Annotated in this window: 53 protein-coding genes; 21 read left to right on the top strand and 32 right to left on the bottom strand. The window is 56.1% G+C overall.

Annotated features, from left to right (window positions below):
* Positions 1 to 70: 70 nt before the first annotated feature.
* Positions 71 to 694 carry an ankyrin repeat domain-containing protein gene (locus tag G6Q15_RS11155; RefSeq protein WP_164118784.1) on the top strand — a complete coding sequence of 208 codons (624 nt, stop codon included), beginning with the start codon at positions 71 to 73 and terminating at the stop codon, positions 692 to 694.
* A 23-nt stretch (positions 695 to 717) separates the two neighbouring features.
* On the opposite strand, the gene G6Q15_RS11150 is transcribed toward G6Q15_RS11155, so the two are convergent.
* Both G6Q15_RS11150 and G6Q15_RS11145 read right to left on the bottom strand, forming a co-directional pair.
* On the bottom strand, positions 718 to 1209 hold the full coding sequence (locus tag G6Q15_RS11150) for an MmcB family DNA repair protein (RefSeq protein ID WP_240330865.1): 492 nt from the start codon (positions 1207 to 1209) through the stop codon (positions 718 to 720).
* 81 nt (positions 1210 to 1290) lie between these two features.
* Entirely contained in the window at positions 1291 to 1659 is a 369-nt protein-coding gene (locus G6Q15_RS11145) for a hypothetical protein (protein WP_164118780.1), read from the bottom strand.
* 236 nt (positions 1660 to 1895) lie between these two features.
* Here G6Q15_RS11145 and G6Q15_RS11140 point away from each other — a divergent pair, with 236 nt between their 5' ends.
* Positions 1896 to 2663, top strand: a complete 768-nt coding sequence (locus G6Q15_RS11140) for a TorF family putative porin (RefSeq protein WP_164118778.1) — start codon at positions 1896 to 1898, stop codon at positions 2661 to 2663.
* A gap of 6 nt (positions 2664 to 2669) precedes the next feature.
* On the opposite strand, the gene nikE is transcribed toward G6Q15_RS11140, so the two are convergent.
* The 5 genes from nikE to G6Q15_RS11115 are packed head-to-tail and all read right to left on the bottom strand — an operon-like array spanning position 2670 to position 8511.
* Positions 2670 to 4220, bottom strand: a complete 1551-nt coding sequence (gene nikE, locus G6Q15_RS11135; protein WP_164118776.1) for a nickel ABC transporter ATP-binding protein NikE — start codon at positions 4218 to 4220, stop codon at positions 2670 to 2672.
* Positions 4217 to 5005 carry an ABC transporter permease subunit gene (locus G6Q15_RS11130; RefSeq protein ID WP_164118773.1) on the bottom strand — a complete coding sequence of 263 codons (789 nt, stop codon included), beginning with the start codon at positions 5003 to 5005 and terminating at the stop codon, positions 4217 to 4219. The genes nikE and G6Q15_RS11130 overlap by 4 nt, the downstream gene beginning before the upstream one ends.
* Positions 5006 to 5015: 10 nt before the next feature.
* Positions 5016 to 5966, bottom strand: a complete 951-nt coding sequence (locus tag G6Q15_RS11125; protein WP_240330863.1) for an ABC transporter permease subunit — start codon at positions 5964 to 5966, stop codon at positions 5016 to 5018.
* Between the two features lie 40 nt (positions 5967 to 6006).
* Positions 6007 to 7626 (bottom strand): NAD(P)/FAD-dependent oxidoreductase, encoded by a 1620-nt coding sequence (locus tag G6Q15_RS11120; protein ID WP_164118771.1) that lies wholly within the window; start codon positions 7624 to 7626, stop codon positions 6007 to 6009.
* A gap of 15 nt (positions 7627 to 7641) precedes the next feature.
* Positions 7642 to 8511: a 3-hydroxyacyl-CoA dehydrogenase NAD-binding domain-containing protein gene (locus G6Q15_RS11115; RefSeq protein WP_164118769.1), complete on the bottom strand. Its 870-nt coding sequence runs from the start codon at positions 8509 to 8511 to the stop codon at positions 7642 to 7644.
* An 82-nt stretch (positions 8512 to 8593) separates the two neighbouring features.
* Between G6Q15_RS11115 and G6Q15_RS11110 the strand changes: the two genes are divergently transcribed.
* The gene (locus G6Q15_RS11110) at positions 8594 to 9658 is read left to right on the top strand and encodes a DUF1176 domain-containing protein (RefSeq protein ID WP_164118768.1); all 1065 of its coding nucleotides are present in this window, start codon (positions 8594 to 8596) and stop codon (positions 9656 to 9658) included.
* Positions 9659 to 9663: 5 nt separating this feature from the next.
* Here G6Q15_RS11110 and egtD read toward each other — a convergent pair whose 3' ends face one another.
* The 5 genes from egtD to gluQRS form a co-directional block, all read right to left on the bottom strand.
* A complete protein-coding gene (egtD, locus tag G6Q15_RS11105; protein ID WP_164118766.1) occupies positions 9664 to 10638 on the bottom strand; it encodes an L-histidine N(alpha)-methyltransferase in 975 nt (324 codons plus the stop codon).
* A gap of 40 nt (positions 10639 to 10678) precedes the next feature.
* On the bottom strand, positions 10679 to 11941 hold the full coding sequence (gene egtB, locus G6Q15_RS11100; RefSeq protein ID WP_240330862.1) for an ergothioneine biosynthesis protein EgtB: 1263 nt from the start codon (positions 11939 to 11941) through the stop codon (positions 10679 to 10681).
* A gap of 163 nt (positions 11942 to 12104) precedes the next feature.
* A complete protein-coding gene (locus G6Q15_RS11095; protein ID WP_164118764.1) occupies positions 12105 to 12683 on the bottom strand; it encodes a cob(I)yrinic acid a,c-diamide adenosyltransferase in 579 nt (192 codons plus the stop codon).
* 29 nt (positions 12684 to 12712) lie between these two features.
* Complete coding sequence (locus G6Q15_RS11090; protein ID WP_164118762.1) at positions 12713 to 12937, bottom strand: HIG1 domain-containing protein; 225 nt, start codon at positions 12935 to 12937, stop codon at positions 12713 to 12715.
* Positions 12938 to 12946: 9 nt separating this feature from the next.
* Positions 12947 to 13795, bottom strand: coding sequence for a tRNA glutamyl-Q(34) synthetase GluQRS (gene gluQRS / locus G6Q15_RS11085; protein WP_164118760.1), 849 nt, complete (start codon positions 13793 to 13795; stop codon positions 12947 to 12949).
* A gap of 228 nt (positions 13796 to 14023) precedes the next feature.
* Between gluQRS and G6Q15_RS11080 the strand changes: the two genes are divergently transcribed.
* On the top strand, positions 14024 to 14623 hold the full coding sequence (locus tag G6Q15_RS11080; RefSeq protein ID WP_164118807.1) for an HNH endonuclease: 600 nt from the start codon (positions 14024 to 14026) through the stop codon (positions 14621 to 14623).
* A 384-nt stretch (positions 14624 to 15007) separates the two neighbouring features.
* Here the strand turns inward: G6Q15_RS11080 and G6Q15_RS11075 are convergent, their stop codons facing one another.
* Both G6Q15_RS11075 and G6Q15_RS11070 read right to left on the bottom strand, forming a co-directional pair.
* A complete protein-coding gene (locus tag G6Q15_RS11075; protein WP_164118758.1) occupies positions 15008 to 15517 on the bottom strand; it encodes a hypothetical protein in 510 nt (169 codons plus the stop codon).
* 4 nt (positions 15518 to 15521) lie between these two features.
* Positions 15522 to 16343, bottom strand: coding sequence for a tryptophan 2,3-dioxygenase (locus G6Q15_RS11070; protein WP_164118756.1), 822 nt, complete (start codon positions 16341 to 16343; stop codon positions 15522 to 15524).
* 122 nt (positions 16344 to 16465) lie between these two features.
* Between G6Q15_RS11070 and ppc the strand changes: the two genes are divergently transcribed.
* The 3 genes from ppc to G6Q15_RS11055 all read left to right on the top strand — a co-directional run bounded on the left by ppc (position 16466) and on the right by G6Q15_RS11055 (position 22769).
* Positions 16466 to 19177: a phosphoenolpyruvate carboxylase gene (gene ppc / locus G6Q15_RS11065; RefSeq protein WP_164118753.1), complete on the top strand. Its 2712-nt coding sequence runs from the start codon at positions 16466 to 16468 to the stop codon at positions 19175 to 19177.
* Between the two features lie 79 nt (positions 19178 to 19256).
* The gene (locus tag G6Q15_RS11060; RefSeq protein ID WP_164118752.1) at positions 19257 to 22277 is read left to right on the top strand and encodes a CHAT domain-containing tetratricopeptide repeat protein; all 3021 of its coding nucleotides are present in this window, start codon (positions 19257 to 19259) and stop codon (positions 22275 to 22277) included.
* A 114-nt stretch (positions 22278 to 22391) separates the two neighbouring features.
* Positions 22392 to 22769 carry a DUF1304 domain-containing protein gene (locus G6Q15_RS11055; RefSeq protein WP_164118750.1) on the top strand — a complete coding sequence of 126 codons (378 nt, stop codon included), beginning with the start codon at positions 22392 to 22394 and terminating at the stop codon, positions 22767 to 22769.
* 11 nt (positions 22770 to 22780) lie between these two features.
* On the opposite strand, the gene G6Q15_RS11050 is transcribed toward G6Q15_RS11055, so the two are convergent.
* Complete coding sequence (locus G6Q15_RS11050) at positions 22781 to 24154, bottom strand: cytochrome P450 (RefSeq protein WP_164118748.1); 1374 nt, start codon at positions 24152 to 24154, stop codon at positions 22781 to 22783.
* A gap of 221 nt (positions 24155 to 24375) precedes the next feature.
* On the opposite strand from G6Q15_RS11050, the gene G6Q15_RS11045 reads away from it, so the two are divergent.
* The 4 genes from G6Q15_RS11045 (at position 24376) to G6Q15_RS11030 (ending at position 27230) form a co-directional block, all read left to right on the top strand.
* Positions 24376 to 25206: a hypothetical protein gene (locus G6Q15_RS11045; RefSeq protein ID WP_164118745.1), complete on the top strand. Its 831-nt coding sequence runs from the start codon at positions 24376 to 24378 to the stop codon at positions 25204 to 25206.
* 85 nt (positions 25207 to 25291) lie between these two features.
* Complete coding sequence (locus G6Q15_RS11040) at positions 25292 to 25996, top strand: RNA pseudouridine synthase (protein ID WP_164118743.1); 705 nt, start codon at positions 25292 to 25294, stop codon at positions 25994 to 25996.
* Positions 25977 to 26426 (top strand): alternative ribosome rescue aminoacyl-tRNA hydrolase ArfB, encoded by a 450-nt coding sequence (gene arfB / locus G6Q15_RS11035; RefSeq protein ID WP_240330861.1) that lies wholly within the window; start codon positions 25977 to 25979, stop codon positions 26424 to 26426. Before G6Q15_RS11040 ends, arfB begins: the two co-directional genes overlap by 20 nt.
* A 321-nt stretch (positions 26427 to 26747) precedes the next feature.
* Positions 26748 to 27230 (top strand): GAF domain-containing protein, encoded by a 483-nt coding sequence (locus G6Q15_RS11030; protein ID WP_164118741.1) that lies wholly within the window; start codon positions 26748 to 26750, stop codon positions 27228 to 27230.
* A 12-nt stretch (positions 27231 to 27242) separates the two neighbouring features.
* On the opposite strand, the gene G6Q15_RS11025 is transcribed toward G6Q15_RS11030, so the two are convergent.
* Positions 27243 to 27737, bottom strand: coding sequence for a DUF1465 family protein (locus G6Q15_RS11025; protein WP_164118739.1), 495 nt, complete (start codon positions 27735 to 27737; stop codon positions 27243 to 27245).
* 130 nt (positions 27738 to 27867) lie between these two features.
* Complete coding sequence (locus G6Q15_RS11020; RefSeq protein ID WP_164118737.1) at positions 27868 to 28062, bottom strand: DUF465 domain-containing protein; 195 nt, start codon at positions 28060 to 28062, stop codon at positions 27868 to 27870.
* Between the two features lie 169 nt (positions 28063 to 28231).
* Between G6Q15_RS11020 and G6Q15_RS11015 the strand changes: the two genes are divergently transcribed.
* From G6Q15_RS11015 to ftsH, 6 genes are all read left to right on the top strand, one after another.
* Positions 28232 to 28387 (top strand): DUF465 domain-containing protein, encoded by a 156-nt coding sequence (locus G6Q15_RS11015; RefSeq protein ID WP_164118735.1) that lies wholly within the window; start codon positions 28232 to 28234, stop codon positions 28385 to 28387.
* A gap of 116 nt (positions 28388 to 28503) precedes the next feature.
* Complete coding sequence (gene ptsP, locus G6Q15_RS11010) at positions 28504 to 30789, top strand: phosphoenolpyruvate--protein phosphotransferase (protein ID WP_164118733.1); 2286 nt, start codon at positions 28504 to 28506, stop codon at positions 30787 to 30789.
* A gap of 129 nt (positions 30790 to 30918) precedes the next feature.
* Complete coding sequence (locus G6Q15_RS11005; RefSeq protein WP_164118731.1) at positions 30919 to 32019, top strand: RodZ domain-containing protein; 1101 nt, start codon at positions 30919 to 30921, stop codon at positions 32017 to 32019.
* A gap of 88 nt (positions 32020 to 32107) precedes the next feature.
* The gene (locus G6Q15_RS11000) at positions 32108 to 32989 is read left to right on the top strand and encodes a tetratricopeptide repeat protein (protein WP_240330860.1); all 882 of its coding nucleotides are present in this window, start codon (positions 32108 to 32110) and stop codon (positions 32987 to 32989) included.
* 12 nt (positions 32990 to 33001) lie between these two features.
* Positions 33002 to 33964, top strand: coding sequence for a tRNA lysidine(34) synthetase TilS (gene tilS / locus G6Q15_RS10995; RefSeq protein ID WP_164118729.1), 963 nt, complete (start codon positions 33002 to 33004; stop codon positions 33962 to 33964).
* A gap of 131 nt (positions 33965 to 34095) precedes the next feature.
* Positions 34096 to 36045: an ATP-dependent zinc metalloprotease FtsH gene (gene ftsH / locus G6Q15_RS10990; RefSeq protein WP_164118727.1), complete on the top strand. Its 1950-nt coding sequence runs from the start codon at positions 34096 to 34098 to the stop codon at positions 36043 to 36045.
* Between the two features lie 90 nt (positions 36046 to 36135).
* Here ftsH and rpoZ read toward each other — a convergent pair whose 3' ends face one another.
* Both rpoZ and G6Q15_RS10980 read right to left on the bottom strand, forming a co-directional pair.
* On the bottom strand, positions 36136 to 36480 hold the full coding sequence (gene rpoZ, locus G6Q15_RS10985) for a DNA-directed RNA polymerase subunit omega (protein WP_164118725.1): 345 nt from the start codon (positions 36478 to 36480) through the stop codon (positions 36136 to 36138).
* Positions 36481 to 36584: 104 nt separating this feature from the next.
* Entirely contained in the window at positions 36585 to 37211 is a 627-nt protein-coding gene (locus G6Q15_RS10980) for a methyltransferase domain-containing protein (RefSeq protein WP_164118723.1), read from the bottom strand.
* A gap of 143 nt (positions 37212 to 37354) precedes the next feature.
* Between G6Q15_RS10980 and G6Q15_RS10975 the strand changes: the two genes are divergently transcribed.
* The gene (locus G6Q15_RS10975; protein ID WP_164118721.1) at positions 37355 to 37696 is read left to right on the top strand and encodes an antibiotic biosynthesis monooxygenase; all 342 of its coding nucleotides are present in this window, start codon (positions 37355 to 37357) and stop codon (positions 37694 to 37696) included.
* Between the two features lie 47 nt (positions 37697 to 37743).
* Positions 37744 to 39033 carry an MFS transporter gene (locus G6Q15_RS10970; RefSeq protein ID WP_164118800.1) on the top strand — a complete coding sequence of 430 codons (1290 nt, stop codon included), beginning with the start codon at positions 37744 to 37746 and terminating at the stop codon, positions 39031 to 39033.
* Positions 39034 to 39035: 2 nt separating this feature from the next.
* On the opposite strand, the gene G6Q15_RS10965 is transcribed toward G6Q15_RS10970, so the two are convergent.
* From G6Q15_RS10965 to G6Q15_RS10915, 11 genes are all read right to left on the bottom strand, one after another.
* The gene (locus G6Q15_RS10965) at positions 39036 to 39764 is read right to left on the bottom strand and encodes a ribonuclease T (protein ID WP_240330859.1); all 729 of its coding nucleotides are present in this window, start codon (positions 39762 to 39764) and stop codon (positions 39036 to 39038) included.
* A 4-nt stretch (positions 39765 to 39768) separates the two neighbouring features.
* Positions 39769 to 40626 carry a carboxylating nicotinate-nucleotide diphosphorylase gene (nadC, locus tag G6Q15_RS10960; protein ID WP_164118719.1) on the bottom strand — a complete coding sequence of 286 codons (858 nt, stop codon included), beginning with the start codon at positions 40624 to 40626 and terminating at the stop codon, positions 39769 to 39771.
* Between the two features lie 10 nt (positions 40627 to 40636).
* Positions 40637 to 41641 (bottom strand): quinolinate synthase NadA, encoded by a 1005-nt coding sequence (gene nadA, locus G6Q15_RS10955; RefSeq protein WP_164118717.1) that lies wholly within the window; start codon positions 41639 to 41641, stop codon positions 40637 to 40639.
* 84 nt (positions 41642 to 41725) lie between these two features.
* Complete coding sequence (locus tag G6Q15_RS10950) at positions 41726 to 42787, bottom strand: kelch repeat-containing protein (RefSeq protein ID WP_164118715.1); 1062 nt, start codon at positions 42785 to 42787, stop codon at positions 41726 to 41728.
* Positions 42777 to 43382, bottom strand: a complete 606-nt coding sequence (locus G6Q15_RS10945) for a DUF4230 domain-containing protein (RefSeq protein WP_240330858.1) — start codon at positions 43380 to 43382, stop codon at positions 42777 to 42779. Before G6Q15_RS10945 ends, G6Q15_RS10950 begins: the two co-directional genes overlap by 11 nt.
* Positions 43379 to 44248: an MBL fold metallo-hydrolase gene (locus tag G6Q15_RS10940; RefSeq protein WP_164118786.1), complete on the bottom strand. Its 870-nt coding sequence runs from the start codon at positions 44246 to 44248 to the stop codon at positions 43379 to 43381. Before G6Q15_RS10940 ends, G6Q15_RS10945 begins: the two co-directional genes overlap by 4 nt.
* A 134-nt stretch (positions 44249 to 44382) precedes the next feature.
* Positions 44383 to 46092, bottom strand: coding sequence for a M56 family metallopeptidase (locus G6Q15_RS10935; RefSeq protein WP_164118713.1), 1710 nt, complete (start codon positions 46090 to 46092; stop codon positions 44383 to 44385).
* Positions 46089 to 46460: a BlaI/MecI/CopY family transcriptional regulator gene (locus G6Q15_RS10930; protein WP_164118711.1), complete on the bottom strand. Its 372-nt coding sequence runs from the start codon at positions 46458 to 46460 to the stop codon at positions 46089 to 46091. Before G6Q15_RS10930 ends, G6Q15_RS10935 begins: the two co-directional genes overlap by 4 nt.
* 119 nt (positions 46461 to 46579) lie before the next feature.
* A complete protein-coding gene (locus G6Q15_RS10925; RefSeq protein WP_164118709.1) occupies positions 46580 to 47989 on the bottom strand; it encodes an ATP-binding protein in 1410 nt (469 codons plus the stop codon).
* On the bottom strand, positions 47986 to 48723 hold the full coding sequence (locus tag G6Q15_RS10920) for a response regulator transcription factor (protein WP_164118707.1): 738 nt from the start codon (positions 48721 to 48723) through the stop codon (positions 47986 to 47988). The genes G6Q15_RS10925 and G6Q15_RS10920 overlap by 4 nt, the downstream gene beginning before the upstream one ends.
* Before the next feature lie 103 nt (positions 48724 to 48826).
* Complete coding sequence (locus G6Q15_RS10915) at positions 48827 to 49435, bottom strand: EF-hand domain-containing protein (RefSeq protein ID WP_164118705.1); 609 nt, start codon at positions 49433 to 49435, stop codon at positions 48827 to 48829.
* 354 nt (positions 49436 to 49789) lie between these two features.
* On the opposite strand from G6Q15_RS10915, the gene yghU reads away from it, so the two are divergent.
* Both yghU and G6Q15_RS10905 read left to right on the top strand, forming a co-directional pair.
* The gene (gene yghU, locus G6Q15_RS10910; RefSeq protein WP_164118703.1) at positions 49790 to 50671 is read left to right on the top strand and encodes a glutathione-dependent disulfide-bond oxidoreductase; all 882 of its coding nucleotides are present in this window, start codon (positions 49790 to 49792) and stop codon (positions 50669 to 50671) included.
* Between the two features lie 3 nt (positions 50672 to 50674).
* A complete protein-coding gene (locus G6Q15_RS10905; RefSeq protein ID WP_164118701.1) occupies positions 50675 to 51295 on the top strand; it encodes a glutathione S-transferase in 621 nt (206 codons plus the stop codon).
* 5 nt (positions 51296 to 51300) lie between these two features.
* On the opposite strand, the gene G6Q15_RS10900 is transcribed toward G6Q15_RS10905, so the two are convergent.
* On the bottom strand, positions 51301 to 53007 hold the full coding sequence (locus G6Q15_RS10900) for a serine hydrolase domain-containing protein (RefSeq protein WP_164118699.1): 1707 nt from the start codon (positions 53005 to 53007) through the stop codon (positions 51301 to 51303).
* 98 nt (positions 53008 to 53105) lie between these two features.
* Positions 53106 to 53332, bottom strand: a 227-nt coding sequence (locus tag G6Q15_RS10895; protein WP_164118697.1) for a helix-turn-helix domain-containing protein, incomplete at its 5' end; no start/stop codon positions are given.

Here is a 53332-nt window from a genome sequence, read left to right as displayed (position 1 = left end):
TGTATAAGGGTATTATTCAAGAGGGCTTTTGGAGCTTTCTATCCGGTTACAGATTTTTGATATGGGTTAAATGATGAAACGGTTTCATTTTCTTGCCGCTTTGCTGGGTGTTTTTGTGATGTTTGCTGTTGTGACACCATCACCCGTGGAAGCGCAATTTTCGAGCAGCTATGAATTTTTGAAAGCCGTCAAAGAGCGCGATGGCGACAAGGTGAAAACCCTGCTTGAAAAATCAGCGTCCACGTTGGTGAATACGCGTGACCTGGCCAAAGGTGAAACAGCGCTACACATCGTTGTTGCCCGCCGCGATGTGGCCTGGACACGTTTTCTGCTGGCAAAGGGTGCCAACCCTAATGCGCGGGACAAGAATAATGTGACGCCGCTTTTGCTGGCGGCCCGTTACAGGGATGTTGATATCGCTGAAGTGCTGTTGCGCCGCAAAGCGAATGTAAACGGCTCAAACAGTTCCGGGGAAACACCGCTCATCATCGCGGTACAGCTAAGTGACCTTCCCATGGTGCGGCTGTTGCTCAAAAAAGGTGCTGACCCTGACCAGACCGACAATATTGCCGGCAAGTCAGCCCGCGATTACGCGATGGAAAGCAGGCAGGCCACGGCATTGCTGGAAGTGATTGATGCGGAAGGCAAGGACACAAAAAAGGAAGACGTCCAGATTTTCGGACCCACTCTTTAAAGCGCGGAGCATTGTGCAGAGATTTATTCCAGAGGAATGGTAAATCCGGGGTCGGTGATTGCAGTGAGTCGCCGCATGGCGACTCTTGCGAGTCGGGCGGTTTCGGTTTTTCGCCGTGCCGGGGCCAGCGCATGGGTAGCTGCAGACCGCACGATCTCCGCATCATAGGCATCGGCTATAATCAGCCCACACCGCTCCGGCAGGAAATGTGCCTTTTCAAGCAATCCGGCATCAAAACCGGGGGGTAGGGCCCAGTAAAACCGGTCGCAATAGTCCAGATATTCGGTCCATTTATTGTCGCCTAATAAGTCGCTGCGCGCGGTTTTTATTTCAACAATGACCAGTTGCCCCTTTGGATCCAACCCCATCAGGTCGGCCCGCCGGCTGTTGCGCAGCGAAACCTCTGGCATCACCCAGATATCATTGCGCGCAAACAGGCGGGCTACGCCGCGTGCCACGGCCGCTGCACCCGTTGGAGCGGCAAGTGTTTCCGCAGCTGGTTCGGGTGCGAGCATAAGATGCGAATCGTTCATTGACACAATCTAGAACAAACAAGGAACGATGCAAGAGGAAAATTGCCATCTCCTGCTTCCAGTCTAGCGGCCTACCAGGGCAAGTAGCGTTTTTTCTGCCAGCCTATATTCGCGGTACAGGCTGCGCGCGGCAGCCGTGTTAAAGCATTCATCCGCACGCGCGGACTCTATGGCTTTCAGGCCCGCTTCCATAAAACCGGTCATTGATGTGACGTGCCGGTCAAAAAGTTTCTGTATGGCATGTGGCTGTGTTTCAAGCGCGCCGCATATATCACGCTTGTCGAGCATTTCGGGTGGCGGGCATTCTCCCCAATTCGCGACATAGACAACTATTTCACGCAGTTCGAAAAGGCGCACTAGACTCATGGCCGGGTCAAATTCCTGACCCGCACCCGTCATTTTGCGTCTGTGAAGTTCCTGCAAAGCGTTCATGATTGCGGGTATAGCGCCTTGAAGTTGAGATTCCCTAAATGCAACATGCCTGCTGTAAATGGCGGGGAACAGGCAGATTTCGCCGCACCGTCATTTTTTTCTTGTGCGATGCAACAAAAAAAGGCAGCTTAGATCACTGAGAGGCGAGCAAGCCGGCTGTTTCAGACTGATTCAGGACAGAGCGCGCGGCTTCTTAAGCAGGCGGGACGATACGCATCGACACGAAAGGAAATTTCATGCGCACGTCCATTTTCGGCCTTATGGCCGCACCAATCGCCATTCTTGTTTCGGCTCCCGCTTATGCGCAGGATGCTGATATTCAGGAACCCGGCGAATCTTCCATTTCCGTATCCGCCAATGTGGCGCTGACCAGCGATTACCGTTTTCGCGGCATTTCATTCTCTGACGGTGATTTTGCCGTACAGGGGGGTATCGATATTGCCCATGACAGCGGTTTATATGTTGGTACATGGGCTTCTTCGATTGAAGATAGCCCAACCTTTGGCCATACCGAACTTGACCTGTATGGCGGCTGGTCTGGAGAGATATCTTCGGGCATTAACGCTGATATCGGACTGCTTTATTACGTATATCCGAATGGCGAAGGCGGGGCGGCGGGTCCGAGTGATTATTTTGAGCCCTATGCCTCTATTTCCGGCACATTGGGTCCGGCAGAGCTTAAGCTTGGCGCGGCCTATGCCTTTGATGGCCAGTCCGCGCTCGGTAATGAAGACAATCTTTATGTCTATACCGACCTGGGTATTGGTGTCCCGAATACACCGATCACCCTGAATGCGCATCTGGGCTATACGGATGGCATATTGTCACCCGATATCGATCCGGTCACGCTTCGGCAAAGCGGGGCGTTTGATTATAGCTTCGGCGCGGATTACGCGATCACCAGCAACCTGACTGCAAGTGCGACCTTTGTGGGTGTTGAGGGGCCGTCGGTTGACGGCATTAGCGATGACACGGTGGTCTTCACCATCAGTGCGAGTTTTTGACGAACTTCATCCGTCACGGCTCGCGGTGACAAGGCGGCGGGTGATGTCCGATTGTGGTTTTGCAATGATATCGTCCGCCGTGCCCTGTTCCACAACCTGCCCCTGATGCAATACCAGGATGCGGTGGCACAGCTTTCTGGCCAGCGCGAGATCATGCGTGATGAATAGCATGGTGAGGCTTTTTCCAGACTGCAGCTGCTGTAACAATGCAACTATTTCTGCGCCTATGACAGGGTCGAGCGCGGATGTCGCCTCGTCCAGCACCAGCATTTCAGGTTTGCATACCAGTGCGCGGGCAATCGCCACGCGCTGTGCCTGCCCGCCCGATATCTGCGTCGGCCTGCGCTGCATGAATGCGGCGTCCAGTCCGACGGTTTCCAGCGCGGCGGCTACGCTTGCATGGCGTTCCGCTTTTGTCATTTCGCCGCGCAGATGAGTGAGCGGCTCGGCGACAATATCTTCCACCCGCCAGCGCGGATCAAGGCTTGCGACAGGATCCTGAAACACCGTTTGGACGGCGCGTTTTTGTGCCTTGTTGCGTTTGTGCGGCAGCGCCCCTCCTTGCCACAGTATTTCACCTTCTGACCAGGGACCAATACCTGCAATCGCCTTGCCGATGCTCGACTTGCCGGAGCCCGACCCGCCGACCAGCGCCACCGCCTCGCCTGCATGGACGGTCAGGTTGGCAGGTTCGACAGCGCGAAAGGGTGCGCGGAAAATTCCGGAGCGCGGATAGTCGACCGCGACGTCACGCACTTCCAGCAGCGGCGTGCCAATGGCGGGTAGTTGCGGTGCGGGGTCATCAAGTTTCGGTGTCGCGTCCCACAGCTGCCGGCTATAGTCCGCCTTTGGGTGGCGGATGATCTTATCAGACGGGCCGCTTTCGATCACTTTGCCGCGCCGCATGATGACGATATGATCGGCATGGCGCGCCACCGATGGCAGGTCGTGGCTGACCAGCAGTAATGCCATGCCGCGCTCACGCCTGAGCCTGCCGAGCAGCTCCATAATTTCACCGCGCAGATGCGCATCAAGCGCCGATGTCGGTTCGTCGGCGACCAGCAGCACAGGGTCGTGTGCAATCGCGCAGGCGATCATCACCCTTTGCCGCTCCCCGCCCGACAGCTCATGCGGATATTTGCGCAAATTTGCCTCTATGTCGGTGAGGCCGACATTTTTGAGCATGGCGGCGAGCCTGCCATGATCTGGCGGTTCCCCGCCTGCCTGCATTGCCGATTCGCGCAAATGCTGCTCCGTCCGCATATGCGGTGTAAGCGCGGTCAGTGGTTGCTGGAAAATGAATCCCGCCTTTTGCGCGCGGAGCCGCCGCAATTCGCTCTCGCTACAATTGGCCAGCTCGGTGCCGTCCAAAATGGCAGAGCCCGTCATATGCGGCGCGATCAGTCCGAATGGCGCGAGACAGCTGACCGATTTGCCCGACCCGCTTTCGCCAACCAATGCCACGCATTCGCCCGCGGCTATGGTAAAATCAAGGCCATGCGATAGCGTGTCCTTGCCAATCTCTGATCCCAGTTCCCGAACGCTATATATGCTCATGCGAACCGGTCCCGCATCCGTTCGCCTGCCAGTGTCAGGCAGACGAGCAGCAACACCATTATGCCGCAGGGGAACAGGAGCCCGCCAGGCGCAACATCCATATTGTCCGCGCCTTCTTTCACCAATATGCCAAGCGATGTAAGCGGCTCCTGTACGCCCAGGCCCAAAAAGGACAGAAAGCTTTCAATCATGATAAGCTGCGGAATGGTGAGCGTAAGATAAGCGAGCGCCGTGCCTGCGATATTGGGCAGGATATGGCGGAATAATATGACATGGCCCGGCGCGCCCGAAGCCCTGGCCGCAAGCACGAAAGGCCGGTTTTTGAGTGTCATGACTTGCCCGCGCACAATCCGTGCCATGGTCAGCCACTCGACCAAGCCGATGCCGACAAAGACCAGCAGGATAGAACGACCGAAGACGACCATCAGCACGATGACTATAAACATGAAAGGTAGCGCATAAAGCGCATCGACAATGCGCATCATCGCCTCATCTGTGCGCCCGCCGGTCCAGCCTGCCACCGCGCCCCACAGCACACCGACGACCAGCGAAACCAATGCCGCCGCCAGCGCCACGGCGAGCGTGATCTGCGTACCCACCGCGAGCCGTGCCAATCGGTCGCGCCCGACATCGTCGGTACCCAGCAGATGCCCCTCGCTGCCCAGCGGTGCGCGCACGCTGTCCCAGTCAATTTCGGCATGGCTGAAAGGTAGCATCGGCGGCAGCAGCAAAGCCAGCGCCGCGATAAGGGCAACAATGGCAAGGGGTATGCGAACGCTCTTCATGCCCTTTCCTTCATGTCCGTGTCCTGGGGTCAAGCCAGCCATAAAGCAGGTCAGCAAACAGGTTGAACAGGATGATGAGTGCAGCATAGAGCGTGATCACTGCCATGATGAGCGGATAGTCGCGGTTGAGCGCGCCCTGCACAAAATAGCGTCCCAGCCCGGGCAGGCCGAACACCGTTTCAATCACCACCGCACCGGTGAGCAGCCCCGCCGCCGCCGGCCCCAGATAACTTGCCACCGGCACCAATGCGGGGCGGAGGCAGTGGCGGGTGATGATCTGCGCTGTTGATAGCCCGCGCGCCTTTGCGGTGCGGATATGTTCCTGCGCCAATGTGGTGGCAAGGCCCGCCCGCGCCAGTTTCGCGATCGCGCCCGCCACTGGAAGCGCCAAAGCGAAGACAGGCAATATCCAGTACCCTGGGCTATCGCCAAGGCCGCCCGCGGGCAACCAGCCCAGCCAGAGCGCAAAGACCAGCACCAGGAAAGGTCCGGTCACGAAACTTGGCAATGCTGTCGCCATCGTGGCTTTCAGCATCAATATTTCATCCAGCCATCCGCCCGGGCGGAGCGCTGCGAACAAGCCTGCCGCAAGACCAATTGCCAGCGCGACGATGATTGCCAGGCCGCCGAGTGTGAGCGAGATGGGCAGGCTTTGCGCCACCAGCTCAGTCACTGTGAAATCGCGGTAGACCAGGCTGGGACCGAAATCGCCCTGCACCATGCGGGTGAGATAGAGCCATATTTGTTCATGCAGCGGCAGGTTGAGGCCATAGCTCGTCTCCAGCGCGGCGCGCGTTTCCTCATCCAGCGGGCGCTCGCCGTCAAATGGCCCGCCAGGGGCAAAGCGCATCAGCACGAATGACGCGATCACGACTGTGAGCAGTGTCGGTATGGCGGTCAAAAGCCTGCGGAATATGAGTGCGCCCATAGGCCAGTGAAGATGGCCCAAACCGCGCGTCATGTCATGCAGAAAGTGTCATGCAGGAATTGGCAGGAGTGCTTTAGCGCAACCGTGCCCGCATCCAGCCCCGCACACCTGTGTCTTTCAGCACTTCGCGCGCGCAGTTATGGCCGGGCGCGCCGGTGACGCCGCCGCCGGGATGCGTGCCCGATCCGCACATGTACAGATTTCCTAGCGGGCCGCGGTAATCGGCATGACCCAGCATGGGGCGCGCGGCCCAAAGCTGGTCCAGACTCATCCGGCCATGGAAAATATCACCGCCTGCCAGGCCGAATTTGCGCTCCAGCCCCTTGGGCGACAGCACCTGCCGGCCCAGTATCGATGCACGGAAACCGGGTGCATGCTTTTCCACCGTATCGATTATGGCGTCCGCCGCTGCGTCTTCATGGTCGTCCCAGTCTTTTCCGCCCGGCAGGATTGGCGCAAACTGCTGGCAAAACAGGCTTGCGACATGCTGCCCTGCGGGCGCCAGGCTGTCATCGACGGCCGAGGGTATCAGCATTTCGACAATCGGATCGCGTGACCAGCCATATGCCCTGGCATCGGCAAAGGCGCGGTCCATATAATCCAGGCTGGGCGCGATGATGATACCGCTTTTATGATGTTCGCCGGGCTCTGGTTGACAGGTGAATTTTGGTAGCCCGGACAGTGCGACATTCATGCGAAATGCGCCCGAGCCCGCCTTGAACCCCTGCATGTGCCGGACAAAGGCTGGAGGCAGGTCGGTATCATCAATCATCTGCCCGTACAGCAGCTTTGGTCCGATATTGGCGATCACGCGCTGCGTCATGACCTGCGACCCATCGGCGAGCCGGACGCCGCAGGCACGCCCCTTTTCGCTGATGACTTTCTGTACGGGCGAACTAAGGCTGATTTCCACGCCGAGCTCGCGGCAGGCATCCGCCATATAGCCGGTAATCGCGCCCATGCCGCCTATGACATGCCCCCATGATCCCTTGTTGCCGTTCACTTCACCAAAGACGTGGTGGAGCAGGACATAGGCGCTGCCCGGCGTGTCAGGGCTGGCATAGTTGCCGACGACCGAGTCAAATCCGAAAGCCGCTTTTACCGGATCGCTTTCAAACCACTGGTCCAGCACTTCGCGCGCGCTGCGGGTGAACAGGGTAAGCACATCGCGCTGCCGTTCGAGCGACAATCGCATGAAACGCTGTCCCTGCCGCGCCGCATCCACCAGGCTGGCCAGACCGCTACCCGGCGGTGTTCGCAGCGCCAGATCCCGCAGCACTTCGGCGGCATCCTCCAGCATGTCATAATAGGCGGGCAATGCCTCGGCATCGCGGGCGGAGAAGCGTGCAAATTCGGTCTGTGTCCGCTCCAGCCCTCCGCCCAGTTTCAGGTAATTACCGTCCGGCAGTGGCAGCAGGTTCGAAATCGGCCGTTCGATGACACGGTAGCCGCGCTCAACCAGGCCCATGTCCTGAATCACTTTGGGTTGCAGCAGGCTGACGGTGTAGCTTGCGACGGAATTGCGGAAACCGGGGTGAAATTCCTCGGTCACGGCGCAGCCACCCACCACGCTGCGCGCTTCAACCATGCGTACCTTCATTCCGGCACGTGCAAGGTAAAAGGCGCAGACCAGCCCATTGTGCCCCGCGCCGATAATCAGCGCGTCATATGTACCGGTCTGCTGCGTTTCCATTCGCCGTTATCGCTTTTAGCGCGTGGGCACGGGTTTTTCACCCGAATAGTCGTAGAAACCCTTGCCCGTTTTGCGGCCAAGCCAGCCAGCCTCGACATATTTGACGAGCAATGGCGCGGGACGGAATTTGGGATCACCGGTGCTGCCATAAAGCACGGAGATGATGTTGAGACAGGTATCGAGGCCGATAAAATCCGCCAGCGTGAGTGGGCCCATCGGATGGTTTAGCCCCATGGTGATCGCTGTGTCGATATCGGTAATATTGGCTACACCCTCGCCCAGTGCGAAACAGGCTTCGTTGAGCATCGGCATCAATATGCGGTTGACGATAAAGCCCGGCGCATCGTTGGAATGTACGACTTTTTTGCCAATGGCGGACGCGTATTTCTCAACCGTCTCAACCGTATTGTCGGATGTGGCAAGTCCGCGGATCAGTTCGATCAGGCCCATGATTGGCACCGGGTTGAAAAAATGGACCCCGACAAAGCGCTCCGCATCGGGACTGGCCTGCGCCATCCGTGTGATGGGGATGGAAGATGTATTGGATGCCAGGATTGCCTGATGGCCCAGCACCTTGCCCACTTCGTCAAAAATCTTGCGCTTGATATCCTCACGCTCGGTTGCGGCTTCGATAATCAGCCCGGCATCGGCCATAGGGGCATATTCGGCAACCGGCTGAATGCGTGACAGTGCAGTTTCGGCTACTTTGGCCTCAATCTTTTCCTTGTCGACCAGACGCTGCAGCTGTTTTCCGATAAAACCCTTGGATTTTTCGGCAATGTCCAGACTGACATCGGAAAGATAGACGTTATAGCCTGATTGCGCGCTGACCTGCGCGATGCCTGCGCCCATTTGTCCGGCACCGATAACTGCGACTGAATGCATGAATTTTATCCTTTTTGAAAACGCTGACAGGGATGTTCCATGCTCTCTAGTCGAAAGTGCTATTTTACGCTAGACTGTTGATATGTTTACGACGCTCATCCTTGCTGCTTCCGCTGCGGCCGCGCCGCAGCCCGGCGCTGTCAAGGTGTACCGCGACTGGTATGCGGCGTGTGACAACGGAGCGGCGTGTGAAGCGGGGTCGATGTCAGACGGCACCGATACCGCGCTGCGCGTGGTGCGTCTGCCCGGACGCGATGCGATGCTCAGGATCAGTGTATCCATCCTTTCCAGCGGGGTAACAGACATTGCCTTGGTTGTCGACGGACGTGAAGCGGCCAGGGGTTCGCTGGACAGTGAAGGCGTGTTTTTCATGGGCGGTAGTGACAGCCTGAAAATAGCACGCATGTTGGTACGCGGGCGCACGGCAACCATCATGAACAAGGGGGTGGACGCTGTGGGAGATGGCGTGCTGGCACGCATTTCGCTCAAGGGATCTGCGGCCGCAATGGGCTATGTCGATGCAAGGCAGAAACGGGCACGAACCCGGAGCGCGCTATCCATAACCGGCCGCCGCCAGGATAAGGACTGGACCCCCAAACTGCCGCTGATTACGCAGCAGCCCGCGGCGCGGATCAAGAAATTGCCAAAAGAAAGGCAGCTTGCAGTGCTGGCAGAAAAGGCGGGCTGCGAAGAACAGCGCGCGCTCGGATATACCAAAGACCAGGTCTATTCGCTGGCACGACAGGATGGCCAGGATATTGTTGTCGCACTTATCGCCTGCGGGTCTGGCGCCTATAATTTCATGAGCAAGGCGTATATTGGCGAACGGCCATCGGGCAAGGGCCGCAGCGACTGGCGTTTTCGCAGCGCACCGTTCGACTATAATCCGGGCGGCGGTTTTTCGGATGACGGTTCGCCTGTGCTGGTCAATGCGTTTTTCAATGTAGAGGACGGCATATTAGGCAATTATGCCAAGGGGAGGGGCCTTGGCGATTGCGGCTCATCACAAAGCTATGTGTGGGATGGTACGCGTTTCCGCCTGATCGAGGCGACAGATATGCCCAAATGCCGCGGTGTGTGGCAATGGCCGACCATCTGGCGTGCGCAGGTCAAACGTGAATTAAAGCAATTGGCACGGGTATACTGATTAGCCTAGGGCGCGGTATTGAACGGCGTGGCCTGGGCCAGGATCAGCGCGAAGTAATCTTGTGGATCGGTCCATTCGCCAATCGGCGCCCACCCCCCCGCACGCAATAACAACCGGGCATCGCGCTCCCCGTATTTATGGCTGTTTTCGGTATGGATGGTTTCATACCTTGCTATGCGGAATGCCTGTCCGGCAATAGTGAAGTCCATATCTTCTTGCGCTTCCAGATGCATTTCTATGCGGGCATAATTGTCGTTCCAGCGCGCGACATGACGGAATTCATTCACCGGAATATCGCCTTCCAGCTCGCGGTTGATCCGGGCAAGCAGATTGAGGTTGAACGCAGCTGTGACGCCCGCCGCATCATCATAAGCGGGGACGAGGACATCTTCGGACTTTACCCGGTCCATACCGATCAGCAGCATCGCATTTTCGCCAAGCGTTCGGCGCATGTTTTTCAGCAGGTCCACCGAAGTGCGCGGCACCATATTGCCAATGGTGGAGCCGGGGAAGAAACCAAATTTGGGGCTATTCTGCACAGCTTCGGGCAGATGGATATCACCCATGAAATCAGCTTCGACCGGAATGATATCCAGATCGGGAAATTCTTCCTGCAGGGCGGCGGCGGAATCGCGCAGGAAATCGCCACTGATATCTATTGGCACATAAGCGGATGGCTGCACCGCGCGCAGCAGGTGCGGCGTTTTGGTGGAGGAACCTGAACCAAATTCGACAACCACTTTTCCATGTCCGCCCTTATCGGCAATTTCACCGCAATGTTTTTCCAGCAGTGCGGTTTCGGTGCGAGTGGGATAATATTCGGGCAGGTCGGTTATATCTTCGAACAGTTCCGAGCCCGCACGGTCATATAGCCACCGCGCCGGGATAGCGCGGCGTTCGCCCTGAAAACAGGCCAGTATATCACGGCGAAAAGCGGGGTCCACCGCATTGGCGGCACTGGATTTTGGTATGTCATTCATGGAAGTCTGCTTTTCGTGTTACGGGGAGGAAAGGCGAAAATCAAAGATCGCTGGCGAGCCGCAGTCCGGTAAACTGCCAGCGTTGGTGCGGGTAAAAGAAATTGCGGTAACTGGCGCGGATATGACCCTCTGGCGTGGCGCAACTGCCGCCTTTCAGCACGAACTGTCCGCTCATGAACTTGCCGTTATATTCGCCGACCGCGCCTTTTGCGGCGCGAAAACCGGGATAGGGGCGAAAGGCACTGCCGGTCCATTCCCATACATCGCCGAACATCTGCCGCAAGCCGCCTGCGCCCTGTGCCGCACCAACGGGCCGCACTACATCATGTCCTGACAGAAAGTGACCGTCGCCGCTGTCCAGCGCAGCCGCTGCGCTTTCCCATTCCGCCTCAGTCGGCAGGCGCGCCCCGGCCCAACTGGCATAGGCATCGGCCTCGTACAGGCTGATATGGGTGACGGGTGCATGCAGGTCTATTCCGCTCTCACCAGTCAGGGCAAACGAACCCCAGCGGCCATTGCCCTGTTTTTCCCAATATAGCGGCGCGCTGATATCATTCTGCTGCACCCAGGCCCAGCCATCTGACAGCCAGTGCTGCGGATTTTCATAACCGCCATCTTCGATAAATTTTATCCATTCCGCATTGCTCACCGGACGGCTGGCAAGGGCATGCGGGGTCAGCAGCGCTTCATGGCGGGGCCCTTCACAGTCAAAGGCAAAGCCGCCTCCGTCATGGCCTATTTCCACAATGCCGCGCCTGCCTTCTATCCACTCACACGGTGTTTCGGATGATGTATAGCGTTCATCATCATGCGCAAACATGGCGGGCTTTAAAGGGTTTTGCGCGAACATATGCTTGATGTCCGTCATCAAAAGTTCCTGATGCTGCTGCTCATGGTTCAGGCCCAGTATGATCAGCTGCTCTGCATCACCGGGCGCTTCCAGAAGGCTTGGCATCGCTTCGTCGACATGGGCGCGGTAGCGCAGAACCTGCTCCAGCGAAGGCCGGGTAATCATTCCCCGCCGCGCCCGGGCATGGCGCTGCCCCTCGGCTTCATAATAGCTGTTGAACAGGAAGTGGTAGTCTGGATCGAATGGCTGGTATCCCGGCACATGATCGCGCAGCACAAACGTTTCAAAAAACCATGTGGTATGCGCCAGATGCCATTTGGCGGGCGAGGCGTCTTCCATCGACTGCACCGTGGCATCGGCATCCGATAGCGATTGCACCAGCATGGTGGTCAGCCCCCGGACGCGGCTATATTGCGCAGCAAGCGGCGATAGAGGCAGGTCACTATCCCCCAACCCCTCATGCCTGACCGGTATTATATGCGCGTCATTATCAATTGGTCTTTTCCCAAGCTATCTGATGGAACATTGTGCGAACATTTTGCCGCGCGTCAACCATTAATTTTTGCATCATGCCGGTGCAGTAATAACGCGGCAGTTGACAAAAACATCCATATGCTCAGCGTGAGCCGCCCGGCACCCAGAGCGGATCACCGCTGTCATGGTTCAGATGGCGGGCCAGCACAAACAGGTAATCGGACAGGCGGTTGATATAGGCGCGCGCTTGCGGGTTGATGGCCATATCCTCGGATGCGGCGGCTATCGTGCGTTCGGCGCGGCGGGCAATGGCGCGGGCCAGATGAACCGCCGCTGCGGCCTTGCTCCCACCCGGCAGGATGAAACTCGTCAGCGGCTCGAGCTGCGCGTTGATGGCGTCAATCCGGCTTTCCAGCCGCACGGCCTGCGCCGCCACAATGCGCAGCACCATGTCGGAGGGTGCAAAATCCTCCTCATCGTCCCTGGCCGGCGTGGCCAGATCCGCGCCCAGGTCGAACAGGTCGTTCTGGACCATGGCGAGCTCGGCAGTATGATCGCCGCTGTCCATTTGCGCGATAGCCATGCCGATGGCGCTGTTCAGTTCATCAATATCGCCAATCGCGGCCATGCGCGGATCATGCTTGGCTATGCGCGATCCATCGACCAGGCCGGTCGTACCGTCATCGCCGGTGCGGGTGTAGATTTTATTGAGCTTGACCATCGTGCGCCTCCGCTCTGATATTCAGACGTTCAGGCGCGTGTCGCCATCATCAAAATGACCAGCGCGACCACGGCCAGCGCCTGGTATTTGATGCGGTTGAACATCATCTTGTTCTGCATTTGGTGCGATTTTCCAACGCCATCGGATTTCAAATCCTCTTCCGTCATGCGCAGAAATGCAATGAGACCACGCACCAGCGATATGACAACCATGATCAAAAGCGCGATAAAGATAATGATAAATACTGTCTGCATGCGCCCAATTTAGGGATTATCACGCGAAATACCAGCGGGAAATATGCCTTCACGCAGATCATTCGCCAATTGCCGTCCGTCCGCCCCGCCCAGCCGCAGTTCACGCAGTGATGGCGCGTCTTCGCTTTTTGACAGTTTCCGGCCATCCTTGCCCGTCAGCAGCGCATGGTGATGATAGATGGGCACGGGCAGTTCCAGCAGCGCTTGCAGCAGCTGGTGGATATGCGTGGCGGTGAACAGGTCCATGCCGCGCACGATATGCGTCATGCCATCTGCCGCATCGTCAACCGTGGCGGCGAGGTGATAGCTGGCGGGTGCATCCTTGCGCACGAGTATCACATCACCAAAAGCTGCAGGATCGGCTTTTACTTCCCCGGCGCATCTGTCATGCCAACGCAGCGGCCCGGCAAGCTTATTGGCAAGATCGGCAGCCTGCGCCATATCGAGCCGCCAGCCATGTGGCTTTGACAGGTCCGCTTTGCCATCGCGGCAGGTGCCGGGATAGACGGGACCCTCCGGCCCTTCTTCGCGCGCTGCGGCCTTGATTTCGGAGCGGGTGCAGCTGCACGGGTAGAGCAGGCCCATATCGTGCAGCCTGCCCGCTGCCGCTTCATAGCTTTCCAGCCGCGCCGATTGAAACACCGGCTCTGCATCCCATGTCAGACCCAGCCATGTAAGGTCTGCCAAGATCGCCTCGACATATTCTGGCTTGCTGCGGCCCGCGTCGATATCCTCGATACGCAGGTGGAATTCACCACCTGCACTGCGCGACATGTCGTGCGCCAATATAGCAGACAGGGCATGGCCCATATGCAGATATCCATTGGGGCTGGGGGCAAAGCGGGTGCGCATTGTCATTGGTGTAGATACCACCTGTAGAGTGACGCATATATCACACTATCCACATATTGTGGCACAGGCCATCTTGACGGTGGGGCGGCGGTCATGTTCATAGTTTCTTGCATATTGTCACGCACGTGTCATGAAAATGATTCATGTGCATTTTGACAGGCAGGATAGGCAAGCGAAAGGATGTGCGCATAAGGCATGTTTGATCTGGACCAGCTGAAGCAGAGCGGCCGCGGCATGGCGGCTGATGATGCGAACCCCCCGCGCTTTGACCAGAGCCCTGATGAGCTGCGCCATCCCGACAGTTGTCCCGCGCTGGTCCTCAATGCCGATTACACGCCGCTCAGTTATTATCCGCTCAGCCTGTGGCCATGGCAGACATCAATCAAGGCCGTGTTCCTGGACCGTGTCAATATTGTCAGCAGCTATGACCGTATGGTGCACAGCGCGTCGATGGAAATGCCGATCCCGTCGGTGATCGCGCTGAAAGACTATGTGAAGCCGTCGGAATATCCCGCCTTCACCCGGTTCAACCTGTTCCTGCGCGACCGGTTCATGTGCCAGTATTGCGGTTCAGGAGACAACCTCACTTTCGATCACATCATCCCGCGGCGCCTGGGCGGCAAGACGACATGGGAAAATGTCTGTGCCGCGTGCAGCCCGTGCAACATGAAAAAAGGCGGCCGCACACCGCAGCAGGCGCATATGCAGCTGATGGAACGCGCGATCAAACCGACCACCTGGCAATTGCAGGACAAGGGCCGCGCCTTCCCGCCCGGTTACCTGCACGAAACCTGGCGCGACTGGTTATACTGGGATATCGAGCTGGAAGCTTAGCTTCCCTTAGCTTCGCACCCAGGAACGCTTGTTTTGCGCCGTTTCCATGAAAATTTGTTGGATTTGAGCAATGTTGGACTGCGGTGTTGGATTCACGATATTGAGAAAGAGCAAATGGCGATTTGGCTACTGATGGCCTGTACTATGGCGGCGACACTGTAGGACAGGCTTTTGTGAATGGCCTCTCGTGTGGTGTAACCCCCAAACGACCAATTAGTCGTTCGCAAGGCCGACGGGCCTTATTGACCCGAACCCCATTTGGAGGCGTGGCGAAGCGAACTAGCCGTGAAGTCAATAAAATTTCCCGACCCTCATCGGAGGCATTCACGAAATGAATTGCCGCGAGATCAAACAAACAACCTTAGCCCTTTACATTGAACCATTTCAGGGTTCATTCTTAGTCAGTCTCTCTGTTATTTCCCAGATATTATTTTCCGCGTTTATTGCAAAGTCTGTGGCGGCTTTAATTTCTGATAAGTCTATAGCTAATACTTCAAAGTTCCCTACGGATTTTTTGACGTGCTTGGTAGAAGTGAACACCAAGCGACTGGGGTCATCCTTAAGTGTTCCAATGCATTTTCGATGCGCAATAGCATTCCGCGTGTCTGCAAATTTACTGTGCCCCTTGGCTAGACGAGTTAAGCTTTTTGCCGAGGAGTCATTACCATAGTGGGAGAATGCTAGCTTTAGCTTTTCAATTCGTGCTTTAGTTTGCATGTTGCCAAACAATATTGAATGCAAGTCCATTGGCAATCCAAATGTTAGACCTGACCAATATTCAATGATTGTGTCCAAAGCTGCCCAAGCCATGATCAAATCTGCAATTGCGATTTTCATATCGCTAGAAATGTGACGCTCTAAATTTTCTTCCTGGAACATCAGTGAACTCATCATTCCCTCACAACTCCGTCCGCAAACTCCACAATTCCGGGAATGCCCGTTTGCTTAGCGTGCTTTGCAGGTAGCTGACGCCTGCCGTGCCGCCGGTGCCCATTTTGCCGCCGATAATGCGTTCGACAGTGACGACATGCTTGTGCCGCCAGGTGGCCATCGCATCGTCCAGGTCGACCAGTTTTTCGGCGAGCTGGTACAGCTCCCAATATTGTTCGGGGTCGCGGTACACGGTGAGGAAAGCGGCTTCGACCGCTTCTGACGGTTCATAGGGCTGGCTCCAGTCGCGTTCCAGATGGCTTGTCGGAATATCAAAGCCCGCGCGTGCCAGCGCGGCGATGGTGTCATCCCACACGCCGGGGTTTTCCAGTGCCTGCCGCATGGCTTCCTGCGCGTGCGGCCGGTCTTCCTGATATTTCAGAAAGCCTTTGTCTTTCAGGCCGAGCATATATTCGACCGTGCGGAACTGGTCTGATTGAAAGCCGCTGCTAGGCCCCAGGCCTTCACGAAAGCGGGTATAATCGCTCGGCGTCATGGTGGAGAGCACGTCCCAGCTCAGCGTCATCACCTGCTGGATGCGGCTCACCCGCGCCATCGCCTTGTACGCGGGGACAAGATGATCCTGCGCCACTTGTGCCTTGGCCAGACGCAGCTCACGGATAATCTGTTTCAGCCACAGCTCTTTGGTCTGGTGGATGATGATGAACAGCATTTCATCGCCGCATTCGGCTTCGCTGCCAGATTGTGGATGCTGCGCCGATAGGACCCGGTCGAGGTCTAGATAGCGGGCATAGGTCATTGGATTTTGGGTGTCAGTGTCTTTGGTCATAGGCATATGTAACGTGCGCTGTGCAGATAAGCAAAGGCCTTGCCATGCAAATAATGACAACGATGACATAATAACAAAACTGCGCTATTTAGCCCTTGACCAAATCTATATTGCGGTGCAGCATGGCGGGTATGAACACACCGGCTTCTCCTATCTCGCAAAATCCCGACATTCGCTATCTTGGCAAAATATTGGGAGACGTTATCCGCGCCTATGGCGGGGAGAAGCTGTACCGGCAGACCGAATATATCCGTGCCGCCAGTGTTGACCGTTATCGCGGCATTGCCGGCGCAGATGGAGAAGAAGGCGCGATTGATACCGGGCTGGATGCGCTCAGCCTGGATGATACTTTATCGTTCGTACGCGGTTTCATGCTGTTTTCGCTACTCGCCAATCTGGCTGAGGACCGGCAAGGCGTGGCGCGTGAGCAAGGCGCGACATTTGCTGAAGCGGTGGAGAAACTGAAATCCGAAGGCGTCGATGACCGTGCGATCAGCACCTTGCTCGACCATGCACTCATTACGCCGGTGCTGACCGCGCACCCGACCGAGGTGCGGCGCAAGTCGATTATCGATCACAAGACCCGCATTGCCGCGCTGATGCGAATGCGTGATGGCGGCGCGGAAACCACCGAAACCGGTGATGTCATCGAGGAAGCGATTTACCGCCAGGTGGCGCTGTTGTGGCAGACGCGTTCGCTGAGACAGGAAAAGCTGTTTGTCACTGACGAGGTGGAGAATGCCCGCACCTATATGCGCGATGTGTTCCTGCCGGTACTGCCCGCGCTCTATGCGAAATGGGAGAGGGTGCTGGGCGAACGCCCGCCAAGTTTCCTGAAACTCGGCAGCTGGATTGGCGGCGACCGGGACGGCAATCCGTTCGTGAATGCAGAATCGCTGCGTTACGCGCTATCGCGTTCAGCAGAATCGGTGATTGGCCATTACCTGGAAAGCGTGCATGCGCTGGGCGCGGAGCTGAGCATTTCCACACATCTTTCGAATACCCCTGAAGACGTGCTGGCATTGGCAGAGGCAAGCGGGGATGATGCGCCGAGCCGCAAAGACGAGCCATATCGCCGCGCGCTGTCAGGCATTTACGCACGGCTATGTGCAACGCATGAACGGCTCACTGGCAAACCGAGTGCGCGGCCCGCCAAGCTGGCGGCGGAGCCTTATGATGCACCGAAAGATCTGCGCCGTGATCTGGTGATTATTGCAAACGGGCTGGCAGCGGACGGCGACGGCACATTGGCGAGCGGCGGTGCGCTCGGCCGGATTATCCGGGCGGTCGAGACATTCGGCTTTCACCTTTCCACACTGGACCTGCGCCAGAATAGCGATGTCCATGAACGCGTGGTGAGTGAGCTGCTCGCTGCCGCCGGTGTCGAGGCGGATTACGCCGCACTGGATGAAGCGGCACGGGTGGAATTGCTCCAGTCTGAGCTGTCGCATAATCGCCCGCTTGCTGACCGCTGGCACAGCTATTCGGAAGAAACGGCAAAGGAACTGGGCATTATCCGCGCTGCTGCCGAAGCGCATGCGCTTTACGGCCCGGCGTGCATCACCACTTATAATATCAGCCAGACCGAAAGCGTGTCGGACATGCTGGAAGTCTATGTGCTGTTGAAAGAAGCGGGGCTGTACCGCGCGCCAACGGGCAACGAAACACAGCCCAGGGCCGCGATTATGTCGGTGCCGCTGTTTGAAACGGTTGCCGATCTTGAAAATGCACCGGATACGATGCGCGCCTTTCTGTCGCTTGATGTACCCAAATCATTGGCGCGGCAGCGTGGCTATCAGGAAGTGATGATCGGCTATAGCGACAGCAACAAGGATGGCGGTTATATCACCTCGACCTGGGAACTGCACCAAGCCAGCCTGGCACTGGCACCAGTGTTCGAAGAAGCCGATATCCGCATGCAGCTATTCCATGGCCGCGGCGGAGCGGTTGGGCGCGGTGGCGGCTCGGCATTCGGCGCGATCCAGGCGCAGCCGCGCGGCACAGTGCAGGGGCGCATCCGCATCACGGAACAGGGCGAAGTGATTGCCGCCAAATATGGCACGGTCGATGTGGCCATGACCAATCTGGAGGCAATAACATCAGCAACCCTGCTGGCGTCGCTGACCCCGGAAAAACTGGCGGCGCAGGACAAAAAGCGTTTTTCCGATGCCATGACGCAGTTGTCGGCGCGCGCGTTCAAAGCCTATCGCGGACTGGTGTATGAGACGGAAGGTTTTAACGAGTTTTTCCGTCAGATGACGCCGATCGCAGAGATTGCCGGCCTGAAAATCGGTTCGCGCCCCTCGAGCCGCAAGAAAAGCCAGCAGATTGAGGACCTGCGCGCCATTCCATGGGTGTTCAGCTGGGCACAGGCACGGGTGATGCTACCCGGCTGGTACGGCGTCGGACAGGCGCTGGATGAATTTGAGGACAAACAGCTGCTGCGCGACATGGCGGCTGGCTGGCCATTTTTCGCTGCGACGCTCGCCAACATGGAAATGGTGCTTGCCAAATCCGACATGACCATCGCCGCGCATTATAGTGGGCTGGTCGAGGATGAGGCGGCGCGCGCGGCTATTTTCGGGCGGATCAAAAGCGGCTGGAACCTCGCGCACGATGGATTGCTCGATGCAACTGCACAGGCGCACCTGCTGGAGAAAAACACACCGCTCGAAAACTCGATCCGGCTGCGTCTCCCCTATATCGAACCCTTGAATTTGCTACAGATCGAACTCATCAAACGCCACCGCGCAGGCGAGGATGACGAGCGCATATCCGAAGGCATACAGCTCTCCATCAACGCCATCGCGACGGCGCTGAGGAATAGCGGATAGCGTGAATTGCTCCTGATCTCGTGGTCCTGTCAATCGCTCGTTACTGGCATTGAGTCCAGATTTCTGGCACATGAAATCCATGACGGGAAAATTGATCCTGACAGGCCTGGCCGCTTCTCTCTGGCTAACTGCGTCACCTATTCTGGCTGCCGCTTCGCCAGATGATGAATCACCCGATGTAGATAGCCTGATCGTCAAACGCTTTGATGAACTCTCGCGGCAGGGCAGGACCTTTTACCAGTCTGGGGATATGGCGGCCGCCGAACCAGTATTCAGGGAACTGGTTGAAACGCAGCGCCAATATATGCCGCCTGACATTTCGACTCTGGCAGAGCTGATGAACACACATGGTCTGATTCTGGAAAAGCTGGACCGGATTGATGAAGCCATGATGGTTTTCAGTGGTGTTGCCACCCTTAAGCAGAAGGTGATTGCGCGCGACTCCCATGGCAGACTCAAGGCGCAATATAATCATGGCCGTCTATTGTCACATAAAGGTCTGTACACAGAGGCTTCCGAGATGCTGCGACAGTCGCTGGACCATCATCTTGAAGATTTCGGGGAGACAGCCCCCCAGACACAGACCGTGCGGCATGAATATACATCGGCACTGCGTCTGGCCGGGCAACTGGACACTGCCTATGCTGAAGTTCAGAAACTGGTGGCTGAAAGACGCAAACTGTTTGGCGTGGCACATGCTGCGACACATCACAGCCAGAACCTTATGGGCCTGATCCTGTACGATTTGGGGGCATATCAACGGGCGGCGGAAATTCACCGCATGGTTATGGATGCCCGCATTGCCGCTGTTGGCGAAACCGACAACCGGACCTTGACGAGCAAGAATAACTATGCGCTCGCACTCAGCGAGATGGGAAAACTGCGTCAGGCCGCAGACTATTATGAAACGGTGTGGCGTACCCGGCAGGAAACCCTGGGCAAAAGCCATGTTGACACGCTAGTCAGCGCGCATAATCATGCACGATCCCTGCTACAGCTGGGGGAAATGGCGAAGGCGCGTGCAACTGCCGAGGATGCGGCGCAAGAGCATATACTACTGTATGGCGAGGACCATCCCCCTGCCCTGAACAGCCGGCACCTTCTGGGGGTGATACACAGGGAATCCGGTGATTACGCGAAAGCCGAAAAAATATTGGAACAGGTCGCATTGGCGCGGCACAAGGCGCTGGGTGATTACAGTGCGCCGGTTGCCGATTCCTATTTCGAACTGGCAAAAACGCGTATGCGCATGCCGCAAAAAATAGAAAGTGCGCTCGAAATCCTTGGCGAGCTTACCGATGGCATCCAGGCCCAGCAATTGCCGCAGGCAGGCGGGCCAAGTGGTCAGAGCATTTTCCAGGGTGAGCAAGGTGTAGCGAAAACACGGCAATATTTTGAAACATTTGCGGATGCAGGCTGGGCTTTGCGGCAGACTCTATCTGATGAAGAGTGGAAAAAAGACGGGCTTTCAAAATACGCAGCAGGTGAAATTTTCGAAAAACTGCAGTTTTCACAGGTCAATCCAGCCGGACAGGCGCTGGCACGCTCCGCAGCAAGCAGACATAGCGGAAGTCCTGCTGTCTTGGCATTGACCAATACACGTGAAAACCTGTTGTCCCGGCAGAAAGAAAATGCACGCAGAATGTCAGAGCTTTTACTGGGCTCGCAGTCCCGCGATGGCGATGCAATTGATATATTGGCATTGGCACAAAAGAATATCCTCAGCCAGCTGGAGGAGGTGAACAAGGCGATAGAAGTGGCGGCGCCTGATTATTTTGAACTTATTGCGCCTGATGCACTTGCGTTTGAAGAAGCCCGCACCCTGTTGGCACCTGACGAAGCTGCATTACTAATCGTGCCGACTGATTTGGGGACACATGTGCTGCTTGTCAGTGATACAGGTATCCAGTGGCATAGGAGCGACTGGAGCCGGATTGACATACACCGTGCTGCCCAAAGGCTTTTATGGGATGTGGGGGCAAATGTTGAAGTCAGCGCCGTCGATAGCCTGAAATGGCTGGAAGAAGGGGAAGGTGCCTATCCGTATGATTTTGAAACGGCGCATGCGCTTTACCGCGAGCTTATTGCGCCGCTTGCATCGCAGTTAAACGGTATATCACACCTTTTTGTCTCGGCTTCTGGCGCTTTGTCCAGCCTGCCTTTGGGCATATTGGTAAAAACCATACCTGAAGGCGCGAATGGCGCCCCTGAAACATTGCGTACGGCACAGTGGTTTGCAGATGAACTGGCCATTATCCAGACCCCGGGCATACAGTCATTAAGGTTTTTGCGGTCTTTCCGGGCTGATGAACAACCTGGCGCAGCGAAGCCCTTTATTGGCTTTGGAGACCCCCTGCTTGGTGGTCGATCCAGCGATCGCGGAAACCGCAGGCGATCCGGTGGTGCTGGCACTGTCATCGGATATGACGATTTGTTTGCGCCCCTGGCTTCCCGAAACGCGGCCGGTATTGCCGACATTGCACAGATCAGAAAACTGTCACGGCTGCCCGGAACTGCTGATGAATTGAACTCCATGTGGACGTTTTTTGAAAAACCTGCGAACGGGCTTTATCTGGCTGAAAAAGCAAATGAACAGACTGTGCGGCAATCCAATCTGAATGCCGCCGTTATCGCATTTGCGACACATGGCGTCCTGGCAGGAGAAATTGGCGGCGTGGCGGAACCAGGACTTGTTCTGACGCCGCCTCAATCAGCAAGCAAAGAAAATGATGGATATCTCAGCAGCTCCGAGATAGCGGCGCTCAGCATCAATGCCAGTTGGGTCATATTATCGGCGTGCAATACAGCGGCGGGTGATGGTCGGGCCGGGGCAGCGGGGCTATCAGGCTTGGCACGTTCGTTTTTTTATGCCGGCGCGCAGAACCTGCTGGCGTCACACTGGCCGGTGCGGGACGATGTTGCCGCCCGGTTGACAGTCAGAACGATTGAAATTGCATCTGAAAACCGGCAGTTTTCAAGGGCACAGGCTCTGCAGCAGGCGATGCGTGAATTGCGTAGCGATCCTGCCGGTGATGGCATGACAGATACATGGGCGCACCCCAATGTGTGGGCGCCTTTTTCATTGGTCGGTGATCGTTAGCTTATGGGATGTTTTAAATTGCAACATGCAAATAGCCTGTCTCGCCGCGCAATTATGGCGTAGATGCAATGTATAGACCTAACGGCACGAATATTTTGGGCAGGGAGTAATAAAATGCATAGGATAGCGGCGATACTCATAGGCCTTATTGCGGCACTTCATTTTTACATCGCCTGGTTTGAGATGTTTGCGTGGGCCACGCGTGGACCGCAGGTGTTTTCGAGTTTTCCTGTGGAGCTGTTTGAACCGACAAAAGTGTTGGCGGCTAACCAGGGACTGTATAACAGCTTTCTGGCCATTGGTCTCACATGGTCGCTGTTTATCAGGGATCCGCAGTGGCGCTTCAATGTTGCCGCTTGCTTTTTGCTGTTTGTCGTCGCCGCTGGTATTTTTGGTGCGCTCACTGCATCGCCGAGGATATTTTTTGTGCAAACCGTTCCGGCAGTTATTGCGCTGCTATTTGCCTATCTGGCCTATCGTAAAGCGGTTTGAGTTAAGCCGGATTACAGCTTTTCAAACCGTACTTTTAATCCATCCTTCGGCTGCGGGATGGGCCATGCTTGCCATTTGGGGTCATAGCCATCTTCCACTACGATGCGGTTCTGCGTCAGGATATGGTGCATCAGAATTTTGATCTGCATATAGGCGAAATGCAGGCCCAGACACATATGCGCGCCGCCGCCAAAGGGGACCCAGGCGAATTTGTGGCGTTCGCGGACTTTGTCTGGCGTGAAGCGCATCGGATCAAATTTATAGGGGTCCGGCCAGTATTCCTCCATCAAATGGGTGAAACCGGCGCTGATACCGACGGGGGTTCCTGCCGGAACATGCTGTCCGGCAAATTCGAAATCTTTCAGCGCGCGGCGCGGGGTGGAGGGCACGGGCGGGATCAGCCGCAAAGCTTCCTTGAACGCATATTCAGTGAGTTCCAGTTTGGCCAGATCGTCATGGGAAAGAGGCTGGCCGGGCACGCCGACGGACATGCATTCCTCACGCAGCCTTTCCTGCCAGTCTGGATGCTGGGCAAGCAGTAGCAACAGTGATGTCGCAGAAGATGTGATGGTGTCATGCGCCGCCATCATCAGGAAGTTCATGTGATCGACTACTTCATCGGTCGACAGCAGTTCGCCATTATCATGGGTGGCGCGGCAGAACTGACTGAACATGTCCGGCCCCTGCTGCTCGCGGCGTTTCTGCACTTCCGGTGCGAAATAGTCGACCAGATAGTCGCGCCCGGCGACACCGCGGCCCATTTTGGTGAAAGGCAATGGGCGGCGCACGACACCAATGGATGCCTGCACCATGTCGACAAAGGCTTTATTGATTTTATCGGCTTCCGGCCCCCAGGGGATGCCGAGAAAACTGGTTGCGGCCAGGTCGAGTGTGAGCTTCTTGATTTCGGGATAGAAACGCAGGTCCTGTCCCGACCATTTGTTCACGCGCTCCATGATGCCTTCGTTCAGCTTCTCGGCATAGTGGCGCATTGGCCCGGGCTTGAAGGCGATAGAGAGGGCCTTACGGTCAGCGCGGTGATGGTCAAAGTCCATCAGCATCAGCCCGCGCGGGAACAGCAGGTTAAGCACTGGACCCCAGCCCTGTTCGCTCGAAAATATCTTGGCCCGGTCGAACAGCACCAGCTCGTTGGCCTCTGCGCCCAGCATGCCGACCTGTGTGCGGCCAAAGCTGTTGATGCGGTATATCGGGCCGTGTTTTTTATACATTTCAAACCCGAATTTATACGGATCTTTCAACTGACGCAGCGTCACCCCGAAAAATGGAATGCCTTCTTCGCCCGGGATCGCCATAAGTGCACCTTCATCCTGCACGGGCGTCCAGTGCGGGTTTCCTGCGTCGGTATATGCATGAGCAGTGGCCATAATGTTCTCTTCCGTAACGCATGAATGTTTAATCGAACGTTTAAATACCAACTGACACAGATGTTAGCAAGCGGTTCCGTCGCAAGGCGCACTTATAAAAAGTGTTTACATCTATGTTCATGCACAATTCAACTCGTCGTGCTATACCAACGACATAACTTTGATTGCCTCTTCGAATCGCCGTTTTCGTGCGCATGGGGCGTGTCCTTCGGGAGGGATAAATGACAGCATCCAATATAATCCGTGCAGCCGCGCTGGCGGTGTCGACCATGAGCCTGAGCGCCTGCGCCTATTATGGCGAAACCGGTTATTATGACGATGACGGATATGAATATGGTGCCAGCGGCAGCTATTGCGATGGCTATGATGCCTATGACTATTATTATGATTGTGACTATCGCGGCGGGTTTGCCAACATAGGCTTTGGCGGCGGTTATTATGATAATTATTATTATCCCGGCTATGGTTTTTATATATTTGATCGGCGCGGCCGCCGTTATGTGATGCGTGACTATCATCGCAATTACTGGGGCCGTAAGCGCTATCGTTATTACGCCGGACGGCATGGACGGCGTTATAGCCGCGATGGCCACCGCGGTAAATATCGTGACCACAGCCGTTGGACAGCCGAGGAAAGGGCACGGTTTGAGGAACGGCGTGAACGCCGCCGTGCCAAGCGGGACCGCCGCAAGGGCAAGTTTGGCAGCGCACCGGTAGATGCTGTGCGCAGACATTTGGAAGGTGATGAGAAAGACAAGCGCAGGGGCAAGAAACGCGGGTCGCGCGGCCAGGATGCGGGCATAGTGCGTGAGCGCCGTGAAGGTCTGTCATCACGCGCCGACCGCCGCGGAGATCGGCGTGAAGCACTCCGCACCTCGGCGCAGCGTCCCAAGGCGGCTACACCGCGTAGTCGCCCGCCCGCAGCCAAGCAGAGCTCACGCGGCAAGCAGGCAAAATCAGCGCCCGCACGCGCAAAGCCAGCGGCAAGACCTGCGCGTTCATCAGGCAATAAACCGCGTAGGCCGCGTAACCGGGATGTAAGGCCCGATTGATATAAGCTGTCAAATGATGATGGACTAAACCATCCCATTACCGTTAAACATTGCGCCGCCATCGCCAGACTGGCATGGCGGCGCAATGCTTGTACTCACACCGCCCAAAGAATCCGAGCTTCCCTATATTGATGGGGAAGCAATTGTTATCGACAAACCTGCCGGGCTTGCGGTGGACCGCCCGAAACGCGGGGGGCCATGTCTGGAAGATTGGCTGAATGAGCTGAAATTCGGGTTCAAACGCTTGCCGCGTCCGGTGCACCGGCTTGACCAGGACACATCCGGATGCCTTTTGCTCTCTCGTAATCCAAAAGCGCTCAAACGGTTTGCCAAGGCATTTGAAAACAGGCAGGTTACCAAACGCTATATCGGCATATTGGATGGTGTGGTGCAGGATGATCACGGCATGATCGAACTGCCACTGGGCAAATACAGCACCGCAGAAACTGGCTGGAAAATGATTGTCGATGATGCAGGCAAACCAGCGCGGACCGGGTGGCGCAAAATTGCGCAGCAGGATGAAATGACCCTGATCGAATTCATGCCCGAAACCGGCCGTACGCATCAGATACGGGCACACAGCCTGTATGGACTTGGCCACGGCCTGATCGGTGATCCGGTCTATATGGGGGTGGATGGCACGCCTCAAAAGGAAATGAAGCCGCTGATGCTGCACAGCCATTATATCCGCATTGACCGCGACAATAAACCGCCTATCGAAGCCTATGCGCAGGTACCAGCGCGGTTCCGGAACATGGGTTTTTCCACTGATGACCTCGACATCGGGTAGTAAACCATCACCACTGCCGCCCGGCATGGCACAGCGTCTGGACAGCCTGATCCAGGAACGGTTCGTGACCGCGTCCGGCCCGGGCGGACAGAATGTCAACAAGGTGGCAACAGCGGTGCAGCTGCGCATCAATATATTCGCGCTTGGCCTTGCGCCTCAGGTCTATAATCGGCTCAAGGTAGCGGCGGGATCAAAGCTGACCAAGGATGGCGAACTGGTTATCCAGGCAAAAACGCATCGCACTCAGGATGCAAACCGCGACGAAGCGCGCAAACGGCTTATTGAAATGGTTGAAAAAGCGCATATTGCGCCTGTAAAACGTGCGAAAACCCGGCTGAACCGCGTCGGCAAGAAAAAGCGGCTCGAGGCAAAAAAGAACCGTGGCGCGATCAAGAAGGCCCGTGGGAAGGTGGACAGGGATTCTTTTTGAATCTTTTTTGATTTCACGGCCAGGCGCTACGCGCCAGCCTCCAAATGGGTTCCGGGCAATAAGCCCGGGCGCGCAGTCGCGCTTGCGAACGGCTCGTCGCCGTTCGGACTTTCGCTATACGCAGCGCTGTCGCTTAACAGCGGCAACACGATTGCTATCATTTCGCGCTAATCCGGACTGCGACAAGAAGTCCGGCAAGGCCGACTGGCTGCCGGCCCTTACCCACCCGAACCCATTTGGAGGCGGATGCGCAGCATCTCGCCGTGAAATCAAACAGACTCCCCCTTACAATTGCTGTCACACCATCCTAAATCCAGCACTATGTTCGATTTCAAAACCGTTTCCGATGCGCCCAAGGCGCAAATCTATGCTGACCTCCTTGATGCGGTAAAGGCCGTGACACATGGCGAAAGTGACAGCACGGCCAATATGGCGAATGTGGCGGCCTTGCTGTGGCAGTTCCTGCCCGATCTCAACTGGGCGGGTTTTTACCGCATGGTGGATGACGAACTGGTGCTGGGGCCATTTGTGGGCAAGCCTGCCTGTATCCGTATCGCGCTGGACAAGGGTGTGTGCGGCGCGGCGGCGCGCACGGGCGAGGCGCAACTGGTTGATGATGTACATGTCTTTCCTGGCCACATTGCCTGTGACGGCGATACGCGCTCAGAGCTGGTTGTGCCCGTCGGCAAAAATGACATTGTCACGCATGTAATTGATCTTGATAGCCCCTCCCTTGCGCGTTTTGATGCAAAAGACCGTGCGGGCATTACTGCCATTGCGGCCTATCTTTCTGACTATATCTGAATCTGTAAGGAGCTAGCGGCGCAGGGCATCCAGCAGCCCCTGTTGCAGCACGTGTACCTGTGAAGGTGCCTCTGCATCCTGCGGCACGGCCTGCCCGTCCTGCCACTCGTTTTGCACATGGCGTTCGATCCGCTTGATCCGCGCGAACAGAAATTCGCTGGCGTGGACAAGCTGCCGCGCCTTTTCGGGCAGTTGCCGGACAATATCGGGATCTGCGGTGTTGTTATTGTCCAGCATACGGCCCTGACTGCGTAGCTGCGTATAGCTGAGCTCTCCTGCAAAATAGGCTTTCTGGTTGAGCAGCCAGGCAATGCAATGCATCAGCCGTGTTGTAAGGCGCAGGCTTTCGCACGATACCGCCACACGCGTTGCAGCATTGATACCGGTTTCGCGCTCTTTCACCTCTTCCTCAAAATAATGACGCGCCTCATCGGCAAGCACCATCGCCTCGACATAAAGTGATTCCACAAGATGCGGCGTCATATTGGCAGGGGGCTGTGTTTGCATGCAAATATAATGACATGGCACAGCGTGGCTGGAAAGGGCGTTAAGGCTTTTTCTGTCTACCGATCCAAAGCTGTCCCAGTTCAGGACGGCATGAACGTGCTTTCATGCACCCTTCCGTCCAAAGAGCAGTTCAGGCAATAATGTCGGGAATTATCTGGTCCTCCAGATGAGCAATTTCATCGCGGAGTTTCAGCTTGCGTTTTTTGAGCCGGGCAATCTGCATTTCGTCACGTATACCGGCGGCGCGCAACGCGTCGATCGCTTGATCAAGGTCGCGGTGTTCGGTTTTCATCATTTCAAGCTGCTTTAGCTGCGCGCTGCTCATAACGGGATATTCATCGCCTGCTGATTACCGGGAATTGTCCATTTGTATAACCGATTATCGCACGTCATGAAAGACACAGCGCAAATATCATGTCGCCATATGTGACAAAATCGTAATTTTATGTTTCACTACGTCCATCAACTTATGTGAGTCGAAAAGGAGAAGCTTTATGAGCGATAGCCATATCAATGCGTTACAGGAAAAACATAACGGGCTCGAAGAAAAGATTCATGCCGAGGAACTCCGTCCTGCCCCTGACACACAGAAACTGGCCCAGCTCAAAAAGGAAAAACTAAAAATCAAGGAAGAGCTGACAATGGCATAACCTACCTGAAAACGTGACAGGCAAAGACCCGCCCGGGGATGACCGGCGCGGGTTTTTTCTTGCAGGACTGTCTTTGCCGATAGCGCGTAGAATGCGCTTCTGCTATCATATGCGCCATGTCGAAACCTGCATCCACACCGGCCAGTGCCGCCCGTAATATATTGACCCGCCTGCATGATGTGATGGCATCAAAAGCATCGGCGCAGCAAAAGCTGAATCAGGTTGTCGACATTATCGGAACGGCGCTTAACAGTGAGGTATGTTCGATCTATCTGCGCCGCGAAGGTGCGCTGGAGCTGTTTGCGACGCGCGGCCTTAACCAATCGGCGGTGCATGTCACCAAACTGGCCCTGGGCGAGGGGTTGACCGGCACTATTGCTAAAAATGTCGAGATGCTGAACCTGGACGAAGCCGCGGCGCATCCCGATTTTCAATACCGCCCGGAAACGGGTGAAGAAAAATTTCACAGCTTTGCAGGTGTCCCGATAGTGCGGCGTGAACGCGCCATTGGCGTTGTGTGTGTACAGCATGTCGAGCCGCGCAAATATGATGATGTCGAAATAGAGGCGCTGCAAACTGTGGCGATGGTACTGTCAGAGCTTATCACCAATGCCGACCTTGTCGATACCGAGGCGGAAGCCAGAGAGGGCCGCACGAGTACGGCACCTGAAAACCTGAATGGCCTGCCGCTGGTCATGGGCATCGCGAGCGGCAAGGCGGTATTTCACCAGCCGCGCATCACCATTGAGCATGTAGTGGCCGAGGATATCGAGGCCGAGCGTCAGCGCGTTTACAGCGCCTTTGACAAGATGCGCATGCAGATTGACAAAATGGCGTCTCAGGCGGATTTTGGCGTTGGTGGAGAGCATGAAGAAGTGCTGCAGACCTATAAGATGTTTGCCTATGACGAGGGCTGGTCACGCCGGATCAATGAAGCGATTGACAGCGGGCTCACCGCTGAGGCTGCGATCGAGCGGGTGCAGCAGCATACCCGTATGCGCATGCGGCAGATTGATGATCCGCTGCTCGCTGACCGCATGCATGATCTGGAGGATCTGGCGAACCGCCTGCTGCGCATTGTTTCGGGACAGATCAGCACTGCGGCGCAGCTGGGGTTGCGCAATGACACTATCCTGATTGCCCGCAACCTGGGCCCTGCCGAACTGCTTGAATATGACCGGCGGCGGCTCAAGGGCGTGATCCTGGAGGAAGGCTCGCTCACCGCGCATGTGATTATCGTGGCGCGCGCGCTTGGCATTCCGGTTATTGGACGCATGCAGGGCATTCGCCATATGGTGCGTGAGGGCGATCACCTGCTGCTTGATGCCATTGAGAATTCACTGCTCATTCGGCCCAGCGCCAATATTATCGAGGCGTTTGAGGAGAAACTGGGGCAGAGCAAGGCGCGTCAGGCAGTCTATGCTTCGATGCGCGACGAAGAAGCGGTGACGCAGGACGGCAAGCGTATTTCGGTGATGGTCAATGCGGGTTTACGTGATGATGTTGCGGCGATTTCCACAACTGGCGCGGATGGCATTGGCCTGTTCCGCACTGAATTCCAGTTTCTTGTTTCCGCCACGTTGCCGCAGCGCGAAAAGCAGCTCAGGCTATATCGGGATGTGATCGATGCGGCGGGAGACAAGCCCGTCATATTCCGTACCGTTGATATTGGCGGTGACAAGTCGCTCCCCTATATGCACGATGACGGTATTGCGGAGGAGAATCCAGCCATGGGCTGGCGCGCGCTTCGAGTGGCACTGGAGCGCGATGGCCTGCTGAAAGCGCAGGCCCGCGCGCTGCTGGAGGCTGCGGGTGGACGCACGCTCAATGTCATGTTTCCAATGGTGTCCGAACCATGGGAATTTGATGCGGCGCGCGATCTGTTTGAAAGCCAGAAGGTCTATCTTGCGGACCGCAAGAAAATGCTGCCGCTCCGCATCCGTTACGGGGCCATGCTTGAAGTGCCGGCACTTGCTGAAATGCTCGACATATTGGGACCGAAAATCGATTTCCTTTCGATTGGCACAAATGACCTGACCCAATTCCTTTTCGCCGCTGATCGGGCACATCCGAAACTCGCCGAGCGTTATGACTGGCTCAGTCCTGCCATTATGCGATTCATCAAACGCGTGGTAGAGGGAGTCGCGCCGCACAATGTCGATTTGGCCGTGTGCGGTGAAATGGGGGGGCGTCGCCTTGAGGCGCTGGCGTTGATTGGATTGGGCGTAGAAAGGCTTTCAATCACACCGGCCGCGGTTGGACCGGTCAAGGCCATGATCCGCTCACTCAACTATGCTGAAGCTGTGCAGAAAATGGATGAAATGATTGCAAATCCGCCCGCTAATATGCGCGCAGAGCTCAAGGCATGGTCGAAAAAACATGCTGAGCTTAGCCGCTCGTGACGCAAATTTACCCTCTGCCCCGGCGAATCGCCGGAATTGCGTTGACTTGCGCAGTGTTTCGATGCTTTTAAGAAGACATAAATAAAAATAATAATAAAGCGCGCACACACGTTTTTTTAGGAGAGAACAGTGGCCTCCGAGGACAATGAATCCGGCGAATATGATGCAGGCGAAAATGCCGATCATGAAACAGGGCCGGAAAGCGAGGAATTTGTGTTTCACACGGTCGGTGACCGGCTTCGCGAGGCGCGTGTCGAACAGAAAAAAGAGCTCGCTGATATTGCGGCAACCACACGGGTACCCATGCGCCATCTCGAGGCGATTGAAGCAAGTGATTATGATGCGCTGCCGGGCCGCACCTATGCTGTTGGGTTTGTAAAAGCCTATGCCTCAGCCGTGGGTATGCCCGCTGCGGAACTTGTGTCCGACCTCAAAGATGAAATGGGACATGGCGATGCCAGTTATCATGGCAGTGCGGGCCATGAGCTTGAGGATCCTTCCAAAATACCGTCTTCACGGCTGGCATGGGTTGCGGCGCTGCTGGGCATTGCCCTGATTGTTGGCGGCTATGCTGCGTGGCGCACCTATTTTTACCCGCAGGCGGAAATGGATCTCGTCGGCGCGGATGCAGAGGATGAGGCTGTGGCCTCGGCAGGCGGTGACAATGCAGTCACCACCACTGATGCGGCGCCAACGGGCGGTGAGGTGGTCTTTATTGCCAAGGAAGACGATATCTGGGTCCGCTTTTACGAAGCCGATGGAGCACGCCTGTTCGAAAACACTATGAAACTGGGTGATCGGTTCGTGGTTCCGGCTGATGCGCAAAACCCGCAGATTCTAACGGGACGCCCCGATGCATTGGCGGTCACGATTGGCGGACAGACTGTGGCACCGCTTAGCACCGAAGCCGTGACTGTTGCCGATATGCCAGTGAGCGCCGCCGCGCTGCTGGCAAGACCGGCGCAGGGTGCTGCATCTGAAACGACTCCATCACCATCACCATCACCATCGGCCAGCGCAGTACCGGCTGCGGCGTCCGCCCCTGCGCGCGAGGCCGCTACGGTAACTACAGCGCAAGCAGAGCCTCGTGACGAACCTCGCGCTGCGCAAACAGAAACGGATGCCGCGCCTGTTGCGCCGCCGCCTGTCGCCGCAGAGGAAAATACCGCCTCTGCTGAACCTGCGCCAGAGCAAGAGGGTAACGGCGATAACAATGCAACAGAGGGATGATTCAGCCCCGCTTCATGGCATGTGCGTTAACTGGCAACCTATTTAAGATATTCTGGATTTGGAGAAGTTACAGGTGAAAACCCCCGTTTTGAATAAAATATTTGCCCCGCTCGCCATAGCCGCCATGATGCTGCCTGCATCAGGTGCCACGGCACAACGCGGTGATACCGAGCTGCGCGTTGAAAAACTGGAAAAGGAAATGCGCGCAGTGCAGCGTAAGGTCTTTCCGGGCGGGTCGGAGCGTTTCTTTGAACCGGAGATCCGCACGCCAGAGCGCACCGCCCAAACACGTGGTACGAGCGCGGACACAGCAGTAGCGGACCTGTTGGCACGGGTCGATGCCCTAGAGGCGCAGTTGGCTGCGCTGACAGCGCAAACAGAGGAAAATGGATATAAACTGGGTCAATTGACCGCACGGCTCGATGCGCTGGAGGCGGCAGCTTCTGAAGAAACGCAGGCGGTGAACACTTCTCAGGCTACGCCCACGGCGGTGGACGCTGCCGAAGAGGCAGCAGCTGTGGCAGCGCCTTCTGATGACCGCGTGGCACAAGTTGCGGCGATTGTGAAGCCAGACAGCGGTAATGCCGGCGAAGATGAATATATCTACGGTTTCCGCCTCTGGGATGCCAAATTCTATCCCGAGGCGCAGCAGCAGCTGAAAAAGACTGTCGATAATCATCCTTCGCACAGTCGCAATAGCCATGCCCGGAACTTGCTTGGCCGTGCCTATATGGATGATGGCAAACTTAATCTGGCAGCCAAGACCTTCCTGAGCAATTACCAGGAAAAACCTGATGGTGCACGAGCGGCAGACAGTCTTTACTTCCTGGGCATGACCATGATCCAGCAACAGGAAAATGTGAAAGCATGCGCGGCATTTGACGAGCTTGTCGAGGTATATCCCGATGTGGCAGTCGGCCGCCTTTCGAATGACCTGTCTGCGGGGCGCAGCACCGCAGAGTGCCAGTAGAATATCTGTGATATGGCGGGCAGGCCCATTGAAGAACGCTTTCAGGGAAGCCTTGAAAAACTGATACCCGGTTTTGCGGGTTCTGCTGCACATCTGGGCATTGCGGTGTCAGGCGGCCCGGACAGCATGGCATTACTTGCGCTGGGGCATCATGTCTGGCCGGGCCGTATCCGTGCCGCGACGGTGGACCATGGCCTGCGCAGCGAAAGCGCGGATGAAGCCGCCATGGTAGCTGACTATTGTGCAGCGCAGAATATCCCGCACAATGTTCTGCATCCGGCAAGGCCAATTACCGGCAATCTCCAGTCAGGGGCCCGGGCCGCGCGCTATGCATTGCTGAATGACTGGGCCGCACAGAATGAATGCTTATGGATTGCGACCGCACATCATAGTGATGACCAGCTGGAAACATTGCTGCTGCGGCTGGCACGCGGGGCCGGGTTGGATGGGCTCAGCGGAGTGCGGGCGATAAACGGCAATATTGTGCGGCCACTTCTGGACTTTCGTAAAGCGGAACTGCTGGAATATTGCGCGGTCCATGCCATTCCTCATGTGCATGATCCGAGCAATGCCAATATTGATTTTGACCGTGTCCGAATGCGCCATGCGCTGGAATCACTCGACATGCTGGATGCAGTCGCTGCCAACCGGTCGGCGCGCTCGCTTGCCGATGCGGGCACTGCGCTGGACTGGGTGGTCATGCGGGAAGCGGATGCCTATGTGCTTCGTGATGGAAACGCCGTAACGCTTGGCAATACGGATTATCCCACCGAAGTCCTGCGCCGTTTGCTGCTGCATTGCATAGCGCTACTCGCACCCGGCACACAGCCGCGCGGGGAAAGTATAATGCGCGCACTGGCCGCGCTAAAGGCCGGTGAAAAGACCATGATTGGCGATATTTTATGTGCGGGCGGGTCTGTATGGAGATTCCGTCCCGCCCCACCGCGAAGCGGGGAAAAGCCGCGCGCGAGCTGAATATTGTGGCATTTTGCATGAAAATTTGGCGGAAATCAAAGAATACACTACCTTTGTGCGCGGCATTATATTGTCATTCAGGATATTGCGCTTATCTTGGCAAATAGACAGTTTACCGAAAGATTCGAATTATGAATGACGAACAGGAACCCAGCGGCCCCAATCCGTGGATGAAAAACATGCTCATCTGGGCAGGGGTTATTATTGCACTGCTGGTGGTTGTATCGATGTTCGACCGCGGCCAGGCTGCGGCGACGACAGAGATCAGCTACAGTGCCTTTAAGGAAAAGGTGGTGAGCGGCGAGGTCAAATCTGTCCAGATCGGGCCGGACAGTATCGTTGGCAAATATAATGACACCACCATGTTCGCCACCAAGCAGGTGCCGAATGACCCCACGTTGGTAAAACTGCTCGAGGATGAGGGCGTTGAATATAGCGGCGCACCGAAGGAACAGACCAGTCTGCTGACTGTGCTGCTAATTCAGGCGCTGCCCTTCCTGCTGATTCTCGGCATTGCTTTTTTCGTGCTCCGACAGGTGCAGAAAGGCGGCGGTGCTGGCGGCGCCATGGGTTTTGGCAAGTCGAAAGCGAAGCTGCTCACCGAAAAACAGGGCAAGGTCACGTTTGAAGATGTTGCCGGCATTGATGAAGCACGCGAGGAATTACAGGAAATTGTCGAGTTTTTAAGAGACCCTTCCAAATTTGCGCGGCTTGGCGGACAGATTCCGAAAGGCGCATTGCTGGTGGGTTCGCCCGGTACGGGTAAGACATTGCTCGCGCGTGCGATCGCGGGCGAGGCGGGCGTACCGTTCTTCACTATTTCAGGTTCGGACTTCGTTGAAATGTTTGTCGGTGTGGGCGCAAGCCGCGTGCGCGACATGTTTGAGCAGGCGAAGAAAAACGCGCCTTGCATAGTCTTTATTGACGAGATTGACGCTGTGGGCCGTCATCGCGGTTCGGGTATGGGCAACTCCAATGATGAGCGTGAGCAGACGCTCAATCAGTTATTGGTCGAGATGGATGGTTTTGAGGCGAATGAAGGTATTATCATCATCGCCGCCACCAACCGTCCAGACGTGCTTGATCCTGCATTGCTACGTCCCGGCCGTTTCGACAGGCAGGTCGTTGTACCGGTTCCTGATATCGAAGGGCGTGAAAAAATTCTACAGGTGCATATGAAGAAAGTGCCATTGGCACCTGATGTCAACGCCCGCACTATTGCGCGCGGAACACCTGGATTTTCCGGTGCGGATCTTGCCAACCTCGTCAATGAAGCGGCGCTTTTGGCTGCGCGCAGGCAAAAGCGCCTGGTGGCGATGGACGAATTTGAAGAAGCCAAGGACAAGGTCATGATGGGCAGCGAGCGCAAGTCCATGGTGATGACCGAGGATGAAAAGAAAATGACCGCCTATCATGAGGCGGGCCATGCCATTGTATCGGTCCATGAACCGGCATCTGACCCGATTCACAAGGCAACCATCATTCCGCGCGGCCGCGCGCTGGGTATGGTCATGCGCCTGCCTGAACGGGATAATTACAGCTATCACCGTGACAAGATGTACGCCAACCTGGCTGTGTCCATGGGTGGCCGCGTCGCCGAAGAAGTGATTTTCGGCTATGACAAAGTGTCAAGCGGCGCCAGCGGCGATATTCAATACGCGACCGGTTTGGCCAAGGACATGGTCACCAAATGGGGCATGTCCGATGAAATGGGTCCGGTCATGTATGAGGAGCAGAATGAAGGTTATCTCGGCATGGGACAGACCCAGCGCACGATGATGTCGGGTGAAACGTCGAAGAAAATCGACGCGGAAATCCGCAAGATAATCGATGCAGGCTATGACCGGGCAAAAGAAGTGCTGAAAACCCATGAGGACCAGCTCCACCTGCTTGCCAATGCGCTGCTGGAATATGAAACGCTGAGCGGTGAGGAAATCGACAAGCTGCTGGATACTGGCAAGGTGGACCGCCCCGATGATAATGATACACCGGCTGCGCCTATTCCTACAGCGGGCAGCTCCATCCCCAAAACCGGCGCGAAAAAGGGACCGTTCCAGGATCCCAAACCTCAGGGCGCCTGAGTAATTCTTCCCCTCAAACGGGACGGGACAAAATAAAAGGGCCGCGGCGATGAAACGCTGCGGCCCTTTTATTTTCTCGTGAAACGTTGCTTACGCTTCGAAATCCTTGCTGATCGTGGTGCTGCGTGTCGGTGCGGACGCGGTCAGGCGAAGCGCTTCGGCAGACTGACTGATCGAACCGATTTCATCGGGTGTATCATCATCGTCCAGCTGCACTTTCTGCAGGGACTGTATCAGATTTTCCTTCAGTTCTTTTGGCTTCATGGTTTCTTCGGCGATTTCGCGCAGCGCTACAACCGGATTCTTGTCACGGTCACGCTCAATGGTTAGCTCATCACCGCCTGAAATCTCTCTCGCGCGCTGTGCAGCCACAAGGACGAGGTCAAAACGGTTGGTAACTTTATCTACGCAATCTTCAACGGTAACGCGCGCCATAAATGGTGCTCCATAATCTTAAAAACACTTGGAAAGGACCGCAGATAGGGCGAGTCCCTCCATTTGTCAATGAAATGCGTGGCTCTGCCCGTCTATTGGCAGGGCTATTCTTTCCAGCCCCAGAACAGCTTGCATGGCAGTATGTTCCAGAACTCATAACCACTGTCGATCTTGCGGAAATGCGGGGTCATGAAATCGCGCGCAGCCGCTGTAAACTGATACACCAGAAACGCACCACCCGGGCGCAGCACATCGGCAGTTTTTTGCGCGATTTGTGGCCCCAGATCACCCGGCAATGTAGAAAAGGGCAAGCCGGAAAGCACATAATCGGCATGTTCAAACCCGTGCTCGCGGATAATGTCTTCTACATCCGCCGCGCTGCCATGCACTGCCTTGAACCGGCTGTCAGTAAAGGTTTTGCGCAGATATTCGATAAAATCTTCATTGGTGTCGATCACCAGCAGGGTGGCATCACCCTTCATACGCTCAAGAACAGGACCGCAAAATGTACCGATTCCCGGGCCATATTCGACAAACAGGTTGGTGTTTCCCCAATCCACCGGTGCCAGCATCTTTTTCACGGTATAGCGCGAGGACGGGATGATCGACCCCACCATGACGGGATGTTTGACAAAGCCTTTGAAAAAGACACCCCACGGCCCGAAAAAGCGGGTGATGCGGGACTTGATGCGATGGCCAAGCGAATGTTCGGCCAGATCGGATGATGTCATGTAATTCTCTTTATATGGCGCCGGTGGCGATTAAGCCGCTGCCATCGCAAATATCTGCATATATTGCAACAATCGATAGATGTGTGCACGTGCATATAAGATGAAGCTGTTCTTTGCTGCGCAGCCGCGATAGAGGGATGGGCATGTCATCTGCTCCATCGCTCAACTCGCAGGATATTCCGCCCGGCAGCATCGCTGTTATCTTTACCGCGCAGCGCACGGATAAGGATGAAGCGGGATATCAGTCTGCAGCGCAGCGTATGGAAGAACTGGCGGTGGCCCAGCCAGGTTTTGTCGCCGTTGAAAGCGTGCGCGGCGAGGATGGTCTGGGCATTACGGTGAGTTACTGGAAAAGCGATGCGGATGCGAAAGCGTGGCGCGACAATGCTGAACATGCTGCGATCCGTGAGCAGGGCCGTGCGCGCTGGTACAGCACCTATACGCTCTATGTGGCGCGGGTTGAGCGCGGCTATCAATGGCCGTGAACACATCTCCCCTGTCTGGCGCGAATGACCGCTTGCCCAATGACCGGATGGCGATCCTGTTTCTCGTCATGCTGGTCACCGCGGCGGGTAATACCGCGATGCAGTCGATCATGCCGTCCATCGGTACAGAGCTGGGCGTCTCGGACTTCTGGGTCTCGCTGGCCTATAGCTGGTCGGCGCTGCTCTGGGTGATGACTGCTCCGCGCTGGGCGCGCATGTCGGACCGGCGCGGGCGCAAGGCGCTGATGAAACTCGGCATGTGGGGCTTTATCAGCTCGTTCAGCCTTTGCGCGCTGGCGCTGTGGTTCGGGTTGCAGGGCATATTGTCTGGCGCTGTGACATTGCTGGTCTTTGCTATATTCCGCAGCCTGTATGGCGGGCTGGGATCAGCTGCACCGCCCGCGGTGCAGGCTTATGTCGCCTCACGCACCGCGCGGTCGGAGCGGACCAAGGCGCTGTCGGTTATCGCTTCTTCTTTCGGGCTCGGTACGGTCATCGGCCCGGCCATCGCGCCGCTGATTATTTTTCCGTTCCTCGGGCTACTGAGCCCGTTTGTACTGTTTGCGCTGTTCGGCCTGATTGTGCTGGCCGCGCTACGCTTGCGCCTGCCTAACGATGACCCGCGCTTCGCCGCAAAAGGGCAGGTGATTTCGGAGCCCTATGGTACGGCATCCTCTAGCACGAAGCTAAGCGATGACAGCGATGATGAAAGCGTGGAAACTGCCGCGCAGACGGCACTTAAATGGACCGATACGCGGCTAAGGCCGTGGTTTGTTTCCGGCCTGATTGGCGGCCATGCCCATGCAATATTGCTAGGTGTTATCGGCTTCCTTGTACTCGACCGGCTGGGCCTGCGCGACGCGCCTGAGCTGGGCGCGCAGTCGGTTGGCATTGTGTTGATGGCTGGGGCGTTCGCCACTTTGGTCTCGCAATGGGGGCTGATACCCTATCTGGGCATGGGGCCGCGCACATCGGTGCTCTGGGGCATGGCACTGGGCGGGGCAGGCTCACTGATCGTTGGTCTCGCAGGCGATTTGCACGGTATAACCATTGGCTATGCGCTGGCATCGCTTGGCTTTGGCCTGTTCCGGCCCGGCTTTACAGCGGGCGCATCGCTTGTGCTTACGCGCGCGGAACAGGGGCAGGTGGCAGGCATGGTTGCGTCGATCAATGGCGCCGCCTTTGTCTTTGCTCCTGCGATTGGCGTTGCCATTTACGGCTGGAATGAAATGGTCGCATTTGGATTGTTGATATTGCTGTGTGCGGTGCTGCTGCTCTGGGGATATCGCACGCTCCAGCTGGATTCAGTGCTGGAAAAAAGCGGGATACCGGAGTGATTCTATAGCCCGCGCCAGATTTTGATGGTGCGGTTTGCACGCTGCCGCCGATTATGCATGGCGCAGCGGCGCGGACGGAAATTTTTCGCAAGGCACAGCCGCACTTCCTCCAGCCAGCCACGGCCATTGGTCTTCACCAGTACCATGTCATGTTCCAACCCTGGATTGGCGGCGGCAAACGCCCTGCGAAATGCTCCGATGGTAAGCGGCTTGCGGGACAGCGCTGACATGTCGGGATAGCGCACCGCATCATACATGACGCGGGAGATGCGAAAGTAAGTGCCAGGCTGACGTGTCATGCAGCTGCCATGCTTGGCCCACTGCCGCGCGATAAGCCGTTCGGACGGGATGGTGCACATGTTCTTGCGGATAGTGTCGCGCGGAACGGGTTTTTGCCATGCACACCAGCGCGGATAGTCACTGCCGCGTGTTTCGGGCCATAGCCCGTGCAGGATAAAGCCGAAATCGCCGAGCGTGCCGCCGCATTGGCCCTTGTGCCGGCGGCTTTCCTGCCGCGTGCGGCAGAATTCGGGGGACCAGCTGAGCGCGAGCAGATAACCGTCCACCTGTTTGACACGGCGCGATTCATCAGCGGGCTTGCGCACCTGTGGCACCGCACCCACCCCGCGCGGGATGCGGCACTGATAGGCCTGGGCCAGTGCGGGCGTGGACATCGCCAGTGCGAGCCATGCTGCAATAAGTACGGCAGCTATTCTACGAAAATCCGGCACCTGCTTAAACCTGCGCGAAATCAAGACCGATATCGGCAGCGGGTGCGCTTTGCGTCAGGCGGCCGACTGAAATGAAATCGACGCCCGTCTCGGCAATATCGCGGATCGTGTCAAGATTGACCCCGCCCGAGGCCTCGGTCGGCACGCGGCCCCCGATCAGTGTCACCGCGCCGCGCAATACGGAAGGCTCCATATTGTCGAGCAACAGGTGCGTTGCGCCTGCCTCAAGCGCCGGTTCGATCTGGTCAACCCGGTCCACTTCGACAATAATGCGTTCAATACCCGCGGCCACGGCGCGGCGCACTGCCTCGCCAATATCGCCTGCCACCGCGACATGGTTGTCCTTGATCATCGCCGCATCCCATAGGCCCATACGGTGGTTCTGCGCGCCGCCCATGCGGGTCGCGTATTTTTCCAGTACGCGAAGGCCAGGTATTGTCTTACGCGTGTCGAGCAGGGTCGCACCCGTGCCCGCAATCCGGTCCACGTAAGTATGCGCCATAGTGGCAATGCCGGTCAGGTGCTGCACGGTGTTGAGCGCGCTGCGTTCCGCGGTCAGCAATGCCTGACCGCCCCCTTTCAGCCGCATAACATCGGTTCCCGCCGCGACTTTTTCGCCTTCTTCCACCAATATCTCGATCTCGACATGCGGGTCGCGTGCGCGGAAAAAAGCCTCTGCAATCGGCAGTCCCACAATCACCGCCTCATGCCGGCTGTCCATCACCCCGGTGAATATTGCATCCGCAGGGATCACGGCCTCAGAGGTAATATCCCCGACAAAATCCGGCGCGGGACCCAAATCCTCTGCAAAGGTGGATTGCACAAAGGCATCCAGGTCGAAACGGTTGAGCTTAAAAGTCATAGGTGATGCATCAACCCTTATGCGCCAGGTCTTTCGGGCCGAGATCACCCTGGCCTACGGTGCCGCTCGACATCTCCATCATGCGGTCGAGTGATTTTTTGGCCTCCAGGCGGAGTTCCTCTTCAATCTCGATGCGCGGTTCGAGATCGCGGAGTGCCATATAGAGCTTTTCCATCGTGTTGAGCGCCATATAGGGGCAGATATTGCAGTTGCAGTTGCCGTCCGCGCCGGGCGCGCCGATAAATGTCTTTTCGGGCACGGCCTTTTCCATCTGGTGGATGATATGCGGCTCGGTGGCGATGATCACGGTATCTGCCGGCGTTTCCTTCGCGAATTTCAGGATCGAACTGGTCGAGCCGACATGGTCGGCATGTTCAACAATGTGCGCCGGGCATTCGGGATGCGCGGCAATCGGCGCGTCCGGATATTCGGCCTTCAGCTTGATAAGCTCGGTCTCGCTGAATTTTTCATGCACGATACACACGCCGGGCCAAAGCAGCATGTCGCGACCGGTTTTGCGTGCGAGATAGCCGCCCAGATGTTTGTCGGGGCTGAAAATAATGGGCTGATCTTCAGGTATCTGGCTCAGGATTTTTTCCGCCGAAGATGAGGTGACGATAATGTCGCTGAGCGCCTTCACCTCGGTCGAGCAGTTGATATAGGTGAGCGCGATATGATCAGGATTGGCCTCGCGGAACGCCTTGAATTTGTCGGGCGGGCAGGAGTCTTCCAAAGAGCAGCCCGCGTCAAGGTCGGGCAGCACCACGGTTTTCTGCGGGGAGAGGATCTTGGCGGTTTCGGCCATGAATTTCACCCCGCAAAAGGCGATGACTTCAGCGTCGGTTTCTGCCGCCTTGCGTGACAGTTCAAGCGAATCCCCGACAAAATCGGCAATATCCTGAATCTCCGGCTTCTGGTAATAATGCGCGAGGATGATGGCATTGCGGTCTTTGCGCAGCCGGTCGATTTCAGCGCGCAGGTCTAGCCCGCTCAGATTTTCGGTTTGCACGGTCATGAAGGTATTTCCTTATTTTTACGCGGGCCGAACCCGTGATATTCCTGTTTCATTTATGAATATGCCATGCGGGCGGGCATAATATCAATCATCAATGCGAAATTCGGTGATTTTGCCAGCCACATTGCGGTCCGTGTCCATACCGCCGACCAGATAATAGCGCCCTTGGTGATGCGGCAGGCCTCGATAATCCATGCCAGGCGCGGGCATGGTGCCGAGTGTTTCCCAGTGGTTGCTGCCAAAATCATAGGCAAAGATCATATCCGAAGCCTCGGACGGGACACCGTCATAACCGATGCCGTTATAATTATACGGATTGTCGCCGCCGCCCGCGAATATCACGCGCCCGCCCGCTTCATCGCCGGTCGATGCCATGCGATATAAAGGTTTGCCGGGGTGCGGCGGGACTTTGCGCCATGCGATTTTTGCGGGGTCTGCCGCGTCGATATCGCCGCGCCACGCCTCATCCACTGCGCCAAACTGGCGGCGGCCCTTTTTCATGCCGACAACCGCCACGCCATCGGCAATGAGTATCGAACTGCCCGCAATGCCGCCCGCATGGCCAAATACCGGCGCGCCGGGATAGTCTGTGGCCCGGCGCCAGGTGTCCGTTTGTGTATCATAAAGCTGCACATGGCTGACATTGCCATCATCGTGCCAGCCGGAAACCAGGTAGATATAGCGGCCCTGATAGACAGCCGCGACCATGTCATCGACCGGTACCGGCATATCGGCGACACGGGTATAGCGATCACTCTTGGGGTCGAATGCGAACACTTCCGGTGTAGATTTCTCATCGCCATTTTCGGCCACAGTGTAGCCGCCGAAGATGTATATTTTATCCGCAACCGTCACCGCCGCGCTTGCGAGACGGCCTTGCGGAACGGGCACGGGCGCGATTTTGCGGCAAATACGATTTTCCACCGGGCAGGCAAAGGCTGCATTGCTCGTGTCATTCCAGGCCTTGCCGCTTGTCAGGCCGTTAAAGCTATACAGCGTTGGTCCGTTTCCGGATATGCCGAGCGCTACGGCATTATTACTATGCGGTTCGGGTAGCGACATGGACTGGCCTGTTTCTGATGCGCTTTGCGGCGCGCAGGCAGCAACCACAAGCGTCGCGAAAAATACAAGAAATCTATTCTGCAAAACCTGCCCTCACTTCCGCTTCGATGCCGACTGCGCGTAGTGGTAGGCTAAAGCTGGTTTCTACCGCCTTGATTGCCGCGGCACGCGCCAGCCGCATTGGTGTATCTTCACGTGCCTGCCTGATAATGTCGGTGCGCGCTGCCTGCCGGTTCGCTTTGTCAAAGTCAGGTTCATCGCCCGTCACATAGAGGATAAACTCACCATCAACATATTCCTGCGGCGCTTCAGCATCAAATTCGGGGCCGCCCAGCTCAATTGGCGGCAGGGTGATGGAAAGCGTGCCGTTGTTCTCATCCCATGACAGATCGCTGCGCTCCAGTTTCGACAGATCTATTTCATAGCGCACCGTACCGGGCAGGATCAGCGTTTTTTGCGAGCGGAAACCGAGGCGTTTATTCGACGTCGTGGCAATTGAAACGAACCGCGCAGTAAACGGCACCAGCCGGTTCTGTTCCTTGAACGCTTCCAGGCTGGTGGAGACGATGGTCTCAGGGTCAGGCGTGCGGAAATGGTCATAGGTGAGCCAGCCGACGGCAGCTATGGCCAGCAGGCCAAGGCCGATCACGAATAGGCTGATATTCTTGAAAGCGTTCACGTCATCTTCCAGTCTTCACCGCTGCGTGCTACGTGGCCCCGGTTTTTCAAGTCAATCAGGTGCGCCAGCACCGATCGCCCCGCCGCACCGAACAGGCGGGAGTCGAGACCCTTGTACATAAGCGGCACCATGGCATCGATGGTTTTCAGTCCGCTTTCCAGATGGCGCAGTATCTGTCGTTCGCGCTGTTTGCGGTGCCCCATCATGCCGCGCACAAGCTGACGCGGTTTTTCCACTGCGGGGCCATGGGCGGGGTAGTAAATCCGGTCTTCGCGTTCGTACATTTTCTGCATCGATGCCATATAATCGGCCATATCGCCATCGGGCGGGGATATGACCGATGTTGACCAGCCCATGACATGGTCGCCGGTAAAGACCGCTCCGCTTTCCATCACCGCATAGCATAGATGGTTGCTGGTATGGCCGGGAGTGGCAATAGCTTCGAGTGTCCAGCCGTCGCCGGACAGCTGTTCGCCATCTGCCAAAATGCGATCTGGCGTGTAGCTTTTGTCAAAAGCTTCATCCGCGCGCGGACCGTCATCTGATAGCGCCAGCGGTGCACAGCCGATAATGGGCGCGCCGGCCTGCCGGGCCAGGGGGGCAGCGGCGGGGCTGTGATCGCGGTGCGTATGGGTGCAGCAGATCGCTGTCACCCGGGCATCTCCAACAGCCGCCATGATTGCTTCTATATGGGCTCTGTCTGCCGGGCCTGGATCAACAACCGCCACATTAGCTCCTGCACCGACCAGATAGGTCTGCGTGCCGGTATAGGTATAGGGCGAAGGATTACCCGCCAGTACGCGGCGCACCAACGGTTCCAGTTGTTCGCATATCCCGGTGGGGTAAGGTTTTGCGGGGATGTTCATTGCGCCACCCTGCCACGCCTTGCGGTAAAGATAAACCGGATATGGCCTGCCATGCGAACCGGTATGCAATGTAAAAAGGGCGCGCCATGATGGCACGCCCTTCCTTACGCGTCGATGTGATCGGCTTGGGGAGCTTACTCTACACGCGCGCGCAACCGGGCAATTTCGCTGTCGAGCCTGGCGATTATTTTTGTGCGCAGGTCATTTGGAATCTCCCCCTCGGACGCAAGGTCGCTACGGGCTTCAATCAGGCCTTCCAGCGCCTGTGCCCGCGCTTCTTTGGCATTTTTTTCGCCGCAAATGAATACCTTGACTTCCTGTTTGCCATTTTCGTTGCTGGTAACGGCTGTTGCGCTGCCATCTGCGCCTTCGGTGCATTTTTCATTGATGCTGATGGAAGGGAACATGGCAACGACGGCGTCATGGTCAATTCCGGTGCCTTCATGATCATAACCGCTACTGCCCGAGATGATTATTTTACGTTCATATTTTTTATCGCCGTCTTTCTTGGTTTTGGTCCATTTACTCTCATGCTTGGTTTGCATTTTGATAATCTTGCGCTTGGACTTTTGGGCGTCGGCAAAAATGCGTATCCTGTCAGCCTTCACCTTTGAAGCTTCTACTCTTGCAATTTTGGCGCGAAGTTTAGCGTCGCTAAGTTTTTTGTCCGTGCGCAGGACGATGGTTTTTTCGTCCCCGGGTGTATATTCCCCGGTAACCTTATAAACATATGCAGTCTTGCCGCCTTCTGTTTCCGCGGAGACATCGATTGTGGCATCTTCAAACTCGAGCGGTGCAATGGGCGGTGGAGGCGGTTCGGGTGTCATGGCGTCTGCCAGTGCCGGCGGAGGCGGCGGGGCAGGCGGCGCTTCGGCCGATGCGATGGGTTCCGGGGTCGCAGGTGGTTCGGGTGCCTGTTGCACGGCATAGCTGATTGTCGCGGTCATACCGAGTGCTATGACAAGACCGCCACTGACCATGAACTTTCCGGTTGTGCTGCGAAGTTTTGATTTTTCTTTCATTGCCATGATGGACAACCTCTCCTTCAAACTATTCTTGCTATTAAGTGGACTGGCAAAAGCCAGGTTCCTTCCTGTCGCGGCCTGTGCAATTACAGCGCCATAGGCCTGTTTTTCGGGTAAAGGCCTGCTGCGGATGACACGCGCATCGCATGCGGCCTCCTGATCAAACCGAAATTGTCGCCACGCCAGCCATGCCAGCGGATTGAACCAGTGCAGTGAGAGCACGAGCAGCGCGGCAAAATTGGCCCATAGATCGCCCGAGCGGTGATGTGCAATTTCATGAGCGAGGATCATTTCGCGTTGCGCAGCATTGTAGGATTGACGGAATCCAATGGGCAGTGCGATATATCTGCGTAGCAGCCCAAAGGCGAAGGGGCCGTCAATACCGGCAACTTCGATCACGTCAATCTCATGCACCCGCTCTATATGCACGGCATCTGCGAGCAGCTCTTCGCGCCGCTGGGCATAGCTTACCAGCTGCACCAGCAGGAAAATGGACGCACCGCCAATCCACAGCACCGGCCAGAAATAGGGGCTTTCATAGAATGCCATAGTGGAAGGAGCCGTTGCGGCCGTGGTGACTGTGTCCGATGCCTGGATTATGTAATAGGCCGTTTCGGCCACGCCTTCGGGCGGTGCTTCCACTGTGCGTGTGATGGATGGCATCACCATGCGCGCTGCCGGGATAAGCCATAGTAGATAGGCAATTTGCGGCCCGAACAGCCTTGCAACAGGCCTGCGCGCCAGCATTACCAATACGATCAAAAGCGAAACGGAGAACAACGTGTCGCCGGCCCATGTGAGGAGAAATTCACTATTCATGATTTCATCTCCCGAATCAGTGCTTCGATTTCTGCAATATCCTCATCGCTCAGCGCTTCGCTTTCGGCGAGATGTGCAAATAGCGGTCCGGCCCGCCCGCCAAATAGGCGGTCCACCAAACGCCCGGATTCAGCGCTGACGTAATCGGTTTTTTTCAGGATAGGTGCATAGAGAAAACGGCGCCCGTCGCGCTCATGGCTGATGGCTCCTTTGCCAGCCAGCCGGGACAGCAAGGTCTTTACCGTCTGCAGGCTCCAGTCGCGGCTTTCCTCAAGCGTTTCCGCAACTTGAGATGCCGTTTGGGGTGATGTATCCCACAAAATTTCCATAACCGCATATTCGGCTTCGCTGATGCGCTCTATAGCCATATCCGCCTCCTGAGATGTTTTCGGTTATCGACTACGTATGTAGTCAACACGTTTACATGTGTAAACAATAAATCGGATATTTTTTATTAAGCTTGGCTGAACAACGCCTGACAGTAAAGTTACGTGGTAATCCTGGGCAAGGTAAATTCTGCCATAAGTCCTTCTATAACAACGCCTTTATCATCTATGCGATTTGCAATGCGCAATTTGCCGCCATGTTGCTCGGCAATGGCGCGGGCGAGCGTCAGACCAAGTCCGGACCCGCCTGTAGCCAGGTTTCGCGAGCTCTCGAGTCGCGCAAAAGGTTCAAACATGCGGGCCATATCTGCCTCTGCAATACCTGGTCCATCATCATCAATTCGTATGATTACACTGTCTTCTGCCTGATACAGGCTGATGCGTGCCTGCTCGCCATAGCGTACCGCATTGCTGATAAGGTTGCGAACCGCGCGGCGCATCCATGTGATATGCAGGGGCATGACGATACGCGGGCTTTCGGCCAGCTCCACATCCTTGCCAAGATCCGCAAACTCCTCTGCGACTGTCTGTATCAACGCCGTCAGATTAACCTGTTCCGGGGCGTCCATGGGATGACCGACTCGTGCCAGCACCAGTATGTCATCGAGCGTACGGTTAATATCTTCAACCCCGGCAATCATTTGCACACGCTGTGCATCATCATCCATGTTTTCGAGCCGCACGCGCAGCGCGGCAAGCGGTGTTTTCAGATCATGGCCGATAGCGCCCAGCATAACGTCTTTTTCGTTGATCATTGTGCTGATGCGCGCGCTCATATCGTTAAATGCCTGGGTAAGTTGGCTGATATCCTGCGGCCCGCTGGGGGTCAGCGTGACCGGCTCCTGCCTGTCGCGAAATTCATGCACGCTCTTAGTCAATGTTCGCAAAGGTCGCGACACCCGGCGGATCAGGAGCGCCATCGGCACAAGTAGCACGAGATAAAGGATCAGCGTCTGCAAGATAAGAAAGCCGTTAATATTGCCGCGGCGTGGCGGCGCGGCATAGCGGGCGGACAGCCACTGCCCGTCTTCCTTCTGCACCGCTGCCAAAATGGTCGTGCGATAGGTTCCATTCTTGCTATCCAGCGCTTCGTTGGCCAATTGCCTTCGCCTGCGTTGTGGCATGGGCTGGTCCAGATGGGCGATGGCGATATCCTGTATTTCGAGGCCATTATTGCCAAGATAATCCGATAATCTATCTTCAACATTGGGCAGTCGGCGCATGCCGGGTGTGATCGGGTTATGCGCCGAAAGAGCATATCGCCCGCGTCGCATCCAGCGTGGCCTGCGGTGTTTCCCCCTATTGTCGCCGCGTGTCAGCGGCTGGCCCGCCTCTACACGGTCCCATGCACCGATCAGGCGTACGGCTGCACTGCTGGCTATCTGGTTTTCGATCGCCTGTTTTTGTGTCCGGTAAATCATCGCCGCGTTGATAAGCTGCGCAACCAGCAATGCCAGTGCAAGCGACAGCAGCAATTGCCCGGCCAGGCTTTTGGGCCACAGCCGCATCATGAGCGTTCATCCGCAATGATCTGTGTTACATTTGCAGCCAACATATAGCCGCCGCCCCAGACGGTCTGGATAAGCTCGGGGTTTTTGCTGTCGGCTTCAATTTTCTTGCGCAGCCGGCTGACCTGATTGTCAATCGCGCGGTCAAACAGGTTCGCCTCGCGCCCCTGCACCATGTCGAGTAGCTGGTCACGATTGAGCACTTGGCCAGCATGTTCGGCAAAGACATTCAAAAGCCTGTATTCGGCGGCAGATATGGGTACATGCACACCCTCGGGGTCGGTAAGCTGGTGCTTAATGGTATCGAGCAGCCACCCGTCAAACTCATAGCCAGACACCTGTGCGTCGCGCGCCACCTGCCCTGTCCTGTGAGCGCGGCGCAGCACGGTTTTGATCCGTGCCACCAGCTCACGTGGGTCAAATGGCTTGACGACATAATCGTCCGCACCGATTTCCAGGCCGATGATCCTGTCGGTGGCTTCCCCTTTTGCGGTGAGAAGGATCACCGGCATGTCAGCGGTTTCGGAAATATGACGGCACAGGCTCAACCCGTCTTCGCCGGGCATCATGATGTCCAGCAAGGCGATGTCAAACCGCGCCTTGCGCATTTCGCTGCGCGCTTTGGATGCATTTTCCGCCTCTGTCACACGCATATTCTGCCGCTCTAGATATTCGGTAAGCGGCTGTCTGATGCTTGGCTCATCATCGATGAGAAGGATATGTGTCTGGTCGGTCATCTATGTCCATCTTTGCACAGCGCACACATGATATGCCATGAAAAACGCCGACCTTGTGCGAGGGGGAACACGAAGGCCGGCGTTTATTGCTAGTGCGAAGGTGTTATCCGCGGTTGCCGCGGCGCTCTTTGCGCATTTCGCGGGCGGCCTTGCGTTCGTCCGCTGTCACCTGGCCGTCATTATTGGTGTCGGCCCGGTCAAAACGCTGCATAGCCGCAGCGGTGAACTCCGCCTTGCTGATGCTGCCATTACCGTCAGTGTCGGCACGCTTCATCATGCCCTTGCCGCCACGGCGACCATGGCGCATGCCTTTTTTACCGCGCTTACCGCGTTTGCCAGCTTTATCGCCATGCTTTTTCATTTCTTCCATGGAAAGGCCGCCACTATTGTCGGTGTCACGCTTGGCAAAACGCTTCGCGCGTTTTTCTGCACGGAAGGCTTCCATTTCGGCCATTGAAACTTCGCCATTGCTATCGACATCCATTTTCGCAAAGCGGGCCGCATGACGTGCTTCACGATCGGCCTTGTCAATCTGGCCATCCTGATTGGCATCCATTTTTGCAAAACGCTTTTCAACCGACGCACTCAGCTCTGCACGGGTCAATATACCATCGCCATTGGCATCGCGGCTGCCGCGATCGCCAGGGGCTGCAATGGCTGCAGTGGCTGTAAGTGCGACAGCTGCAATCGAAGTGAGGTAAATTTTTTTCATAGTCAAAATCCTTTCAATAGGTTGGAGCTGCCTTGGGATGAGAGAGGGGAGATAAAGCAGCTCCTTGAAGCCTTTATAGGGTGCATTTGTCGCATAAATTTGCCCGAACGGCCATAAATTGTCGCAAATTGTATCAATATGCGCGGTGCGTTCATATGTGCGAAAGCTGCTATACCTGCACGGTGCCATATACGTGACGGCTACATACGTGACGGGATGACAAATGCCTTCTTCTGGTCCACAAAGAAGATATATTTTGCCAATCGGGCAATACATCCTAATTTTGAGCAGACAGACATAGCATACCAAAAGCTGTGAAATGAAACAGTTCAATTATTTCCCGGGAGATTAAGAATGAGCGATAATAACGAATATGTACCGCCCAAAATCTGGACATGGGACAAGGAAAGCGGCGGCAAGTTCGCCAATATCAACCGTCCTATATCGGGCGCGATGCATGACAAGGAATTACAGGTCGGCAAGCACCCGCTGCAGCTCTACTCACTGGCGACGCCCAATGGTGTGAAAGTCACAATCATGCTCGAAGAGCTTCTTGCGCTCGGCCATGGCGGCGCGGAATATGATGCCTGGCTCATCAATATTGGCGAAGGCGACCAGTTTGGTAGCGGCTTTGTCGGCGCCAATCCCAATTCCAAGATTCCGGCATTGATGGACCATAGCGGCTCCAAGCCGGTGCGTGTTTTTGAATCAGGTTCGATCCTGATGTACCTGGCGGAAAAGTTTGGCGAATTCCTGCCACAGGGCGGTACGGCACGCGCCGAAACACTGTCCTGGCTGTTCTGGCAGATGGGCAGCGCGCCCTATCTGGGTGGCGGGTTCGGCCATTTCTATGCCTATGCGCCGTTCAAGATGGAATATCCCATTGACAGGTTTGCGATGGAGGTAAAACGGCAACTGCACGTGCTCGACACGCATTTGGCAGGTAACAGCTATATGGCAGGCGATACCTATACTATTGCCGACATGGCGATCTGGCCCTGGTATGGCGGTATGGCCAAGGGTGTGCTGTATGACGCGGCGGAGTTCCTGCAGGTGGATGAATATAAAAACCTGCAGCGCTGGGCCGATCAAGTTGGGCAGCGCCCCGCCGTACAGCGCGGGCGAATGGTGAACCGGCCCTTTGGCGAACTGTCGAGCCAGCTGCACGAACGACATGATGCGAGTGACTTTGATACCAAGACGCAGGACAAGCTGCAGGCGGGTGAGGAAGAATAGGCGATGAAACTCTATGACAGCATAAGAGCGCCCAATCCGCGCCGTGTCCGCTGGTTCATGGCGGAAAAGCGGATTGAAGATGTTGAAATCGAGCAGGTGTCACTGTTTGAGGGACAGCATCGCACGGCGGAATATCGTGCCAAGGCGGGGCTTCCCAATGTGCCTGCTCTGGAGCTGGATGATGGCACCGTGTTTACCGAATCGATCGCGATTTGCCGTTATCTGGAAAGCGTCTATCCCAGGCCCAATATGTTTGGCCGTGATGCCAGTGAAATTGCTGTGATCGAGATGTGGACGCGCCGCGCCGAAATGATGGTGGCGACGCCTTTTATGATCGCGGTGCGCCATTCGCATCCCGCCATGGCGGCGCTGGAAAAACAGGACTCCGATATGGCGAAGACCAATCTGAAAACTGCCGAACGCGGACTCAAAATGCTGGACCGCCAGCTTGGAAGCAACAAATTTATCGCCGCGGACCGCCTGACCATTGCTGATATTATCGCTTTTACCGGCATTGATTTCATGCGGATGGTGAAATACCGGCCGCCTGAAGAGCTCACCAACCTGATGCGCTGGCATAAAGTGATGAACGAACGCCCGGCGGCAAAGGCGGGCATGGAGTAGTACATTCAGTCAGTTTGCCGCCCGAACCAGACATTGTTGGCAACCGCGCCCGAAATCTTGCATCCGATAATCGCACCTGCATCATCACGGACAAATTCGACATTCTGGAAATGGGCCGATTCGGGGGAAATGAAACGGTCCGGCTGAAAGGGTGTCATAGTGATGGAGGGCAGGCGTACGTGTGCTGCCGTTAGGGCACCATCCTGCACTCGGAATTTATATCGGGTCTGCAGTTCTTCGCTGAAATAGGAACCAGTGAATTCATCAAGTTTCACATTATCGGCATCAAATGGCAAAGGCTGGATCCGCGGAGCCTTCAGCTTCCCGTTAAGGCTTAGAATATATGTAAGTGATGGTGACTGTCCGCTTCTGCCCGGCGCGAATTCGATCGAGTTATTCTGTGCAGCGTTCAGCATGAAGCGGCGGGGGCCGACTTGTTCCAACGGGATTTTTGCGTTGCTGCCCGGCGGAGAGAAAAGAAGATTTTCGCCATCCGCCGTGAAGGAGAATATGATACCTTTGAACAATTCGTAGGAACCGGTGAATTCTTCCAGAAGTTCCGAAGTGGCTTTTTGCCATGCCGTGGCTGGCGGTGCAGAAAATGCAGGGCGGTCGCGCAGGATTATATCAGCTACCGAGAATGCTATTTTTGCCATATCGAAATCTGATCTGTTGCTGATAACTGATACTGCAAGCCGCTCTGAAGGGATACGGATCAGAAAGGAACGATACCCGCCGATACGGCCGCCATGTACCCAGCTGTCCATACCTTTGTAATGCCTTAACTCTTGTCCGCGTGCCAAGGTGGCATCCGTGCCATCGGGCAATCTGCTGCGCTGTTTCATATGCGCAAAAACTTCCGGATCACCGACGGTCTGTGTTTCGAAATTCCTGGCCCATTTCAAAAGATCCACTGACGTGGTTTGCACGCCTGTTGATCCCGTAATCCCCGTGTTCAGGCTAGCTTTCGCAAATCCATTGCCGCGTGGATAATAAGAATAAGCACGGTTTTTAACGGTGATGGAGCTGTCTTCATGAATTGTAGTGCCCTGCATATCAAGCGGGGTAAAAATACGCTTCTGCATAAACTCTGCAAATGGTTGTCCAGAAACTTTAGCGATAATCCGTGCGAGCAGGAAATAGTTGCTGTTATTATATTCGAACTTCTCGCCCGGCACGAAGTTCAAACCGGCTTGTCCCGACACGAGCCGATATGCCTGTGCGTTGGTCATCACGTCGTCATTGTACCAGCCCGCCATTGCCAGCAATGAGCTTTCATCCCTGAGGCCGCTTGTATGATCGAGCAGGTGCCGCACTGTTATTACATGCCCGGTATCGCGCATTTCGGGCAAGTGCTTGCGGATATCGTCATCAAGGGAAATTCGCCCTTCCGAAACCAGCATTAGTGCTGCAAAAGCCGTAAACTGTTTTGACACCGATGCGATATGGAATGAAGTCTTGCCTGTGATCGGGACATCATATTCAAGATTGGCAATGCCAAAGCCTTCGTTGAAAACGGTCTTGCCATCCAGCATAACGGAAACAGCGACACCAGGTGCCTTGTCGCTATCCCATGGAGCCAGTAGTTGACGCAGCTCTTCGCACAATGTCTGTTCGCCTTGTTTGGATGTGTCCTCGCATACGGCGAAAACCGGGCTGGCGCTGCATGCCAGTGCCAGTGTGATGAAGGCTTTGCATATCCACTGTGTCATCAGGCGATCTCCATTTGTGCGGGGAAATATGCCTTGGCATGATGATTCCTCGTCCGGACATCGACCGGATTGGGAAAGTCGAACGCATTAATCTGATATTATTCCGCAGTACCCCTGCCGTCCGTCGCGTGGCCACGCCTGTATTGCGTCGGGGTGCTGCCAGTATGTTTTCTGAATGCGGTGTTGAAAGAGGATTTCGAATTGAAGCCGACCGCGTAGAGAATTTCCAGCACGGTCATATCAGGGGATGACAGCAGAATATCCTGCGCCGCTGAGACCCGGTAACCGTTCACGAAATCAAAAAAGCTGAACGACAGTTTTGCAT

Origin of the sequence: Sphingorhabdus sp. Alg239-R122, from assembly GCF_900537065.1 — a bacterium.
In the GTDB taxonomy this organism is placed as follows: Bacteria; Pseudomonadota; Alphaproteobacteria; order Sphingomonadales; family Sphingomonadaceae; genus Alg239-R122.
The sequence above is the reverse complement of the archived record's forward strand: the minus strand, read 5'-3'. Positions and strand labels throughout refer to the sequence as shown.

Coding starts and splice junctions, on each gene's coding strand:
- G6Q15_RS11155 (WP_164118784.1), top strand. CDS start 71: ATGATGAAACGGTTTCATTTTCTTGCCGCTTTGCTGGGTGTTTTTGTG.
- G6Q15_RS11150 (WP_240330865.1), bottom strand. CDS start 1,209: ATGCTCGCACCCGAACCAGCTGCGGAAACACTTGCCGCTCCAACGGGT.
- G6Q15_RS11145 (WP_164118780.1), bottom strand. CDS start 1,659: ATGAACGCTTTGCAGGAACTTCACAGACGCAAAATGACGGGTGCGGGT.
- G6Q15_RS11140 (WP_164118778.1), top strand. CDS start 1,896: ATGCGCACGTCCATTTTCGGCCTTATGGCCGCACCAATCGCCATTCTT.
- nikE (WP_164118776.1), bottom strand. CDS start 4,220: ATGAGCATATATAGCGTTCGGGAACTGGGATCAGAGATTGGCAAGGAC.
- G6Q15_RS11130 (WP_164118773.1), bottom strand. CDS start 5,005: ATGAAGAGCGTTCGCATACCCCTTGCCATTGTTGCCCTTATCGCGGCG.
- G6Q15_RS11125 (WP_240330863.1), bottom strand. CDS start 5,966: ATGACGCGCGGTTTGGGCCATCTTCACTGGCCTATGGGCGCACTCATA.
- G6Q15_RS11120 (WP_164118771.1), bottom strand. CDS start 7,626: ATGGAAACGCAGCAGACCGGTACATATGACGCGCTGATTATCGGCGCG.
- G6Q15_RS11115 (WP_164118769.1), bottom strand. CDS start 8,511: ATGCATTCAGTCGCAGTTATCGGTGCCGGACAAATGGGCGCAGGCATC.
- G6Q15_RS11110 (WP_164118768.1), top strand. CDS start 8,594: ATGTTTACGACGCTCATCCTTGCTGCTTCCGCTGCGGCCGCGCCGCAG.
- egtD (WP_164118766.1), bottom strand. CDS start 10,638: ATGAATGACATACCAAAATCCAGTGCCGCCAATGCGGTGGACCCCGCT.
- G6Q15_RS11095 (WP_164118764.1), bottom strand. CDS start 12,683: ATGGTCAAGCTCAATAAAATCTACACCCGCACCGGCGATGACGGTACG.
- G6Q15_RS11090 (WP_164118762.1), bottom strand. CDS start 12,937: ATGCAGACAGTATTTATCATTATCTTTATCGCGCTTTTGATCATGGTT.
- gluQRS (WP_164118760.1), bottom strand. CDS start 13,795: ATGACAATGCGCACCCGCTTTGCCCCCAGCCCCAATGGATATCTGCAT.
- G6Q15_RS11080 (WP_164118807.1), top strand. CDS start 14,024: ATGGCGGCTGATGATGCGAACCCCCCGCGCTTTGACCAGAGCCCTGAT.
- G6Q15_RS11075 (WP_164118758.1), bottom strand. CDS start 15,517: ATGATGAGTTCACTGATGTTCCAGGAAGAAAATTTAGAGCGTCACATT.
- G6Q15_RS11070 (WP_164118756.1), bottom strand. CDS start 16,343: ATGACCAAAGACACTGACACCCAAAATCCAATGACCTATGCCCGCTAT.
- ppc (WP_164118753.1), top strand. CDS start 16,466: ATGGCGGGTATGAACACACCGGCTTCTCCTATCTCGCAAAATCCCGAC.
- G6Q15_RS11060 (WP_164118752.1), top strand. CDS start 19,257: ATGACGGGAAAATTGATCCTGACAGGCCTGGCCGCTTCTCTCTGGCTA.
- G6Q15_RS11055 (WP_164118750.1), top strand. CDS start 22,392: ATGCATAGGATAGCGGCGATACTCATAGGCCTTATTGCGGCACTTCAT.
- G6Q15_RS11050 (WP_164118748.1), bottom strand. CDS start 24,154: ATGGCCACTGCTCATGCATATACCGACGCAGGAAACCCGCACTGGACG.
- G6Q15_RS11045 (WP_164118745.1), top strand. CDS start 24,376: ATGACAGCATCCAATATAATCCGTGCAGCCGCGCTGGCGGTGTCGACC.
- G6Q15_RS11040 (WP_164118743.1), top strand. CDS start 25,292: ATGCTTGTACTCACACCGCCCAAAGAATCCGAGCTTCCCTATATTGAT.
- arfB (WP_240330861.1), top strand. CDS start 25,977: ATGACCTCGACATCGGGTAGTAAACCATCACCACTGCCGCCCGGCATG.
- G6Q15_RS11030 (WP_164118741.1), top strand. CDS start 26,748: ATGTTCGATTTCAAAACCGTTTCCGATGCGCCCAAGGCGCAAATCTAT.
- G6Q15_RS11025 (WP_164118739.1), bottom strand. CDS start 27,737: ATGCAAACACAGCCCCCTGCCAATATGACGCCGCATCTTGTGGAATCA.
- G6Q15_RS11020 (WP_164118737.1), bottom strand. CDS start 28,062: ATGAGCAGCGCGCAGCTAAAGCAGCTTGAAATGATGAAAACCGAACAC.
- G6Q15_RS11015 (WP_164118735.1), top strand. CDS start 28,232: ATGAGCGATAGCCATATCAATGCGTTACAGGAAAAACATAACGGGCTC.
- ptsP (WP_164118733.1), top strand. CDS start 28,504: ATGTCGAAACCTGCATCCACACCGGCCAGTGCCGCCCGTAATATATTG.
- tilS (WP_164118729.1), top strand. CDS start 33,002: ATGGCGGGCAGGCCCATTGAAGAACGCTTTCAGGGAAGCCTTGAAAAA.
- ftsH (WP_164118727.1), top strand. CDS start 34,096: ATGAATGACGAACAGGAACCCAGCGGCCCCAATCCGTGGATGAAAAAC.
- rpoZ (WP_164118725.1), bottom strand. CDS start 36,480: ATGGCGCGCGTTACCGTTGAAGATTGCGTAGATAAAGTTACCAACCGT.
- G6Q15_RS10980 (WP_164118723.1), bottom strand. CDS start 37,211: ATGACATCATCCGATCTGGCCGAACATTCGCTTGGCCATCGCATCAAG.
- G6Q15_RS10975 (WP_164118721.1), top strand. CDS start 37,355: ATGTCATCTGCTCCATCGCTCAACTCGCAGGATATTCCGCCCGGCAGC.
- G6Q15_RS10970 (WP_164118800.1), top strand. CDS start 37,744: ATGGCGATCCTGTTTCTCGTCATGCTGGTCACCGCGGCGGGTAATACC.
- nadC (WP_164118719.1), bottom strand. CDS start 40,626: ATGACTTTTAAGCTCAACCGTTTCGACCTGGATGCCTTTGTGCAATCC.
- nadA (WP_164118717.1), bottom strand. CDS start 41,641: ATGACCGTGCAAACCGAAAATCTGAGCGGGCTAGACCTGCGCGCTGAA.
- G6Q15_RS10940 (WP_164118786.1), bottom strand. CDS start 44,248: ATGAACATCCCCGCAAAACCTTACCCCACCGGGATATGCGAACAACTG.
- G6Q15_RS10935 (WP_164118713.1), bottom strand. CDS start 46,092: ATGAATAGTGAATTTCTCCTCACATGGGCCGGCGACACGTTGTTCTCC.
- G6Q15_RS10930 (WP_164118711.1), bottom strand. CDS start 46,460: ATGGCTATAGAGCGCATCAGCGAAGCCGAATATGCGGTTATGGAAATT.
- G6Q15_RS10925 (WP_164118709.1), bottom strand. CDS start 47,989: ATGATGCGGCTGTGGCCCAAAAGCCTGGCCGGGCAATTGCTGCTGTCG.
- G6Q15_RS10920 (WP_164118707.1), bottom strand. CDS start 48,723: ATGACCGACCAGACACATATCCTTCTCATCGATGATGAGCCAAGCATC.
- G6Q15_RS10915 (WP_164118705.1), bottom strand. CDS start 49,435: ATGAAAAAAATTTACCTCACTTCGATTGCAGCTGTCGCACTTACAGCC.
- yghU (WP_164118703.1), top strand. CDS start 49,790: ATGAGCGATAATAACGAATATGTACCGCCCAAAATCTGGACATGGGAC.
- G6Q15_RS10905 (WP_164118701.1), top strand. CDS start 50,675: ATGAAACTCTATGACAGCATAAGAGCGCCCAATCCGCGCCGTGTCCGC.
- G6Q15_RS10900 (WP_164118699.1), bottom strand. CDS start 53,007: ATGACACAGTGGATATGCAAAGCCTTCATCACACTGGCACTGGCATGC.